The 51,236-nt window shown below is 64.3% G+C and carries 42 protein-coding genes and 1 tRNA gene; 29 read left to right on the top strand and 14 right to left on the bottom strand.

The features are described 5' to 3' along the window. Both QZV93_RS05105 and QZV93_RS05100 read right to left on the bottom strand, forming a co-directional pair. Positions 1-74 (bottom strand) — tRNA-Gln (locus tag QZV93_RS05105). A 162-nt stretch (positions 75-236) separates the two neighbouring features. After that, positions 237-1,091 carry a M15 family metallopeptidase gene (locus QZV93_RS05100; RefSeq protein ID WP_295556512.1) on the bottom strand — a complete coding sequence of 285 codons (855 nt, stop codon included), beginning with the start codon at positions 1,089-1,091 and terminating at the stop codon, positions 237-239. A gap of 223 nt (positions 1,092-1,314) precedes the next feature. Here QZV93_RS05100 and QZV93_RS05095 point away from each other — a divergent pair, with 223 nt between their 5' ends. Both QZV93_RS05095 and QZV93_RS05090 read left to right on the top strand, forming a co-directional pair. Next, the gene (locus tag QZV93_RS05095) at positions 1,315-2,505 is read left to right on the top strand and encodes a Ppx/GppA phosphatase family protein (RefSeq protein ID WP_295556511.1); all 1,191 of its coding nucleotides are present in this window, start codon (positions 1,315-1,317) and stop codon (positions 2,503-2,505) included. A gap of 11 nt (positions 2,506-2,516) precedes the next feature. Next, a complete protein-coding gene (locus QZV93_RS05090) occupies positions 2,517-3,257 on the top strand; it encodes an RlmE family RNA methyltransferase (RefSeq protein WP_295556517.1) in 741 nt (246 codons plus the stop codon). 105 nt (positions 3,258-3,362) lie between these two features. On the opposite strand, the gene pqqA is transcribed toward QZV93_RS05090, so the two are convergent. Next, positions 3,363-3,452 (bottom strand): pyrroloquinoline quinone precursor peptide PqqA, encoded by a 90-nt coding sequence (pqqA, locus tag QZV93_RS05085; RefSeq protein WP_020084408.1) that lies wholly within the window; start codon positions 3,450-3,452, stop codon positions 3,363-3,365. Between the two features lie 302 nt (positions 3,453-3,754). On the opposite strand from pqqA, the gene guaB reads away from it, so the two are divergent. From guaB to QZV93_RS05060, 5 genes are all read left to right on the top strand, one after another. Further along, entirely contained in the window at positions 3,755-5,254 is a 1,500-nt protein-coding gene (gene guaB / locus QZV93_RS05080) for an IMP dehydrogenase (protein ID WP_295556510.1), read from the top strand. A gap of 19 nt (positions 5,255-5,273) precedes the next feature. Then, a complete protein-coding gene (locus QZV93_RS05075) occupies positions 5,274-5,708 on the top strand; it encodes an MAPEG family protein (RefSeq protein WP_295556509.1) in 435 nt (144 codons plus the stop codon). A gap of 30 nt (positions 5,709-5,738) precedes the next feature. Then, positions 5,739-7,034 (top strand): RsmB/NOP family class I SAM-dependent RNA methyltransferase, encoded by a 1,296-nt coding sequence (locus tag QZV93_RS05070; RefSeq protein WP_295556508.1) that lies wholly within the window; start codon positions 5,739-5,741, stop codon positions 7,032-7,034. A gap of 213 nt (positions 7,035-7,247) precedes the next feature. Further along, the gene (locus QZV93_RS05065; protein ID WP_295556507.1) at positions 7,248-9,188 is read left to right on the top strand and encodes a methyltransferase domain-containing protein; all 1,941 of its coding nucleotides are present in this window, start codon (positions 7,248-7,250) and stop codon (positions 9,186-9,188) included. Between the two features lie 5 nt (positions 9,189-9,193). Continuing rightward, the gene (locus tag QZV93_RS05060; RefSeq protein ID WP_295556506.1) at positions 9,194-9,658 is read left to right on the top strand and encodes a TspO/MBR family protein; all 465 of its coding nucleotides are present in this window, start codon (positions 9,194-9,196) and stop codon (positions 9,656-9,658) included. 15 nt (positions 9,659-9,673) lie between these two features. On the opposite strand, the gene QZV93_RS05055 is transcribed toward QZV93_RS05060, so the two are convergent. Further along, positions 9,674-10,630 (bottom strand): leucyl/phenylalanyl-tRNA--protein transferase, encoded by a 957-nt coding sequence (locus tag QZV93_RS05055; protein WP_295556504.1) that lies wholly within the window; start codon positions 10,628-10,630, stop codon positions 9,674-9,676. A 112-nt stretch (positions 10,631-10,742) separates the two neighbouring features. Continuing rightward, complete coding sequence (gene aat / locus QZV93_RS05050) at positions 10,743-11,603, bottom strand: leucyl/phenylalanyl-tRNA--protein transferase (RefSeq protein WP_295556503.1); 861 nt, start codon at positions 11,601-11,603, stop codon at positions 10,743-10,745. Between the two features lie 269 nt (positions 11,604-11,872). Here aat (QZV93_RS05050) and guaA point away from each other — a divergent pair, with 269 nt between their 5' ends. From guaA to QZV93_RS05020, 6 genes are all read left to right on the top strand, one after another. Further along, the gene (guaA, locus tag QZV93_RS05045; protein WP_295556502.1) at positions 11,873-13,459 is read left to right on the top strand and encodes a glutamine-hydrolyzing GMP synthase; all 1,587 of its coding nucleotides are present in this window, start codon (positions 11,873-11,875) and stop codon (positions 13,457-13,459) included. A gap of 100 nt (positions 13,460-13,559) precedes the next feature. After that, a complete protein-coding gene (locus QZV93_RS05040) occupies positions 13,560-14,171 on the top strand; it encodes a GNAT family N-acetyltransferase (protein ID WP_295556501.1) in 612 nt (203 codons plus the stop codon). A gap of 49 nt (positions 14,172-14,220) precedes the next feature. Continuing rightward, complete coding sequence (locus tag QZV93_RS05035) at positions 14,221-14,583, top strand: ArsC family reductase (RefSeq protein WP_295556500.1); 363 nt, start codon at positions 14,221-14,223, stop codon at positions 14,581-14,583. Positions 14,584-14,689: 106 nt separating this feature from the next. Continuing rightward, positions 14,690-16,027, top strand: a complete 1,338-nt coding sequence (locus QZV93_RS05030; protein WP_295556498.1) for a D-glucuronyl C5-epimerase family protein — start codon at positions 14,690-14,692, stop codon at positions 16,025-16,027. 389 nt (positions 16,028-16,416) lie between these two features. Next, a complete protein-coding gene (locus QZV93_RS05025; RefSeq protein ID WP_295556496.1) occupies positions 16,417-16,878 on the top strand; it encodes a nuclear transport factor 2 family protein in 462 nt (153 codons plus the stop codon). 27 nt (positions 16,879-16,905) lie between these two features. Next, on the top strand, positions 16,906-17,460 hold the full coding sequence (locus tag QZV93_RS05020; protein ID WP_295556495.1) for a TetR/AcrR family transcriptional regulator: 555 nt from the start codon (positions 16,906-16,908) through the stop codon (positions 17,458-17,460). Here the strand turns inward: QZV93_RS05020 and QZV93_RS05015 are convergent. From QZV93_RS05015 to QZV93_RS04995, 5 genes are all read right to left on the bottom strand, one after another. Then, the gene (locus QZV93_RS05015; RefSeq protein ID WP_295556493.1) at positions 17,457-18,767 is read right to left on the bottom strand and encodes an MFS transporter; all 1,311 of its coding nucleotides are present in this window, start codon (positions 18,765-18,767) and stop codon (positions 17,457-17,459) included. The genes QZV93_RS05020 and QZV93_RS05015 overlap by 4 nt on opposite strands. Before the next feature lie 2 nt (positions 18,768-18,769). After that, on the bottom strand, positions 18,770-19,714 hold the full coding sequence (locus tag QZV93_RS05010) for an aldo/keto reductase (protein ID WP_295556491.1): 945 nt from the start codon (positions 19,712-19,714) through the stop codon (positions 18,770-18,772). A 370-nt stretch (positions 19,715-20,084) separates the two neighbouring features. After that, positions 20,085-21,216 (bottom strand): peptide chain release factor 2 gene (gene prfB / locus QZV93_RS05005; RefSeq protein ID WP_295556490.1). Its coding sequence is split into 2 segments (ribosomal slippage): positions 20,085-21,146 and positions 21,148-21,216, totalling 1,131 coding nucleotides; the frame shifts between segments, so codons are not numbered across the junction. Positions 21,217-21,352: 136 nt separating this feature from the next. Next, positions 21,353-23,908 (bottom strand): penicillin-binding protein 1A, encoded by a 2,556-nt coding sequence (locus tag QZV93_RS05000; RefSeq protein WP_295556488.1) that lies wholly within the window; start codon positions 23,906-23,908, stop codon positions 21,353-21,355. A gap of 214 nt (positions 23,909-24,122) precedes the next feature. After that, entirely contained in the window at positions 24,123-25,367 is a 1,245-nt protein-coding gene (locus tag QZV93_RS04995) for an N-acetylmuramoyl-L-alanine amidase (protein ID WP_295556486.1), read from the bottom strand. A gap of 899 nt (positions 25,368-26,266) precedes the next feature. Between QZV93_RS04995 and QZV93_RS04990 the strand changes: the two genes are divergently transcribed. Both QZV93_RS04990 and QZV93_RS04985 read left to right on the top strand, forming a co-directional pair. Next, entirely contained in the window at positions 26,267-29,290 is a 3,024-nt protein-coding gene (locus QZV93_RS04990; RefSeq protein ID WP_295556485.1) for an Rne/Rng family ribonuclease, read from the top strand. Positions 29,291-29,739: 449 nt separating this feature from the next. Beyond that, on the top strand, positions 29,740-30,369 hold the full coding sequence (locus tag QZV93_RS04985) for a D-Ala-D-Ala carboxypeptidase family metallohydrolase (protein ID WP_295556483.1): 630 nt from the start codon (positions 29,740-29,742) through the stop codon (positions 30,367-30,369). Positions 30,370-30,527: 158 nt separating this feature from the next. Here QZV93_RS04985 and QZV93_RS04980 read toward each other — a convergent pair whose 3' ends face one another. Then, complete coding sequence (locus tag QZV93_RS04980) at positions 30,528-31,730, bottom strand: aminotransferase class I/II-fold pyridoxal phosphate-dependent enzyme (protein ID WP_295556482.1); 1,203 nt, start codon at positions 31,728-31,730, stop codon at positions 30,528-30,530. A gap of 268 nt (positions 31,731-31,998) precedes the next feature. Between QZV93_RS04980 and QZV93_RS04975 the strand changes: the two genes are divergently transcribed. From QZV93_RS04975 to QZV93_RS04940, 8 genes are all read left to right on the top strand, one after another. Continuing rightward, a complete protein-coding gene (locus tag QZV93_RS04975; protein WP_295556481.1) occupies positions 31,999-33,390 on the top strand; it encodes a M48 family metalloprotease in 1,392 nt (463 codons plus the stop codon). A gap of 82 nt (positions 33,391-33,472) precedes the next feature. Continuing rightward, positions 33,473-34,327, top strand: a complete 855-nt coding sequence (locus QZV93_RS04970; RefSeq protein ID WP_295556479.1) for a DsbA family protein — start codon at positions 33,473-33,475, stop codon at positions 34,325-34,327. A gap of 209 nt (positions 34,328-34,536) precedes the next feature. Continuing rightward, complete coding sequence (gene aroQ / locus QZV93_RS04965; protein WP_295556478.1) at positions 34,537-34,974, top strand: type II 3-dehydroquinate dehydratase; 438 nt, start codon at positions 34,537-34,539, stop codon at positions 34,972-34,974. 63 nt (positions 34,975-35,037) lie between these two features. Then, entirely contained in the window at positions 35,038-35,532 is a 495-nt protein-coding gene (gene accB / locus QZV93_RS04960; RefSeq protein WP_295556477.1) for an acetyl-CoA carboxylase biotin carboxyl carrier protein, read from the top strand. A gap of 93 nt (positions 35,533-35,625) precedes the next feature. After that, positions 35,626-36,966 carry an acetyl-CoA carboxylase biotin carboxylase subunit gene (gene accC, locus QZV93_RS04955; RefSeq protein WP_295556475.1) on the top strand — a complete coding sequence of 447 codons (1,341 nt, stop codon included), beginning with the start codon at positions 35,626-35,628 and terminating at the stop codon, positions 36,964-36,966. 118 nt (positions 36,967-37,084) lie between these two features. Next, complete coding sequence (gene aat / locus QZV93_RS04950) at positions 37,085-37,768, top strand: leucyl/phenylalanyl-tRNA--protein transferase (RefSeq protein ID WP_295556474.1); 684 nt, start codon at positions 37,085-37,087, stop codon at positions 37,766-37,768. 36 nt (positions 37,769-37,804) lie between these two features. Continuing rightward, entirely contained in the window at positions 37,805-38,743 is a 939-nt protein-coding gene (locus QZV93_RS04945) for an RsmD family RNA methyltransferase (RefSeq protein ID WP_295556472.1), read from the top strand. A gap of 10 nt (positions 38,744-38,753) precedes the next feature. After that, positions 38,754-39,566 carry an RNA methyltransferase gene (locus QZV93_RS04940; protein WP_295556471.1) on the top strand — a complete coding sequence of 271 codons (813 nt, stop codon included), beginning with the start codon at positions 38,754-38,756 and terminating at the stop codon, positions 39,564-39,566. 19 nt (positions 39,567-39,585) lie between these two features. Here QZV93_RS04940 and QZV93_RS04935 read toward each other — a convergent pair whose 3' ends face one another. The 3 genes from QZV93_RS04935 to QZV93_RS04925 form a co-directional block, all read right to left on the bottom strand. Continuing rightward, the gene (locus tag QZV93_RS04935; RefSeq protein ID WP_295556469.1) at positions 39,586-40,335 is read right to left on the bottom strand and encodes a glucose 1-dehydrogenase; all 750 of its coding nucleotides are present in this window, start codon (positions 40,333-40,335) and stop codon (positions 39,586-39,588) included. Positions 40,336-40,345: 10 nt separating this feature from the next. Beyond that, positions 40,346-41,245: a prephenate dehydratase gene (locus QZV93_RS04930; RefSeq protein ID WP_295556467.1), complete on the bottom strand. Its 900-nt coding sequence runs from the start codon at positions 41,243-41,245 to the stop codon at positions 40,346-40,348. Positions 41,246-41,344: 99 nt separating this feature from the next. Beyond that, positions 41,345-42,091: a 3-deoxy-manno-octulosonate cytidylyltransferase gene (locus tag QZV93_RS04925; protein WP_295556465.1), complete on the bottom strand. Its 747-nt coding sequence runs from the start codon at positions 42,089-42,091 to the stop codon at positions 41,345-41,347. A 341-nt stretch (positions 42,092-42,432) separates the two neighbouring features. Here QZV93_RS04925 and QZV93_RS04920 point away from each other — a divergent pair, with 341 nt between their 5' ends. From QZV93_RS04920 to QZV93_RS04895, 6 genes are all read left to right on the top strand, one after another. Further along, a complete protein-coding gene (locus QZV93_RS04920; protein ID WP_295556463.1) occupies positions 42,433-42,996 on the top strand; it encodes a cytochrome c family protein in 564 nt (187 codons plus the stop codon). A gap of 294 nt (positions 42,997-43,290) precedes the next feature. Beyond that, the gene (locus QZV93_RS04915; protein ID WP_295556462.1) at positions 43,291-45,279 is read left to right on the top strand and encodes an extracellular solute-binding protein; all 1,989 of its coding nucleotides are present in this window, start codon (positions 43,291-43,293) and stop codon (positions 45,277-45,279) included. A 32-nt stretch (positions 45,280-45,311) separates the two neighbouring features. After that, the gene (locus QZV93_RS04910; RefSeq protein WP_295556460.1) at positions 45,312-47,147 is read left to right on the top strand and encodes an extracellular solute-binding protein; all 1,836 of its coding nucleotides are present in this window, start codon (positions 45,312-45,314) and stop codon (positions 47,145-47,147) included. A 75-nt stretch (positions 47,148-47,222) separates the two neighbouring features. Then, complete coding sequence (locus QZV93_RS04905; protein ID WP_295556459.1) at positions 47,223-48,341, top strand: microcin C ABC transporter permease YejB; 1,119 nt, start codon at positions 47,223-47,225, stop codon at positions 48,339-48,341. A 79-nt stretch (positions 48,342-48,420) separates the two neighbouring features. After that, entirely contained in the window at positions 48,421-49,584 is a 1,164-nt protein-coding gene (locus QZV93_RS04900; protein WP_295556516.1) for an ABC transporter permease, read from the top strand. 12 nt (positions 49,585-49,596) lie between these two features. Next, on the top strand, positions 49,597-51,228 hold the full coding sequence (locus QZV93_RS04895) for an ABC transporter ATP-binding protein (RefSeq protein ID WP_295556457.1): 1,632 nt from the start codon (positions 49,597-49,599) through the stop codon (positions 51,226-51,228). Positions 51,229-51,236: the final 8 nt, after the last annotated feature.

Here is a 51,236-nt window from a genome sequence, read left to right as displayed (position 1 = left end):
TGGCTGGGGGACTAGGATTCGAACCTAGACAGGCAGAGTCAGAGTCTGCAGTCCTACCATTAGACGATCCCCCAAAGCCGGGATCGGGCGCGCGTCCGGTGTAAACCGGCTTGGACCGTGCCGAGCGTCAGACGGATAGGATCTGACGCCGTTCAGGATCCGGCGCGCCGAGTGGGGCCGTATAACAGCTCGCCTCCGGTCGCGCAAGAACGGCAGGCGGCTGTCTCCCCAAAGGCTTATTTTTCCGCGGGCGCGGGCGGAGGCTCAGGACCGGCGCCGGGTTCCAAAAGCGGCAAGAGCTCCGGACGATACTCAAAATGCATGGTGTCGTAGTGGTACCAGCGGCCACCCCAGATGAAGCCGTGGCGCTCGAAGATATGGACGATCTCGAGCGGGATGCGGTTGCGGTAGGCGATTTTGCCCGACGCGCCGCCCGCCCACCGCCAGTAGTCGGACTGCCCCACGGCGATGTCGATGGCGATGCCGTAGCCATGGGCGGATGTCCGGGGCGTACCGGCGATGGAGCGGCAATTGTAGGTTCCGCCCGCGGGGGCAAGAAACTTGCGGAACGACGGCGGCAGGCTATCGAGCTCTTTCGAAATCGCCTCGAGGCGCTGGGCTACACCGTTCACGGTCGTGACCTCGAGACGCTGGCCCGCCGTCGACGGCAGCCACGTGATGGTCGTCAGCTTGCCTTTCACCTCGCCCTTGCGACAGTCGCCATACATCTTGTCAAAGAACGCCGCGTTGCGGGCGCGGCCGGGATCGTCGTCGGGCGCGGGCTCTGCCGGGCCGGCACCCGCGACGTAAGGCAGCCGCAGCATGTCCTCGATGTCAGGGTTGTCGAGCCAGGCCGTGAACGATTTCGCGCCCACTCCGTCGTCGAGGGGCATGCGGGTTCCGTCGCGCCAGACCAGCCAATTGCCGTCGATCTTTTCGATCGCTTCCGGATAAGCCGCGGCGATGCGCTGGCCCGCAACGGCTTCAGGACGCTTTGCCGGCTTGCTCTCTGCTTCGGCCCACGCGTCGCGCGAGATCGCCGAGATGGCAAGGAGGGCGAGGACCGTGAGCCGGGTGGCGGATCGCTGCATCGGGAAAGGTGTTCGTAAAACTCTGGACGGGCAGGATCTGACATGATGTCCGCACCGTTGTCACGGGCCGGTTTTCCCCGATGTAAACCGATACGCGCGCTTTCGCTTTACGGGGCGTGGCCAGCTGCTACATTGGCTCCAGATGCAGCCAGACAATGGCCTGACGAGAGGGTGAGCCGGCGCTCGACGCCCGTCCCCCGGATCCAGGCTCTGGGGAAAAGACGTGTCGGAATTGACAGACGACGAGCGAGTCGGCGCTCCCTCTCAAGATCCGCAGCGTGCCTCCGACAAATCGGGAGGCAGCAAGGCTCGTTCTGACGGTCCCCCGCACGCGGGCCGCATCCGGAACGCTCATCAAGGGGCTGGCGGCGATCGCGGCCCGATCTACGGCGCTCTCGATCTTGGAACGAACAACTGCCGTCTGCTGCTGGCGCGGCCCTCGCGGCGCGGCTTTCGCGTGGTCGATGCGTTTTCGCGCATCATCCGGCTGGGCGAGGGGGTCTCGCAGACCGGGCGGCTCTCGGACGCCGCCATGCGGCGCACGATCGACGCGCTCAGGGTTTGTGCCGCCAAGCTTCAGCGTAACGACGTGGCGCGCGCGCGATGCGTTGCAACGGAGGCGTGCCGGATCGCCAGCAACGGACGCGATTTCCTGCGCCGCGTGGAGCGCGAGGTCGGCTTGAAGCTCGAGGTGCTCGACCGGGAGACGGAAGCGAGCCTCGCTGTTTCGGGCTGTGCCTCACTGATCGACTACCGCGCGGACTACGTTCTGGTGTTCGATATCGGTGGCGGATCGTCGGAGCTGATCTGGCTCGATCTTACGCAGGGCGGCCGAGCCGCCGACGACAACAACGGCGGCAAACGTCCGGGCGTCAAACCGCATATCCGCGCCTGGACCTCGTTGCCGGTCGGTGTGGTTACGCTCGCGGAGCGGTTCGGCGGCCACAATGTGACGCCAGAGAGCTTCGAGGACATGGTGGCGTATGTCACCGGTCTCGTGAAGCCGTGGGAATCGCTGCACGAATTTCGCGCACTGGCGAATGGCGGGAACGTGCACCTGCTCGGCACTTCGGGCACCGTGACGACGGTCGCCGGCATCTACCTCGGCCTCAAGCGCTACGACCGGGCCCGTGTCGACGGGTGCTGGCTCGCGATCAATGATATCCAGGCGGTCACGTCCGGGCTCTTGCGGTGCTCCTACGAGGAGCGTGTCGCGGAGCCCTGCATCGGTCAGGAGCGCGCGGACCTGGTGCTGGCCGGTTGCGCGATTCTCGAAGCCATTCTCAGGATGTGGCCCGCGGAGCGCCTGCGTGTGGCCGATCGTGGTCTGCGGGAGGGGATTCTCGCGACGCTGATGAACGAGGATGGCGTCTATCGCGCCGGACGCCGCCGGCGCCGGCAGCGCCCAGGGTAGTTTTCATGCGCATGAAGGGTAAATCAGGACGGGGGTCCGGCAGCAAGAAGGGCTCCGGGAGCGCGCTCGATCACTCGGGAGGGCAGCGCGAGCTCAATGTGCGGCTCAAGACGGCGCGCAGCCGCACGCCGTCGTCGCAGCGATGGCTCGAACGCCAGCTCAACGATCCTTATGTGGCGGCGGCGAAGCGCGCGGGTTTCCGGTCGCGGGCTGCCTACAAGCTGATCGAGATCGATGACAAGTACCGCTTTCTGAAACCCGGCGGGCGCGTGGTGGATCTCGGGGCGGCGCCCGGAGGCTGGAGCCAGATCGCAGCCGAGCGCGTGCAGTCGATCGCAGGGCGCGGGCAGGTGATCGCCATCGACATTCTCGATATGGAGCCGCTCGCGGGCGTCGTATCGACGACGCTCGATTTCATGGAGGACGGCGCCGAGACGTGGCTCAAGGACAAGCTGCGCGATGGCGCAGCGGATGTCGTTTTATCCGACATGGCGGCGTCGACGGTCGGGCACACCAAGACCGATCACTTGCGAATCATGATGCTGGCGGAAGCGGCCGCGCACTTTGCCGGGGACGTGCTGGCACCGGGCGGCGCGTTTCTTTGCAAAGTTTTTCAGGGCGGGACGGAGCGCGATCTCTTGGATTTTCTCAAGCAGCGCTTTGCAATCGTCCGTCATGTGAAGCCACCGGCCAGCCGGTCCGGAAGTGCGGAGCTCTACGTGCTCGCGACGGGCTTCAAGGGGCGCGCATAGGGCCGATACTCAGAACGGCGGTGCCCACAAAAGGCAACGGCGGCCGCTTGCTCGACCGCCGTGCCACTTCGACTCGCCAGTGCGCGAGCCAATCTTCATCATCAATCAGATGATGTCGATCTCTGCCGGGAGGTAGCTCGTCACCTCGAGGCCAACTTCCTGCTCGCGCACGGCGGGCTTGGACCAAATCTTCATTTTCGTTTCCTCCTTGCGAATGCCCTAGAGCAATCAAACGGGTCTTCGTAGCGTGTTAAGCGCCGAAGGTCTAATTGAATTTTCAGTGCTCATCATCAGGGCAACTGACTGTGCAGGTGCGAGAAGTTCGAGAGCGGGCGGTCTGAGCAACTCGCCGCCACTCCGCTCTCCGGCCGGGGCCGCTCGTGCCGCAGGGTGGGTCCCTTCCCCTCCTCCCGCCGCGGTGCTATAGGGCATCCGACATTCGCGCCGGGCCGCTCGTTTCGCGGCCGCCCGTGTCACACCCGCCCAAGGAGAGAACCATGGCTAAACGCCCAATCGATAGCGATTTGGGTCTAGCATTGACTTTCGACGACGTGCTCCTGGTGCCGGCGGCTTCCGAGGTTCTGCCGAGCCAGGTCAATGTGGCGAGCCGGGTCACCCGGACCATCTCCCTCAATATTCCCATCCTGTCCTCGGCCATGGACACCGTTACTGAAGGGCGCCTCGCGATTGCCGTCGCCCAAGAAGGCGGCATCGGTGTGTTGCACCGCAACCTCGTGCCCGAGGAGCAGGCCCGCCACGCAGCCAGCGTGAAGAAGTACGAATCCGGGATCGTGCTCAATCCCGTCACCATCCAGCCGACGGCAACGCTCGACGAAGCCTTGAAGCTCATGGCCAGCCATTCGATCTCGGGCATTCCCGTCGTCGAGGCGCCGAAGAAAGGTGCCAACAGGGGCCGCCTGGTGGGCATTCTCACCAACCGCGACGTGCGGTTTGCCAGCAATCTTCAGCAGCCGGTCGCGGAGCTGATGACGAAGGAGCGGCTGATCACGGTCACGCGTGACGTCAGCCAAGACGAGGCCAAACGTCTTCTGCATCAGCACCGGATCGAAAAGCTTCTGGTGGTGGACGATGAGTATCATTGCATCGGCCTCATCACCGTGAAGGACATCGAGAAAGCGCAGAAGCATCCCAACGCCTGCAAAGATCCGGAGGGGCGCCTGCGCGTGGCGGCGGCGACCACAGTCGGCAACGACGGCTGGGAGCGCACGGAAAAGCTGCTTGCTGCGGGTTGCGACCTGATCGTCGTCGATACGGCGCACGGCCACTCCAAAAGCGTGCTCGATGCCGTGACGCGCATCAAGAAGATCTCGAACTCGGTGCAGGTAGTCGCCGGGAATGTGGCGACTGCCGAGGCGACGCGCGCGCTCATCGAAGCGGGAGCGGATTCGGTCAAGGTCGGCATCGGGCCGGGCTCGATTTGCACGACGCGCATCGTTGCCGGCGTCGGCGTGCCTCAACTCACGGCCGTGATGGATTGCGCGACCGAAGCCCACAAGCACGACGTGCCGGTGATCGCGGATGGCGGTATCCGCTATTCCGGCGACATCGTGAAGGCGCTCGCGGCGGGTGCGGATTGCGTGATGATCGGCTCGCTGCTCGCCGGTACGGACGAGGCTCCGGGCGAGACCTATCTCTATCAGGGCCGCACGTACAAAGCCTATCGCGGAATGGGCTCGCTCGGCGCCATGGCGCGGGGATCGGCCGACCGCTACTTCCAGCAGGAGGTCAAGGATACGCTGAAGCTGGTGCCGGAGGGCATCGAGGGGCAGGTGCCGTACAAGGGACCAGTCGAAGGGGTGCTCAATCAGCTCGTTGGCGGATTGCGTGCCGGCATGGGGTACACGGGTGCGAAGACGCTGGAGGACCTTCGCAACACGGCGAAGTTCGTCCGCATCTCGGCGGCCAGCATGCGCGAGAGCCATCCCCATGGCGTGCTGATCACGCGCGAGAGCCCGAACTATCCGGGCGTCGCCTAGGCCTCAGGAGGGCACGACCTTGACCCAGACCGCCATTCTCTATCCGGTGTTTGTTCAGGTCGCGCTGACGTTCTTCCTGCAGGTCTGGATGCGCATCGAGCGCGTGGGCGCCTACAAGCGGGGCGACGTGCAGTTCAGCGACGTCTCACTCCGCCAGCAGAAGTGGCCGGCGCGCGCGATGCAGATCTCGAACGCCTTCCACAATCAGCTCGAGACGCCGATCCTGTTCTATGCCGTCGTGGCGTTTCTCATGATCACGAGCCAGGTCAACATCGTGTTCGTGATCCTGGCCTGGCTGTTCGTGGCGGCTCGTCTCTATCACGCTTACATTCATACGGGCCCGAACAAGCAACCGCACCGCTCCTACGCTTACCTCGCGGGTTCTGCGGTGCTCCTCGTCATGTGGGTGCTGTTCGCCATCCGCATCATCTTCTTCTCGGCCACCGGTGCCTAGGCCGTCCCCTTCAAGCGCAGGACCAAGCTCGTGAGACCGGGTGGGCGTATCAAAGCCGCGGCCGAGGTGCTGGAGGATATCTTCGCGCGCCATCAGCCGGCTTCGACGGCGCTGCAGGACTGGGGCAAGCGGCATCGGTTCGCGGGCTCGGGCGACCGCGCAGCGATCGGCACGCTGGTCTATGACGTTCTTCGGCGGCGACTGTCGCTTGCGGCGCAGATGGGTGCGCACACACCACGCGCGATGGCCATTGCGGCGGCGCCAAGGGCGCTCGGGCTTTCGGCCGACGATGTGATCGCGGTGTGCGACGGCAGTCCGCATGCACCGGAGCCGTTGAGCGACGAGGAGCGGGCGCATTTGGTGGCCGGGCTTCCGGCCGACGCTGCGGCGCATGTGGCCGCCGACGTTCCCGAATGGCTGATGCCGTCGTTCGTGCGGGCCTTCGGCGAGCGTGCGATCGCGGAAGGGCGGGCCATGGCCGAGCGGGCGCCGATCGATCTCCGGGCCAACGCGATCAAGGCGACGCGGGAGAAGCTGCTCGGTGCGTTCGCCAAGATTGGCGCCACGCCGGCACGATTTGCGCCTTTCGGTGTGCGCATCCCTGCGCCCGAGGGGTCCGCCAAGAGCCCGCACGTCGAGGCTGAGGCGGCGCACGGCAAGGGCTGGTTCGAGGTGCAGGACGAAGGCAGCCAGATCGCGGCAGCGCTTTCGGGTGCCGGGCCGCGCCAGCAGGTGCTCGATCTCTGCGCCGGCGCCGGTGGCAAAACCTTGGCACTCGCGGCGGCCATGCAAAACACTGGTCAGATCTACGCCTACGACGCCGACAAGGGGCAACTCCGGCCTATCTTCGAGCGTCTGCAGCGGGCCGGCGTGAGGAACGTCCAGGTGCTGGAGGCCGGCGACCGCGCGGCTCTGGACGCGTTGGGGCCGCGCTTCGATACCGTTCTCGTCGATGCCCCGTGCTCGGGATCGGGAACCTGGCGGCGCAAGCCGGACGCGAAGTGGCGGCTCCGGCCGGAGGCGCTCGCGATCCGGCAGACCGAGCAGCGGGACGTGCTTTCGCTCGCGGCGGGGCTGGTCAAGCCGGGCGGACGCCTCACTTTCGTCACGTGCTCCGTGCTGCCGGAGGAAAATGTCGATCAGGTTGCGTGGTTTGTTGGAGCGTTTCCAAATTTCGCCACCGTGCCTTACGGCGACATCTGGCCAGCGACGGTTGGCGGCGCGGCGCCCGCCTCAGCCGACGGTTCGACGCAAACGCTGCTGCTTACACCTGCCTCGCATGGAACCGACGGCTTCTTCGTTGCGAGCTTCAAACGGGCGGCGTGAGCGGCTTTCCTTTCCTCCGGGGATGACCCAAACATCTCGCTTGCTTTGTCACAATCTTCGACTAGGTTGCGCGCGCTGCGAGGACGGCGAGCGGTCCATCGCGCGCCCGCCGTATGTCCCCGGCGACGAGAGGCCAGATATTGCAGAGGCCGTCTCGATCGGCTTTGAGGATCCGGCGTCAGGCTTGTTCCTGCTCCAGGACGACCGTCCATCATGGCCACGGTGCCAAAGGCGAAGAAGCCTAAGCGGACCCCGCCGCGTTCCTGTCTTGGACCCGTGGCGGATCTCGAACAGCATCTGCCCGCCGAGTGGTGGCGCAAACTCTTCAACGCGCTTTACGTCAAGACCGACGGCGACGTGGTCGAGAACAACGAGAACACGCGCCGCGAGGTCGATTTCATCATCGCCGCGGCCGCCATACAGCCGCACAGCTCCATCCTCGATCTCTGCTGCGGGCAGGGGAGGCACTGCCTCGAGCTGGCGCGGAGGGGTTTCAAGAACGTTTCCGGCGTCGACCGCTCGCGCTATCTGATCCGCCTCGCGAAGAAGCGGGCGCAGACCGAGGGATTGTCGGTGATCTTCAAGGAGGGCGATGCGCGCAATCCGCGACTCGCCGAAAGCAGCTTCGACTGCGTGGCCATCATGGGCAACTCGTTCGGCTACTTCTCCAATAAAACGGACGACGAGAAGGTGCTGACGACGGTCGGCAAGCTGTTGCGGCCTTCCGGCCAGCTCGTGCTCGACATCACGGACGGCGCTTACATGGCCGATCACTTCGATCGCCGCAGCTGGGAATGGATCGACGAGCATCATTTCGTGTGCCGCGAGCGGTCTCTCTCGGCGGACCGAGAGCGACTGATTTCGCGCGAAGTCATCGTGCATGACGAGATCGGCGTCATCGCCGATCAGTTCTACGCGGAGCGCCTTTATACCCGCGACAGCATCACGAAGGTGCTTGAGCGGTGCGGGTTCCGCAATGTCCGCCATCATGGCAATGCCGAGTCGGTCTCCGACCGCGACCAGGATCTCGGCATGATGGCGCGGCGGCTCCTGCTTTCCGCGGACGCGCCGCAGCTTCCGGCCCGCAAGCCGCGCGGCAAGCTGCAGCAGCTCGACGTGACCGTGCTGCTCGGCGATCCCAGGCTGCCCGATCAGGTGAAGCGTGGCGGAGCGTTCCAGGACGAGGACATGGAGACGGTGCGGCGCCTCAAGGATGCGCTGGCGGAGCTCACGCAGTACAAGTTCCGCTACCTCGACAACCATGCAACGCTCGACCGCGATCTTACGGATCTGCGCACGGACCTCGTTTTCAATCTTTGCGACGAGGGCTTCAACAACGATCCCTTCAAGGAGCTGCACGTTCCGGCGATGCTGGATGCGCTGGGGCTTCCCTATACGGGCGGTGCGCCGGCGGCGCTGGCGGCCTGCTACGACAAGGGGCTGGTGCGGGCCGTCGCCATGACGCTCGACGTGCCGGTGCCGCTCGAAACGTATGTGCGCCCGGGCGATCAGGGTGCGACGCTGCCGTCCGTGTTTCCGGCCATCCTGAAGCCCAACACGGGCGACAGCTCGCAGGGCATCACCATGGACGCGGTGGTGCGCAACGAGAAAGGGCTGCTCGATTATCTTGAGCGGTTGCGGGCAGAGTTTCCCAAGCGCTCGGTGCTGGTGCAGGAGTTCCTGACAGGCGCAGAGTATTCGGTGGGCCTGATCGGCAATCCGGATCAGGGGCTGCGGGCGTTGCCGATCCTCGAGGTCGACTATTCCGGGCTCGATTCGAGCCTGCCCAAAATTCTCGGCTACGAAAGCAAGTGGGAGCCGGACAGTCCGTATTGGACGCAGATCCGTTATCGCGAAGCGTCGCTTTCCGAGATTGCCCAGCAGCAGCTCGTCGAGCATTCGACCAGGCTTTTCGAGCGGCTTGGCTGCCGCGACTATGCGCGCTTCGATTTCCGTGCGGACGCGCGGGGCGAGATCAAGCTGCTCGAGGTCAATCCCAATCCCGGCTGGTGCTGGGACGGAAAGATCAACATCATGGCGGGCTGGCAGGGAATGCGCTATCCGGAGCTTCTGACGCAAATTCTTCAGGCGGCGGTGGAGCGGCTCAACATCGTGGCCAGGCCACAGGTGCCGCAGGCCGAGGCAGCACAGTAGCGATCATGAGACCGGCCTTTACTCTCCTCATCTTTCTTGGGCTTGTGGCTGCGGCTGCGTTGACCGGCATGAGCTTCCGGCCCGGCGCGTGGTACGAGGCGCTCGCCAAGCCCGACTGGACGCCGCCGAACTGGCTGTTCCCGCCGGCGTGGACGGTGCTCTATGTGATGATCGCCGTCGCAGGATGGCGGGTTTTCGAGAAACACGGCTTCGTGCCGGCGCTGATCGTGTGGGCGGTGTCGTTGCAGCTCAACGCCGCGTGGTCCGTGCTGATGTTCAAGGAGCATCAGATCGGTCTTGCGGCGGCCGATATCGCGGCGCTGTGGCTCTCCATCGTGGCGTTCATCGCGCTGACGTGGAAGACGAACCGGGTCGCGAGCGTCCTGTTCGTTCCCTATCTGGCGTGGGTCAGCTACGCAGCGGCGCTTAATTTCGCCATCTGGCAGCTCAATCCCAACGCGCCGGTTTAAGCCTCAGGATTTGACTTAGGCCGCAGTCTTCTGAGGCGCGGCCTTGGGGTCCCATCCGGCGACGGTGGCCAGATCCGCTTCCGTCTTCCAGCGGCCGACTGCACCGCCCATCTCGCCGACGGCGGTGTTGTCCTTCAAGATAGCATCGTACTCGCTGCCCGAAATGAGCCGGAAGCCCATGGCCTCGATGGTGGGTGTGAAATCCTTGCCGTCGTTGAGAATGTACCCCCATTTGGCGAGGTGATAGTTCAGCACCGCGAAGCCCATCTTGGAGGTGTCGCGGGCGAGGCTGAACTGGGATTCGGTGACGAAGATGCGGCCGATGGACAGGCCGTAGCCGCCGCCGACCAGCTTGCCGTCGGCGTCCCATACCTCGAACGAATGGGCGTGGCCCTGATCGAAGAGGTCGGCGTAGAGCCGCATGATCTGCGGCGTGATCCAGGTCAGCGAATGCTTGTTATAGCTGCGGTGGCCGGCGCAGGCGGTGATGACATCCTCGAACGCCTGGTCGAACGTCACCCGGTAGGTGGACTTCTTCATGTCGCGGCGCAGGCGCTTGCCGATGTGATGTTCGCCGTAGAACAAGACCATGCGCTGCTTGCGAGTCCACCATTTCAGCGGGCCGCAGTGGCACCACGCAAAAAACCCGTTGCGGCCGGCGGCGAGCACGGTCTCTGCGGAGACGTTGCGGCAGATACCGCCGAAGGTGTCGGGCGCCGCTTTGGTGTGCGCTCGGTCGGGTACGCGCGTGCCGCCGCGCAATGCATCGGCCGCCGTGTGCACGACGAGATGGGGAAATGCGGCGACGCGGCTCGGCATCAGGGCATACGCCGCGCCGAGCACCCAACGCTGGGCCCACGTGTTCCAGCTCTCCGTGAACAGCGCATCCCGACGCGCTCCCACGGTGGATGCTTGTGCCTCGATGGGCGTTGCGGTCATTTCGACGGAGGGTGTCGTCGTGTGGGACATCATACTTTTTCGTCCTCTAGGTCTCGGCCGGGATATCTCGAGTTACCTACGTACCAAGTATCTCTCGTTAGTTCGTGACCGGGGACGATCTGGACGGGAGACTTCGGCGACGTGGTTAGGAATCTCTGAAGAGCGTTGCGTCTGCGGTCGCGCCGGGACTGCCCTCAACGGACCATGGGCCGACACGATCGGTGTCGTGTGCGTGCTGTCTCAGGAGTTCCTCGTACTCGGTGCGAGAGATCTCGCGATAGCCGGCATTGGCCAGAACCGGCGTGAAGTCCCTGGCATCGACCAGGGCAAAGCCCGCGGTCTCGAGGTGGGCATATAGCGCGGCGGCCGCGAGCTTGGACGTCTCGGGCTCGAGGCTGAACATGGATTCGCCGATGAAGACGCGGCCTATGGCAACGCCGAAGCCGCCGCCGACGAGGCCGCCATCCGCGTTCCAGACCTCGAACGAGTGGGCGTGTCCCTGGCGGTGCAACTCGGAGAACAGGTGGAGGAAACGAGGCGTGATCCAGGTCAGCGAATGCCAGTTGTAGGCCCGGGGTGCGCTGCAGGCGAGGAGCACGTCGTCGAAGGCGGTGTCGAAGGTGACGCGGTATCGGCCGGATACAATGAGGCGCTTGAGCTTGCGGGACACGTGCAGCTCCGGGAAGAACAGCACCATGCGTTTGCTTCGCGTCCACCATTTGAGGGGGCCACAATGCGCCCACGGGAAGAAGCCGAGGCGCAGGGCGGCGAGGTAGGTTTCGGGCGCGAGCTCCCGCACCACGCCGCCAAACGTGTCAGGGCGGGATTTCGTCCGGTTTTGATCCGGTACCAAGGTTCTGCCGCGGACGAGATCGACGGCCGTCCAGAGCAGGAGGTTCGGCAGGCTCGCAATTCGTTGCGGCTGCAAAGCGTAAGCGATGCCGAGGAGCCACCTTTTGGCCACGGCTACGGGTGTTTCACGCAAGGGGAGGATCCCTGCGGACATGCCAATGCCCTTGTCCCGGGCCGCGGAAATCGCGCCGGGTCCGGCTGGGATGAGGGCTCGGCGATGGGCCAGCATGACGTGGACTATGCCTTCCAGAGGTGAAGGAATGGCTAGGGCATCGCAAAAGTCGCGCCAGTGCGGCCGGGCGGGCTCGACCCTGCGGCTTTGGTGCGTTCGTGGCCCGCTTGACGCTCGGGGCGCGGGGTGGTCTACCCCCTTTTTGCCGACCGGGGCGCGAGTCCCGGTGCCTCGGGAGTGACGAATCCTCCATGTCCTCGACCGTCCTGATCATCGACTTCGGCAGCCAGGTGACGCAGCTCATTGCGCGCCGCGTGCGAGAAACCGGGGTCTACTGCGAAATCCATCCCTTTCAGAGTGCGGCCGCGGCCTTTGCCAAGCTCAAGCCGGCTGCCGTCATCCTTTCGGGGGGGCCGTCATCCGTCCCGGAGGCCGGGAGCCCGCGAGCGCCGGAGGCCGTCTTCACCTCGGGTGTTCCGGTGCTCGGCATCTGCTACGGCCAGCAGACGATGGCCGAGCAGCTCGGCGGCAAGGTGGAAAGCGGGCATCACCGCGAGTTCGGCCGCGCCCTGCTTACGATCGCACAACCGAGCCCGCTGTTCGAGGGTGTGTGGGCGGAGGGCGAGCGTCATCAGGTCTGGATGAGCCACGGCGATCGCGTCACGCGGTTGCCCGCCGGATTCGAAGTCATCGCGACGAGCGAGAATGCGCCGTTCGCGGTAGTGGCGGATGAAGCGCGGCGCTTCTATGCCGTGCAGTTTCATCCCGAGGTCGTGCATACGCCGGGCGGCGAGAAGCTGATCCAGAATTTCGTGCATCGCATCGCCGGTCTCAAGGCCGACTGGACCATGGCTGCCTACCGGCGCGAGATGGTGGAGCGCATCCGCAAGCAGGTCGGCACGGGGCGCGTGATTTGCGGTCTTTCGGGCGGTGTCGACAGCGCGGTGGCGGCAGTGCTGATCCACGAGGCGATCGGCGGTCAGCTCACCTGCGTGTTCGTCGATCACGGGCTGATGCGACTTGGCGAGGCCGAGCAGGTCGTCGGCCTGTTCCGCGATCATTACAATATTCCGCTCGTGCATGTGGATGCGTCGAAGCTTTTCCTCGATGCGCTCGCCGGCGTGTCCGATCCGGAAAGCAAGCGCAAGGCGATCGGCAAGCACTTCATCGACGTGTTCGAAGCTGAGGCTGCGAAGATCGGCGGCGACTCCTCGGCGGGCGCTTCAGGTGCCGACGCAGCACCCGCGGAGTTCCTGGCGCAGGGCACGCTCTATCCGGATGTGATCGAGAGCGTGTCGTTCAGCGGCGGGCCGTCGGTCACCATCAAGTCGCATCACAACGTCGGCGGACTGCCGGAACGCATGAACATGAAGCTCGTCGAGCCCTTGCGCGAGCTGTTCAAGGACGAGGTGCGGGCGCTCGGGCGCGAGCTCGGGTTGCCGGAGGCGTTCGTCGGGCGGCATCCGTTTCCCGGCCCCGGCCTCGCCATCCGTATTCCGGGCGAGGTGACGGTCGAGAAGCTCGATATCCTGCGCAAGGCAGACGCGATCTATCTCGAGGAAATCCGCAACGCCGGGCTTTATGACGCGATCTGGCAGGCGTTTGCGGTGTTGCTGCCGGTGCGCACGGTCGGCGTCATGGGTGATGGGCGCACCTACGACCACGTACTGGCGCTGCGCGCGGTGACGAGCGTCGACGGCATGACGGCCGACTTCTTTCCGTTCGACATGGGGTTCCTCGGGCGAGCCGCGACGCGCATCATCAACGAGGTGCGCGGCATCAATCGCGTGGTCTACGACGTGACCTCGAAGCCACCGGGCACTATTGAGTGGGAATAGCTCGCCTCTGGCAAGACCGAGTGGGAACAGCTTGCCTCCGGCAAGACTGAGTGGGACTAGCTTGCCTCCGGCAAGCGCGTTCCGTCCGTGAGGCTCATGCATGACACGCTCATATCCGCCGCTGCCGCCGGGGTTTTCGCTCGTGCCGCCGGGCAAGCTCGCGAGCGCGGTGACCTGTCTCGAAATGCGGGACAAGCCTTCGCCGGCCGTCGCGGATGACGCGAGCGGCCTGTCTCTGCAGCGCCTCGATGCATCGGATCTCCAGGCCTATCGTCGTCTTTTCCGTTCGGTCGGGGAAGACTGGCTGTGGTCGTCCCGCCTCGCGATCACGGACGAGGCGTTGCGTGCGGTCGTGCGGAATCCCAAGGTTGAGATCTACGTGCTCTCGGATGGAGGGCACCAGATCGGGATGCTCGAGCTCGATTTCCGGGAGCCAGGGGAGTGCGAGCTCGTCTTTCTCGGCGTGGTCAAGCCGGCGATCGGCAGGGGAGGAGGGAGTTTTCTGATGCGGCAGGCGCTCGCCCTTGCGTGGGCTCATCCGATCCGGCGCTTCTGGCTGCACACCTGCCACTTGGATCATCCGAAGGCGCTGGCGTTCTATCAACGCTTCGGGCTTCGTCCCTACGCGTTCTGGGTCGAGGTTTTCGACGATCCGCGCATCACCGGCGAGCTGCCGCGTACGGTGGCGCCCCATGTGCCTATTCTGGACTAGGACCTGCTCTCTTGACCAACGCTTAGCGCTTCTGAGGATACTCCTCGCGATGACAAAGAAATCGATTGCAATCTACGGGATCGTGAACTGCGACACGATGAAGAAGGCGCGCGCGTGGCTCAGCGAGCACGGGATCGACACCGCGTTCCACGACTATAAGAAAGAGGGCATTGATCGTACGCGTCTCGAGCGGTGGTGCCGTGCCGTGGGCTGGGAGGCTCTGCTCAATCGCGCAGGGACAACGTTCCGAAAGCTTCCGGATGCGGACAAAGTCGATCTCGATGAGAAGAAGGCCATCGCGCTGATGCTTGCGCATCCGTCGGTGATCAAGCGGCCTGTGCTGGAGCTCGGCGGTGCGAAACTCCTCGTGGGTTTCAAGCCCGACATCTATGCCGCCTCATTCAGGGCGTGAGCGCTCGGTCGGCGATTGCGCGAATGGCTTTTTTACGCTCTTTGGTTGCGTGTATTGGGAATTCGGGCGGGATGCCGCGCCGAGAACGTCGAGTGGCGGGTCAGTCGTGAATGTTTCCCTTTTAAAGCGCGTGTCAGCGGTTGCCGTCCTGGCCGCGCTGGTTCTCGCGAGCGTCGTGCATTTTCGTGCGGAAGGCGAGCCCGATATGCCCCCGCTTCCGAAAGATCAAGATGATGTCTATGCGTACTACAAGCTTGGGTTCCTGCCCGATGGGATGCCCGGCCGTCGTACCTCTGATGGGCTCGTCGCGCATCCGATCTATGGGCCCTACGTGATTGCCGATTACATCAGGCAATGGGACCGGTTTAAGGAAGATCGGTTTCTGCGTGCCGCGCGTCGCGTCGCCGACGCTGCGCTGAGTAGAATGGAGCGCCACGAAGGAGCGCTTGTGTTCCGCTATCCAGCGGAGCTGTCTAGCTTTCCCGCCGGGAAATATTCCGGCCTTACGCAATCTCGCTATCTCGAAACTCTGCATCAGCTGTATCTGGCGACCAGCGATCCGGCTTACCGCGATGCCTCCGAGCGCGTGCTCGCAAGTCTTTCGGTGCCCACGAGCAAGGGTGGGGTGTCGCGACAAGTCATGGGCGGAGCAACCATCGAGGAATTGCCGCTCGAGGCGATGGGCACCTACACGCTCAATGGATGGCTCACGGCGATGATTATCGTCAGTGAGTATGCCGAGGCCACAGGCTCGGCGCAGGCGAAGGAGATATTCGCTCGCAACGTCGACGCTTTGCGTGAGATGCTGCCACTTTTCGACATACCGGAGATCGCCAACAGCCGCTACAAGCTCGCGGGAAAGACCAAGATCAGAATCTTGTTCAAGGATGCTGGCCGAGTTGAAAGCGCGAGCATCTTCGTTCCTGGAGAGGGCAAGATGCCCATCGTGGAAACGAAGGATCATGGCGGATGGAACAATTACTTCTCAAAGAGCAGTGACTCGTCGGTGACTGCCAATGTGCTCGTGAACTATATCTCCACGCCACGCCCTAACGAACTTCACGTCACGTTGGGGGCAGACAAGGAGACGACAGCCGAGGTTCAGATCCGGAAGCACGTCTACACGGTTCAAAGCGTTTCGTCCGATAATGAATGGCAGACGATCGCGACGTTGCCGGCAGGTCCGAATTCCCGTTTGGCGACGGTCGAGCTTCCTTGGAGCGAGCTTGGCGACGTGATCCATCCGACGTTGTTCAGCAAGAAGCTCGCCGGCAAGCTCTACAACGTCTATCACTACATGCATATCTCACTGCTTGAGAAGCTGGCGTCGAAAACGGGCGAGCCGTCGTTCGCTTCCTATGCTGCGAAATGGAAGACGTATGCCGCGATGTGGCCGGGCATGCCGCTTTATGCAAAAGCGGGTGTTGAACTCGCTCCGTACTGAATGCGCTGAGACGGAGCCAAAAAACAAGAGACGGGACAGGTGTGCGGGGCCTGTCCCGTCCATTGACGTGCCCTCCGCGACTCGAAGTCCTTCGGCGGGACGTGGTATGCGGCTCGATTGCCAACGCGGGGACATAGGCATTCGGACCGCACTCAGAGCAAAACGGAAATCCGCGTCGTTTATTCCGGCAAATCGGAGTGTGTGGGCCAGAATTTATCCCACCGGCTCAACGGCTCGCGGGAAATCTCTTTGAGTACAGATCGTTGGCGTGAGCCGATTGGGGCGCTTCTGCTCGCTTCCGGCGCTTGGTCAGGTGCGACCAACAGGGGCTCCCATTTTGTACCAATCGGTATAATTTGTACCGACTGGTACAAATTCGGAGAGTGCCCATGTCGATCATCGCCCCGCCGTTCACGCGTGAAAGCGCCATCCAGAAGATCCGTCTCGCCGAGGACGGCTGGAACAGTCGCAATCCTGAGAAGGTATCGCTCGCCTATACCGAGGACAGCCAGTGGAGAAACCGCTCCGAGTTCGTAAAGGGACGCGCCGAGATCGTCGCCTTTCTCACCCGCAAGTGGGCCAAGGAACTCGACTATCGTCTGATCAAGGAGCTTTGGGCTTTCACCGGCGACAGGATCGCCGTCCGTTATGCCTATGAGTGGCACGACGACAGCGGCAACTGGTTTCGTTCCTACGGCAACGAGAACTGGGAATTCAACGCGGCCGGGTTGATGCAGCGGCGGTTCGCATGCATCAACGATCTTCCAATCAAAGAGCAGGACCGGAAATTCCACTGGCCGCTCGGGCGGCGTCCAGACGATCACCCGGGTCTCTCCGATCTCGGTTTGTGATGCGCGCGAATCCCAGGGGATTTTGATTTGGCCCGCACGATCAATGAACGCGCCGATGTCGTCCCGCTCATAGCCGAGGTGTTTCGTGAGTTCGGCTATGAGGGGGCGTCGCTCTCCCGGATCACCGAGAAGACGGGCCTCGGCAAGGGCAGCCTTTATCACTTCTTTCCCGGCGGGAAAGAGGAGATGGCGACGGCTGTGCTCGCCGACGTCGATCAATGGTTCGAACGCTTCGTCTATGAGCCGCTGAGACAGGATGATCCCGCGAGTGCCGTTGCCGGGATGTGGGCGGCCGTCGATGGCTATTTCCGATCGGGGGGGCGTGTCTGTCTCGTGGGTGCCTTCGCACTCGATGGCACGCGGGACATGTTCTCGGATGCCATCGATGGGTATTTTCGCCGCTGGATCGAGGCGTTGCGCGATGCCCTTGTGCGACACGGACGCGGGGACAAGGCTGCGACGATGGATGCCGAGGAAGCCGTTTTCGGAATCCAGGGTGCGTTGGTTCTGGCGCGCGCCTTGCGCGATCCCAGCCTCTTCGGCCGGGCGCTGAAGCGGCTTCAGCTCCGGCTTGGCGTTTAAGACGGTACTGCCGCGACTGCTTCTTCCCGTGCGCGTTCCTGGCGGCCGAGCCAGGCGCCGGTTGCGGCCCATCCGAGCGCGAGCCCCGTGCCGATGATCATGGCGATGGCGGGGTGCTCGGCGAAGACATCGAGCCCACGTTTGACCCAGCCGCCGATGGCATCGCCGCCGCGGTAGACCACGGTGTCGATAAAGTTCTTGGCTTTGTATTTTTCCTCGGGCTCAGCCACCGTGTAGAGCATCTCCCGGCCCGGGCGCACCAGGGCATACTCGCCGACCCTGCGCACCACCATGATCACCGCCAGTACGGCGAACACGGGCGCGGCGGCGAGCCACAGGAATCCCGCGGCCATCACGAGCGGCACAGCAACCAGCAACGTGCCGATGCCGAAACGGTCGGCGATGCGTCCCGTCAGAAAAACCTGCACGAAAATGGTCAGCGATTGTACGAGGGTGTCGATCAAGCCGAACACCTGCGTCTGGCGCGTCTTGTCGGGGAAGGTTTCGGCGACGAGGCGGGCCTGCTCGAAATAGAGAAACGTCGAGACAACGGCGAGCAAGACGACGAACAGCGCGATGGCGGCAAGGTAGCTCGAGCGGACGACGGCGCTTGCGCCGGCGAAGGGATGACCGCCGAGCGGCGCGTTGCGGGGTGTGCTCCCGTCGTCTCCCGGTGCGGGGTTCATGTCGCGCCAGCGATGCAACCACATGGCGGCGCCGGCGCTCAGCAGGAGAAGGACGGCGGCGAGCAAGAGCAGCCCGGCGTGGCCGATCGGTGCCACCAGCAGCGTGCCGAGAATGGGTCCGGTGAGCCCCCCCGCGCTTGCGCCGCCCGCGATGATGGCGAACAGGCGCTTGGCTTGCTGCGCGGCGAAGAGATCCGCCAGCACGCTCCAGGCGAGCGATATGGCCAGCAGGTTGAAGACCGAGAGCCAAATGTAGAAGGCGCGCGCCATCCAGACATCGTCGGGATTGGCCAGGAAGGCGGCGGCGAAGCCGACGAGGTTCAAGGCGAAGAAGGCATAGGTCCAGGTGACGATGCGACGCCGGCTGGCCTTCGAGGCGATCCATCCGAAGACGGGGAGCGCGACGAGCGTGGCGACGAAGGTCCCGGTGAAGAGCCACTGCAGGTTCTCGACGCCACCGGCGATGCCCATGGTCTCGCGTACGGGCCGCAGCATGAAGTAGCCTGTGAACAGGAGAAAGAACATGCCGGCGCCGGCGAGCACCGCAGGCCACTCCTCGCGTGTGATCCTGAAGAGGTCTGCAACGCGGATGCGCTCGGCAGGATGTGCGGGCTGCTCCATCGTCACGCCAGGGCCGCGACGAGGGACGCGCGCTGGTCTTCCGTGAGGTCGGGGCCGAGCCCGGCTTTCAAGTTGTCCGCCTGGCGGTGGGGTTTGCCGGTGGCGGGGATCACGACCGTCACGGCCGGATTGCTCAGCGCGAATTTCAGGAACGCCTGCGCCCAGGAGGTGATGCCGGCGGCCGCGGTCCAGTTCGGCAGCGGCTTGTCCTTCACGCGGGCGAACAATTTTCCGTCCTCGAACGCGCGATTGATCATGATGGCGATGCCGAGATCCTTGGCCAGCGGGAAGATGCGCTTCTCCGCGCCGCGCGTGACCACCGAATAGTTGATCTGCAGGAAGTCCGGCTTCTCGGCTGCGACGATGTCGGCAAGCTCGTCGTGGGCGTATTCGAGATAGTGGGTCACGCCGACGTACCGGGTCCGGCCTTCGGATTTGAGCTCGCGGGCGAGCGCGAGCTGCGTCTTGAGATCGCCGAGGTTGTGAACCTGGAGCAGCTCGACCTTGTCGGTCTTCAGGCGTTGAAGCGTGCTTTTGAATTGGGCGCGGCCGGCTTCTCGACCGCTGACGCCCGAGAGCTTGGTGGCTATCCAGGCTTTCGGCCGCAGGCTCTGCTCGGCGATCAGCGCGCCGAGTACGTCCTCGGCATTGCTGTAGGTCGGTGCGGTGTCGATGACGGTGCCGCCTCCCGCGAAGAATATCTTCAGCACCTCTTTCAGTGCCGTATATTCCTCGCTCCCAACCGCGACCTCGAAACTGCCGGAGGTGCCCATGCCGATGACGGGGATCTTCTCTCCGGTGGACGGAATGGCCCGCATGGCGAGGGCGCCCTCGGTTGTGGATGAGGCACCGGCATGCGCCGTCCGTTGCCAAGCGGCGAACGCGAGCGCAGCGGACAAGGCGGATGCGGAGCCCAAGAAACTCCGGCGGGTTTGCATCGACTGCATGATGGCCCTCTCCCGTCGCAAGATCGATGCAGACGGATATAGGTGCTCCGGCTCGTGCCCGCCAATCCGGTGAATTCCCGAGGCTCGCCGTGCTTGCGCGCAAAAAAGTGGCCCCCCAGCGGGGAACTGGGGGGCCGACCGTGTCATGAGCGCCACCAAGGCGGTTGGGGGGAAACCGCAGTGGCGCTCGCTCACACTAGAGCGCGGGGGTAGCGGCTCTAGCGGACAGTGGGAACAGCGGGGAGGGCGCTTTGGTTCCCACGGGTCGGACCTTAAACTTTTGTGAGGTGCGCGCTGTCCCTTGGGGAACAGGGCAAAAGAGCGAGGCAGCGGCCGTCAGAATCCGTGGCCTACGGCCTCGTGTGACACATTAGTCGAGGTCGGCGACTTCGACGGTGGAGCCGCCGCGCATGCGCTGGGCGAGCGTTGCCTCGATGAAGGGATCGAGGTCGCCGTCGAGCACCGTGTCCGGGCTCGAACTCTGTGTTCCGGTGCGCAGATCCTTCACCAGCTGATAGGGCTGCAGAACATACGAGCGGATCTGGTGGCCCCAGCCGATGTCGGTCTTCGCCGCCTGGTCGGCGGAGGCTTTCTGCTCGCGCCTTTTCAGCTCCAGCTCGTAGAGACGCGCCTTGAGCCGCTTGAAGGCGATGTCCTTGTTCTGGTGCTGCGAGCGCTGCTCCTGGGCGAAGATGACGATCCCGGTCGGCTTGTGCACCAGCCGTACTGCGGATTCGGTGCGGTTGACGTGCTGACCGCCGGCGCCGCTCGAACGGGCGAAGCTCACCTCGACGTCCGCGGGATTGATCTCGATGTCGATCGTATCGTCGATCACCGGGTAGACGGTGACGGAGGCGAAGCTGGTGTGGCGGCGAGCGTTGGAGTCGAACGGCGAAATGCGGACCAGCCGGTGCACGCCGGCTTCGGTCTTCAGCCAGCCGTAGGCATTCTCGCCTTCGATCTCGAGGGTGGCCGATTTGATGCCCGCCTCTTCGCCCGGACTCTCGTCGATGAGCTTGACCTTGAAGCCGCGGCGCTCTCCCCACCGCATGTACATGCGGGCCAGCATCTGCGCCCAGTCCTGGCTTTCGGTGCCGCCGGCGCCGGCATGGACCTCGACATAGGTATCCATACCGTCGGCCTCGCCCGATAGCATGGCTTCGACGCTCTTGCGCTGAACCTCCTCGTCGAGACGCTTCAACGCGCCTTCGCCTTCGGTGACGGTGGCTTCGTCGTCCTCGGCTTCGCCAAGCTCGATCAGGGTGAGATTGTCCTCGAACTCGCGCTCCAAGCGGCGAAAATCATTGAGTGAGCGTTCGAGCTGCTGGCGCTGGCGCATGACTTTCTGGGCCTGCGCGGGGTCGTTCCAGAGCGCAGGATCTTCTGCGCGCCGGTTGAGATCGGCTAGGCGTGCCTCAGCCTGATCCGGGTCAAAGAGACCTCCTCAAGAGGACGAGCGCCTCTTCGATCGAGGTCACGACTTTTTGCGCTTCAGCGCGCATGGCTGCCTCCCAGCGTCGACAATATCGGGGATTGTTGGCTGACATATAAGACCCGCGCCGCCGACTGTAAACGCGGCGTGGCGATGCACCGGGCTTTCGTCCACGGCGCAAAGCCTTTACGTGGCGCGAGGAATCCTCACCAAAGGCCGCCGGGGCTGCCGCTGTAGCCCGGCGAAGCGGAAGGGGCGGGACGCCAGGCGTCGCCCGAGGGCCTCGCGTCCGAGCTCTGTGCGTAAGGATCGGTGAAGCCGATGACGGAGTAAGCGTCGTCCGGCTCCTCGTCCGATTTGAACGCCTCCAGGACCGCGGTTGTGTCCTCAGGCGCGGCGCGCAAACCGGTTTTGAGGCTGACGCGCACCAGCTTGATGCCGGGCGGCATGCGGAACGGCACAGGCGGCTGATCGGCAAGAGCCTCCTGCATGAAAGCGCCGAAAATGGGTGCCGCCACGGCGCCGCCGGTGTTGCCCTTGCCCATGGCCTTCGGCGTATCGAAACCTACGAAGACGCCGACGACGAGATCCGGCGTGTAGCCGATGAACCAGGCGTCCTTTTCCTCGTTGGTCGTGCCAGTTTTGCCGGCGATCGGACGGTTCAGCTTCTTGAGCGACGTCGCGGTACCGCGTTGAATGACGCCCTCCATGATCGACGTCATCTGGTAGGCCGTTTGAGGATCGACGATCTGCTGGCGATCGTCGGGGATGTCGGGCTCCTCCTGGTTGGCCCAATGGTCCGCCGCGCAGCCGGTGCATTCGCGGGCGTCATGGCGCCAGACCGATTTGCCCCAGCGATCCTGGATGCGATCGATCAGCGTCGGGCGCACGGTCTTGCCGCCGTTGGCGAGCATGCAATAGGCGGTCGCCATGCGGAGCAGAGTCGTCTCGCCGGCGCCGAGCGACATCGAAAGCACCGGCAGGAGGTCATCGTAGATGCCGAACCGGCGCGCGTACTCCGTGATGATCGGCATGCCCATGTCCTGGGCGAGGCGCACGGTCATCTGGTTGCGGGACTTCTCGATGCCGACGCGCAACGTCGAAGGGCCGTGGCTTTCGTCCTTCTCGTAGTTCTGGGGCTTCCAGATATCCTGACCGGGGCCCTGCTCGATCTCGATCGGCTCGTCGAGCACGATCGAGGTCGGCTTGTAGCCGTTGTCGAGGGCGGCCGCGTAGACGAACGGCTTGAACGAGGAGCCGGGCTGGCGCTTGGCCTGGAGCGCGCGATCGAATTGGCTCATGGCGAAGGAGAAGCCGCCGGAGACGGCGAGCACGCGGCCCGTGTGCGGGTCCATGGCGATGAGGCCTCCGGAGACCTCCGGGATCTGCATCAGCGACCAGGCGCCGGCGAGGTTGGCCTCGTCCTTGGGAGCAACATAGATGACGTCGCCGGCGGAGAGCAGGTCGGATATCTGCTTTGCCTCGGTACGCTTCGGGGTCTTCGCCCACTTGATCTCGTCGAGCGTGATCTCGACGGCGTGGCGCTCCTCGGTCAGCTTGCCGTCCTGCTGGCGCGCCGGTTTCAGCCCGACGACAGCCTTCGCCTTCTCCATCGAGAGCACGACGCCGAGGCGCCAGGGTGCAATGTCGGGGGGAGCGTCGACAGCGCCCAGCGGCACGCCCCAGTCGCCCGAGACGTCGATCTTGCTCACCGGGCCGCGCCAGCCCTGCTTGCGGTCGTAGGCGATCAGGCCGTCGATCAGGGCCTTGCGGCCAATCTTCTGCAGGCGTGGATCCAGTGTCGTGCGCACGGACAGGCCGCCCGCGTAAAGCTTGGCCTCGCCATAGGCGTTGAAGAGCGAGCGGCGCACCTCCTCGGCGAAGTATTCCGCTGCAAAAATGTGCGCGCCGCCCGGACGGATGTTGACGGTGAGCGGCTTGGCTTTGGCCTCGGTCTCCTCTTCGTCGGTGATGTAGCCGTTCTCGGCCATCTGCCCGATGATCCAGTTCCGACGCTCGGTGGCGCGCTGGGTCTGGCGGAAGGGGTGATAATTGTTGGGCGCCTTCGGAAGGGCTGCAAGATAGGCGGCCTCCTCGACGGTGAGGTCCTTCAGCTCCTTGTTGAAGTAGGCGAGACCGGCGGCGGCGACGCCGTAGGCGCCGATGCCGAGATAGATCTCGTTGAGATAGAGCTCGAGGATCTTGTCCTTCGAATAGGCGCGCTCGATGCGGATGGCGAGGATCGCCTCCTTGATCTTGCGGTCGAGGGTGCGGTCGCTGGTCAGAAGGAAGTTCTTGGCGACCTGCTGGGTGATGGTGGACGCACCTTCCGTGCGCCGGTCGCTGCCCTGGATCTTGCTTTCGACCATCTTGAAGACGGCGCGGGCGATGCCTTGGACGTCAAGGCCGCCGTGCTCGTAGAAGCGGCTGTCCTCGGCCGAGAGGAAGGCGGCGACAATGCGCTTCGGAATGGTGTTGATCGGCACGAAGATGCGCCGCTCGCGCGCGTACTCGGCAATGAGCGAGCCGTCGTGCGCGTGGATGCGCGTCATCACCGGCGGCTCGTAGCTGGCAAGGCTTTCGTAGTCGGGCAGATCTTTCGATGCCCGCCACAGGACGTAGCCCGCTCCGGCCGAGCCGACGAGGAACACCACGACAAAAGCCGCGAAGCTCCAGCCGATGAAGCTCAAGAGCAGGCTCTTGCGCTTCCGGGTGCGCCTCCGGGGCTCCGGGTATGGTGGTGGCAGTGGTGGGGCTCGCATTCCGCCTGGGTCCGCTCGACCGTGTTCAGGTGCAACTGGTGTCTCGGCGCACTGCTATTGCACTGCAGCAACCCGTGGATCAAGCCCGAACATTAACATGGAATGTGGCAGTACGTCGTCCATAAACCCGGGATTTCCTAAACGCTAATTTGTCAATGAGAACGGGCCTGTGGCGCGCCCTGCGGCAGGGCGTCCCGGGAGGGCCGGCCGGCGCTCAGGGGCCGGTCGAGCCGGCCGTGCGCCTCGAGAAGTAGCTGTCGATCGCTGCGGTGATGGATCCCGCGATCTTCTTTCTCCAAGGCGGCGAATTGAGCAGCTTCTCGTCTTCTGGATTGCTGAGGTAGCCGAGCTCCACCAGAACCGAGGGCGCATGGGTCTGCTTCAGGACCTTGAACGCGGCCGCGCGCTGTGGCTCGCGGGCGAGCGGGGTCGCCGCCTTCAGCTTGCGCACCAACGCATTCGAGAAGTCGGCGGAAAAGTTGGCGGTCTCCCGTTTCATGAGATCGAAGAGGATGCTTTTCACCTCATCGTCGCCTTCGCTGTCGGCGACGTTCAGGCCGGCGACGAGGTCGGAGGCGTTTTCTTTCTCGGCCATGCGGCGGGCCTGCTCGTCGGAGGCGCGCTCGGAGAGCGTGTAAATCGTCGCTCCACGAACGGTCTGGGCTCCGTTCTCGGCCGAGAGCGAATCCGCGTGCAGCGAGATGAAGAGATCAACGCCCTGCTTGGACGAGAGCCCCAGGCGCTGGTCGAGAGAAACGAATACGTCGGACGAGCGCGTCATGTGTACGTCATAGCGGCCGGTGGATGTCAGCTGGCGACCCAGCTCCTTACCGACGGCCAACACGACATCTTTCTCCAGCAGGCTCGACGCGCTAACGGCGCCGCCGTCGATTCCGCCGTGGCCTGGATCGATCATGATGACGGGTTTGCCATGGCTTTTGGGCTTCTGGGGCTCCTGGGTCGCGGCAGGCGGTGCGGCAGCGGGGTCTTCGGCTGCCTTCGCTGCTCCGGTGCCAACGCCGAAACTGGCCGGATCAGTCGTCACCATGTCGAAGGCAAAGACGATCCCTTTGCCTTGCGCTGCCGCGGTCATGGCTGCGCGCTCGATGCGGACCGGGCCGGTCGTGTCGAGCACCACGCGCGCCTTCTTTTCCGCAAAGAGGCCGTAACGGAACGCGCGGACCAAACCGCTGCCGTTCTGTCCGGTGCCGTCGGGAAGGCGAAACTCGACGTCGGGGAGGTCGATGACCACGCGATAGGGATTGGCCAGGGTGTAGATCTCGGCTGGAACGCCCAGCGAGAGGTCGAGCTGGAAGGTGGTCCGGTGCTGGTCGCCCGACAGGCTGGCGCGCGTGGCGGAGGCTGTTTCGTTCGCCAGGGCTCCCGCGCAGATCCAGACATGCATCAGCACCGCGACGGCAACACGCGCCGCCTGCAGGCCCACAGTTCCGGCCCTCATTTGCATCCCCGGCAGCACGCGGCCCCTATCGCGTTCGTGAGCAAATTATCACGTAGGCGCTACAAGTTAGGTCATATTCGGGCGAATTCCGCAAGTCTGCGGCTTTTCATGGCGCTGTCGCCTACAAACATGCTTGCCACACTGTCGGCGAACCCGTACAAAATCAAACTGCATCGTGTTCGAGTACGTCCTCTTCGCGCGAGAGTTCAGTCGGCAGCTGACTGCTCGGTCTGGTTGAAGACCGGTTTCATGTCAGCCCGCAAGTCCCCCGAAGCGGACGATGCGCACGGCCTGACAACGGCAGCGCGTGCTTCGTGACCGGCTACATCTTTGCCCAATGTTCCCGCATGCGGGTCCGGGCTCGTGGTGTTCCGAGCTGCGTTGCCCCAGCGTCCAGGTCCGAGAGCGGTCTCGCTCACGGTGCAGCTTGCCTGACCTGGCGCCGCGAAAGGGGTGCCGCAGGCGGGCAGGACACGTGTTCCTGCCGAGCGAGGGCGATACGCCCGACGACGGTCGACGCTGTCCTCATGTGAATCCGGAACGTACTTGGGCGCTCGTGCAGCAAAAAAGCCGCGCACGCGCCGGGGGAACGCCGGGCACCGCTTTCTGCCGACGCGCACCAGCCCACGCGCTCCGGATCAATTGTTCGAGGCCATATTCGTCCACATGCAGATCGACCGCACATTCCTGCCTTTCGCCTCCGAGCCCACAACGGCTCGCGGCATCGCGCAATCGGACACTCCGGTTGTGCACGGAATGCGCGCCCGTAGCTTTTTCGCTCAAACCCCCATCCATTCACCCACAACAAAGGCGCGCGCCACGACTAGGCCGCAAGTCGCCTCCGGCCGTCTGGCCGGTTCCGGTGGTTCGGCCCACCGGCGCGCAAAGGATAAAAACACATGGCACCAAACAAGATGCTTATCGATGCCACCCACCCCGAAGAGACGCGGGTGGTGGTTCTTCGTAACGGACGTGTAGAGGAGTTCGACTACGAGAGCGCTGCCCGCAAGCTCCTACGCGGGAACATCTATCTGGCAAAGGTTACGCGCGTCGAGCCGTCGCTGCAGGCGGCGTTCGTCGACTACGGCGGGAACCGCCACGGCTTTCTCGCCTTCAACGAAATTCATCCGGACTACTATCAGATCCCGATGGCCGACCGCCGGGCGCTCCTCGAGGAGGAGGCGCTGGCCGAAGCCGAGGAGGAGGCAGCTGCCGACGCACGCGCCGAGCGGCTGGCGCGCCGCCGGCGTCCCGAGAATACCAGTCGCGGATCGGAGGCTTCAGGCGATGACGCGCCCCGCGCCGACGACGAGGATAGCGACGCCGACGAGCACGGCGAGGACAGCGGCCTGGTCGACGTCCATGACGACGACGATCATTCGGACCACCACGACGATCACCACGCCGAGGAGGACGATCGTCCGCACGTGATCTCGGAAGCCGTCGAGCGCGACGAAACGCTTGTCGAGGAGGTTGCTGCGCCGGAAAGCGCGGGCGGCTTCGAAGGGGCTGATGACGCCTCCGCGACCGACGACGACCACGACGAGCCCCATGCCGAGGATGCGGCTCCGGAGGCCGCGGCTGCATCGGCGGGTGCCACTTCCGAGGCGGCTCCCGGCGAAGGTGGAGAGGGCGGGGTGCAGGTTGTTGCCCGAGCCGCTGCCGAGCCGGAGTCTGTCGAGAGTGCCGGGTCCGAAGACGCTCTCGAAGAGCTGCCCTCGCGTCCGCGCCGACGTCCGCGCAGCTACAAGATCCAGGAAGTCATCAAACGCCGCCAGGTCATTCTGGTGCAGGTGGTCAAAGAGGAACGCGGCAACAAGGGTGCGGCGCTCACGACCTATTTGTCGCTTGCCGGCCGTTACACGGTGCTGATGCCCAACACCGCGCGCGGTGGCGGCATCTCGCGCAAGATCACAAATCCGCAGGACAGGAAGCGCCTCAAGGCTATCGCGCAGGAGCTCGAAGTGCCCGAGGGCATGGGGCTCATCATCCGCACGGCGGGTGCCTCGCGCACCAAGCAGGAGATCAAGCGCGACTTCGAATATCTCCTGCGCCTGTGGGAGAGCGTGCGTGACCTGACGCTCGAATCCACGGCGCCGAGCCTCGTCTACGAGGAAGGCAATCTGATCAAGCGTTCGATCCGCGACCTTTACAACAAGGACGTGGAGGAGATCGTGGTCGCGGGCGAGCATGCCCACAAGGATGCGAAGGACTTCATGCGCATGCTCATGCCGAGCCATGCCAAGAACGTCATCCCGCACCAGGATCCGGAACCGCTGTTCACGAAGTACGGCATCGAGCGCCAGCTCAATGCGATGTTCAATCCTTATGTGACGCTCAAGTCCGGCGGATACCTCGTCATCAACCAGACGGAAGCGTTGGTGGCGATCGACGTCAACTCGGGCAAGTCGACGCGCGAGTTCTCGATCGAGGAGACGGCGCTCAACACCAACCTTGAGGCGTCGGACGAGATCGCGCGCCAGCTCAAGCTACGCGACCTCGCCGGCCTGATCGTCATCGACTTCATCGACATGGAGGAGAAGCGCAACAACCGCGCCGTGGAACGCCGTCTCAAGGACGCGCTGCGCTTCGACAGGGCCCGCATCCAGCTCGGGCGCATCAGCCACTTCGGTCTGATGGAGATGAGCCGCCAGCGCTTGCGTTCGGGCGTGCTCGAGGGTTCGACCTCGCAGTGCCCGCATTGCCAGGGCACCGGCATCATCCGCTCGACGGAAAGCGTGGCACTTGCCGTGTTGCGCGCCATCGAGGATGCGCTGATGGCGGGCGCGCGCACGTCGCTGGTCGCGACCACCACGTCGAGCGTCGCGCTCTATATCCTCAACAACAAGCGCCACTTCATCAACGAGATGGAGGTGCGCCAGGGCGTGTTCGTCACCGTGCAGGCGAGCGACAAGCTGCAGGGCGCAAACTTCCTGATCGAGAAGGGGCATGCGGCTCCCGTGGCGGCACGCCGTCCGGATCGCGCTGCCGTCAACATGGATTGGGGCTTTGCCGGGGAATCGGCCGAGGCCGACTCGTCGGAGGTCGAGGCCGAGGATGACGAAGCCGACACGCAGGTCGGCACGGAGTCGCGCTCCGAGCATCGCGGGCGAGGGGACGAAGGTCGCGGCGAAGGCGGCCGGCGCAAGCGCCGCAGACGTGGCCGTCGCGGCGGCGAAGGTCGTGGCGATGGGCGCAACGACGGGCGCCGTGGCGATCAGGCTGCGCAGCCTTATGACGACGAGTTCGCCGAGGATCACGAGGGACCGGTCGAGGCCGGCGGCAACGGAGATGCCGCCGAAACCCGCGACGAGTTCCATGAGGACGATGCTCCGCGCGCGGCGGACGGCGAACGTGAAGGCGCAGGCGGCCAGCGCAATGGCGCGGGCGGTCAGCATGATGGTCACGAGGACGGCAATGGCGGTCGCCGTCGCCGTCGCGGCCGTCGCGGTGGACGGCGCGGGAGAGACCGGGCTCGCCACGAGGGTGAAGTCGGCGCGGGCGAAGCTGGTTTTCAAGCTGAAGACGCCGGCGAAGCGGACGGCCAGGAGACAGCTGCCGGCGAGATCAGCCAGAGCGATACGGCTTCGGAGCGGAGTGGGGGTGAGCCGCCTGCGGCGCGCGAGCCGCGTCGCCGGGGTTCCGGGCCGCGCGAGGACGATGGACGTCGCTCGCGTCCGCAGCGTGAAGCGCAGCCGGCTGCGCCTGCGGCCGCGGCTTCGCCGCCGGCGAGTTCCGAGGAGCGCGAACCTGCGGTCGAAGAAGGAAGCACGGTGCTGGCGCGGGTCAGGGCTCGCCAGGCCGCATCTGCCGAGCCCAAGCTCGAGCGGGTGGTGGTGTCGCCGGATCAAGCCGGAGGCGCAGATGCGAACGGCGAGGGACCGGCGAAGCGCGGCTGGTGGCAGCGCCGTCTCGGCGGCTGACTGCATTGGATCTTAGGTTCATAAGACGAAGGCCGGGCTCAAAAGCCCGGCCTTTTTCACATTTTGATTTCACTGTCGCCGCTCAACGTGCGGCCGGCGCGACAATTTTTCTCGTTTCGCTTTCCGGCGCTAATTTTTCTAGCGATATCAGGAGTTCTACGTATTCGCGGTCGGCTGCTGCTGCCGGATGTCGCGGAACTCGTCTCATTTTCACCATAACCCGCTGGTGACTGCCGCTGGTCATGTCGAGTGATCGGGGGGCCGCAGCATGCAAATCCAGCGCCCTGCTGGATAACGCGGTGATCCTTCACATGATGTCACGTGGATGAATTTTGTCTCGTTCGACTAATTGTCCTCGCATGACTTGAAGTCTTCCGGATGCGGAGCCGGGTGGGTCTTTGGCTCTGTTTGACAATTCCGGAACTAGCAAGACATCAAGGGAGTCTTTCATGAGTAAGCCTATTATTGCTGCGGTGCTGGCTATGGGCGCTGCCGCCTGCCTCTCCGCGCCTGCCGAAGCACGGGTCGATCACGGACCGATCAGCTCGCTTTACGAGAACGATGGACGGGCCAGCGCGCGTCCGCAGCGTGCCAAGAAGCAGGCGACCGCGCGGCGGACCGGTACGTACCGGAAGTCCGCAAAGCATCGCGGTACCGGCAAGTACGCTGCCGGTGGCAAGAAGAAGTACGCATCGAGCGGCGCCAAAAAGCAGCTTGCGGCTCGTGCCGTGACGGCCAGCCATTCGGGTGGCGGCGGAGGCGGAGCCTCGCGCGGCTGCCTGCAGGCGTCGGCGCGTGCGCTTCTCGATCGCATCGAGGCCCAGTTCGGGCCGGTGAACGTCATCTCCACCTGCCGCCCTGGCGCACGCATCGCCGGAAGCGGCAAGCCGTCGAAGCACGGCTTCGGCCTCGCCGTCGATTTCGAGGCGGGCGGCCGCAAGGCGGCAATCGTCAACTGGCTGCGCGCCAACCATCACGCGGGCGGCACCATGACATATGCCCGCATGAGCCACATCCACGTCGACATCGGTCCGCGTTTCGTGTCGCTCGGTGCCGGCGGCGGCCGCCGCAAGGGCTAGGCTATCGGAAGGGGGCGTGCACGCGTCCCCTTTCTCTTTCCCGCGTCAGACGACACCGGCTGCGACCGGTGGCTGTGAACATCACAGCCGCCGCGTTTTCGTCTGCCTTGCGTGAGTGCCCTGCCCGTGGCGGCATGACGCTTCGTGTTTGATCAAGCTCAGGGTTTCAGCCGCGACCAGCCTTTGATGCGCTGCGCAGCCTCTGCCATGTCGCTCGTGGTTCCGGCGTACGAAAAGCGCAGGAAGCGGTGGCCGCGCCGCTCGTCGAAATCGAGGCCCGGGGTCACGGCCACGCCGATCTCGTTGAGCATGGCGGTCGCGAAGGCGCGGGAGTCCCCGGTGAAGGCCGAAACGTCGGCGTAGAGGTAGAAGGCGCCGTCCGCCGGTGCGAGTTCCGTCAGCCCGGATTGTGGGAGCGCTTCCAGCAGGAGCGCGCGGTTCTGCGCGTAGACCTCGCGGTTGCGTTCCAGCTCGGCTGAATCCCGGAAGGCGCCGAGGGCTGCGACCTGCGAAACGGCGGGTGGGGAGATGAAAAGGTTCTGCTGCAGGCGCTCGACGGTGCGGACGAGGGACGGCGGCACGACCAGCCAGCCGATGCGCCAGCCCGTCATGGCATAGTATTTCGAGAAGCTGTTGATGACGACGACGTTGTCGGAAACGGCAAGGGCGGTGGTGGCAGGAGCCTCATAGGTGAGGCCGTGGTAGATCTCATCCGAGACGAACCAAAGGCCGTGCTCGTCGCAAAAGCGGACAAGCTCTGCGAGGCGCGCGGGCTCGATCATCGTGCCGGTGGGGTTGGCCGGGCTCGCGATCAGGAGGCCGTCGAGGGCCTGGTCGCGATGCAGGGCAGCTAGCGCATCGCGCGTCGGCATCCAGCGCGTTTCGGCTCCAGTCTCGATCAGCGGCGTTGCGCAGCCGAGTGCCGACAGAATATGGCGGTAGCAGGGGTAACCCGGAGAGGGGAGCGCAACGCGCGCGCGGGCGTCGAAGAGCGCCAGGAAGGCCAGGATGAATGCTGCGGACGATCCCGTGCAAACCACGACCCTGCTTTCGGCAACATCGATGCCATAACGCTCGCGATAGCTCGCGGCGATACGCGCCCGCAATGGGCCGATGCCGAGCGCGGCAGTATACCCCAAAGTATCTGTCTCGAGGGAATTACGGACGGCGGCGAGGGCCGCTTCCGGGGCGCCGGTGCCGGGCTGGCCGACCTCCATGTGAATGACGCTGCGTCCTTGAGCTTCGAGATCCGCCGCGGCGCGCATGACGTCCATGACGATGAAGCTGGCGATGTCACTGCGCTTTGAAGGGGCGCGCCCGCCGAGGGCGGTGCCGTCTGATGTCTCGTCCTGCAATGCCATCGATCCGCCTCGGGGCTCGTTCGGGCGCAAAGCGCCTTCCTTTGGCCGTATTGAAACTCGAAACCGACGCTGGCGCTTCGGCAACCGTTTCCGGCGCCTTGCAAAATCGGCTTCGATTGCCGTCTCCGCAGGGCTTATAGGGGGCCGCCGCAAGGCTGACCAGAGCTTCGCCCGCAGTCTTGCTTTGGCGGGCGCACTATGCCCATCTACTTCGTCCAGTCAGATGTCCGGAAGCTGTCCCGCGCGATCCTTTGAACGATCCATGAGCATGACGACATCCCAATCAAAGTTTTCTTTCCGCACTCTTCTGGTGGTCGGTCTCGTGGCCGGGATTTTCGCCGGACTCTGGCCTGCCGGCTCCGCGCGCGCCCAGGGATTGCCGCTCATTCGCGACACTGAGATCGAGCTTCTTCTCAACGACTACTCGCAGAGCATCTTCCGGGCCGCCGGGCTCGGCACGGGCCGCGTCACGGTCAGGATCGTCAACAACGAGGCCTTCAACGCGTTCGTCATCGACGGGCGCAACGTATTCATGCACACCGGCACGCTGATGCAGTCGAACACCCCGAACGAGGTGATCGGCGTGATCGCGCACGAGGCGGGCCATATCTCCGGCGGGCACATGGCGGCTTTGCGCGCGCGCATCGCCAAGGATCAAACACGGGCTCTGCTCATCCAGCTGCTCGGCATCGGTGCCATGATCGGGGGCGCAGCCTCGGGCAACCAGGAGGTCGGCAGCGCTGGGCAGGGCGTGATGATGGGCGGTAACGAGCTCATCATGCGCGGGCTCACGGCGGAGCGGCGCTCGCAGGAATCGGCTGCCGATCAGGCTGGCCTCAAATTCCTCGATGCGACGCAGCAATCCGGTCTCGGGATGCTCTCGACCTTCGAGCGCTTCGCCGGCCAGGAGCTGTTCTCGGACGCGCATCGGGATGCGTTCGCGCGCACGCATCCGGTGGCGACGGACCGCCTTGCGCGGTTGAGGCAGCTGGTGGAGACCAGTCCGTACTACAAAAACAAGGATTCCCCGGAGCTGCAGCTGCGCCACGACATGATGCGCGCCAAGCTCTCGGGCTACATGGAACCGCCATCGATCGTGTTCAACCGCTATCCGGCATCGGACACCAGCCTGCCGGCCAGGTATGCCCGCGCGATCGCCTCGTTCCGGCTCGGGGCCGGTGGGCTCGACCAGGCGCTGGCGGGAGCTGATTCGCTGATCCGCGACTATCCGACCAATCCCTACTTCTGGGAGATCAAGGGCGATTTCCTGCAGAAAGCCGGCCGGCCGAAAGAAGCCATCGCGCCGCTTCGGAAGTCGCTGCAACTCCACAAGGGGGACGCGCCGCTGGTCGGCGTGCAGCTGGCTCAGTCGCTTCTGCAAACCAAAGAGCCGCAGTTTTCGGACGAGGCCATCAATCTCCTGCGCAAGGCCGTTCAGCGCGAGCCCTACACTACAACGGCCGCCAAAACGTTGGCCCAGGCGTACTACGACAAGGGCTTGCTGCCTCAGTCCGAGCTCGCGCGGGCGCAGGGACTTTTCTACTTTGGCGCCGTAAAGCAAGCGCAGGAGTTCGCCAAGCGCGCGCAAGGCGGTCTTCAGCCCGGCTCACCCGATTGGGTGAAAGCCGACGACATCATCAACTACAAGCCGCAAACGTAACGTGATGCGAGCGCTTGTTCCCTGATCCTAACCGTAGAGCGCCGGACAGGCGTTGTTCGCGCGTCATGCACATGGAGCCTTTATGACAGACCCCGATTCCGACAAGCCGAACCCGCCTTCGCGGCTCAGTCTCGGCGCGCTTATCGCCGCTCCGCTGCTTCTGCTCGCGGGCCTCTGGTTCGTGCTCGCAGGCGACGGCAAGGACAGCGGATCGCCGCAGACCGCGGGCTTGATCGGTGCCAACACGACGTCGTTCTCACCGGATCAGAAGAGGGCGATCGAGGGTATCGTCAAAGATTATCTGGTCGAGAATCCCGAGATCTTCCTCGAGATCCAGACCGCGCTCGAGAAAAAGATGGCGGATCAGGAAGCCGAGCGCACCAAGAAGATGGTGGCAGAGCATGCGAAGGAGATCTATCGCGCGCCCAACGCCCCGGTGGCCGGAAACCCGGACGGCGACATCACGGTCGTCGAGTTCTTCGACTACAACTGCGGCTACTGCAAGCGCGGCTTCGCCGAGGTGGCCAAGCTGGTCGAGCAGGACAAGAACGTACGCGTCGTATTCAAGGAGTTCCCGATCCTGACCGAAGGCTCCGAGCAGGCGGCGCGGGTCGCACTCGCTTCGCGGATGCAGGGCAAATATTGGGAGGTCCACCGCGACCTCATTCAGACCAAGGGGGCGGTCAACGAGGCCGTGGCACTCAAGGTCGCCGAAAAGCACGGCCTCGACATGGTGAAACTCAGGGTCGATATGGCCTCGCCGGAGGTCAAAGCGGAGATCGACCGCGTCAAGGATCTGGCCAATAAGCTCGGCATCAACGGCACGCCCCACTTCCTGGTTGGCGACAAGGCTATCGGGGGGGCCCCCGACAACCTTTTCGACGTGCTGGAAGGACATGTGGTGGATCTGAGGAAGGCCGGCTGCAACTATTGCTAAAGGCCTTTGATTTGCCTGCGTTTACCGGCTTTTACGCCGGTAAACGGTCCCAACAACCTTTGGCTTGGCGTCCTTTCGCGGCTGCGGTAAAGCTGCTAGGGAACCTTACGGGCTTCCTCGGCTGCCGGGGAGGCTTTTGCTCGCGGGCGGAAACGTCCGCGACACGGTTCCTCTCCCGACATCCTCAGCCTGCTTAGACCGACCTCGCAATGGCCAAACCGGTTTTCGTCCTCAACGGCCCGAACCTCAACATGCTCGGCGTGCGCGAGCCGGAGATCTATGGCCGCGATACGCTGGACGACGTACGCAAGCGAGCGGAAGCCCGTGCGGCGGCGCTTGGGCTTTCGATCGCATTCCGGCAGAGCAACCACGAGGGCGAGCTTATCGGCTGGATCCAGGAGGCGCGGGGCGCAGCCTCCGGCATCATCCTCAATGCGGGGTCGCTCACGCATACCTCTATCGGCATTCTCGATGCTCTCTCAGCGGCCGAGGTGCCGGTGATCGAGGTGCATCTGTCGAACATTTTCCGTCGCGAGAGCTTTCGTCACCATTCCTATGTGTCCCTTGGCGCCAAGGGCGTCATCTGTGGTCTTGGAGTCCAAGGCTACGAGCTCGCGCTCGAAGCGATGGCAAAACTGGTGGCATAGACTACGGTGAAACGAAAAACCAAAGACAGCGACAAGAAGCCGAAAGGGAAAGGGCTAGCGCGCATGACGGCGAAAGACGAGGCCGAGAAGCCGAGTGAGGAGAAGAAACTCATCAAGGAGCTTGCGCAGCTCCTCAATGATACTGGGCTCTCGGAGATCGAGATCGAGAAAAGCGGTCTCAAGCTTCGCGTCGCCCGGTCGGTAACGGTTGCGGCGAGCGTGCCGACCGCGGCCTATGTGCCCGCAAGCGCTCCGCCACCGGCAGGAGCACCGGCTGGTCCTGGAGCCCCTGCGGCTCCCGGCGTGGCAGACCCTGCCAAGCATCCGGGCGCCGTGAAGTCGCCAATGGTCGGCACCGCCTATCGCTCGCCTGATCCAAAGGCGCCGCCGTTCGTGGAAGTCGGCAGTCGCGTTCAGCAGGGCGACACGCTGCTGATCATCGAAGCGATGAAGACCATGAACCAGATTCCCGCCCCGCGCGCGGGCACCGTCACGGCCGTCATGATCGAGAACGGCCAGCCGGTGGAGTTCGGCGAGCCGCTCGTGATCATTGAATAAGGGAGATAGGCCGTAGACAGCGGGCAGTAGGCAGTCGCGGTGTCCAATCCCGCTGCCTCACTGCCCAACTGGCTCAGCGCCTAAAACAAAAGAATGTTCGACAAGGTTCTGATTGCCAACCGGGGTGAGATCGCGCTGCGCATCCAGCGTGCGTGCAAGGAGCTCGGCATTGCGACCGTTGCGGTGCATTCGACGGCGGACGCCGACGCGATGCACGTGCGGCTCGCCGACGAAAGCGTGTGCATCGGCTCGCCGCCCGCGAGCGACAGCTACCTCAATATCCCGCGCTTGCTGGCTGCCTGCGAGATCACGGGCGCCGATGCCGTGCATCCGGGCTACGGCTTCCTGTCGGAGAACGCCCGCTTCGCCGAAATCCTGGAAGAGCATTCGATCACCTTCATCGGGCCCACCTCCGAGCACATCCGGATCATGGGCGACAAGATCACCGCGAAGGAGACCGCCAGGAAGCTCGGCATTCCGGTGGTGCCGGGGTCCGAAGGCGAGGTCGTGAACGAGGCCCAGGCGATGAAGATCGCCAAAGACATGGGCTTCCCGGTGCTCGTCAAGGCCACGGCCGGCGGCGGCGGGCGCGGCATGAAGGTCGCGCACACGGCGGCCGACCTTGGCCTGGCGCTGTCGACGGCACGGGCGGAAGCCAAAGCGGCGTTCGGCAACGATTCCGTCTATATCGAGAAGTATCTGCAGAAGCCGCGCCACATCGAGATTCAGGTGTTTGGCGACGGCCGCGGCAACGCCGTGCACCTTGGCGAGCGCGATTGCTCGCTGCAGCGGCGTCATCAGAAGATTCTGGAGGAGAGCCCGTCGCCGGCACTCAACGCCGAATCCCGCAAGAAGATCGGCGAAGTCGTCTCCGCGGCGATGAAGAAGATCAAGTATCGCGGCGCGGGCACGGTCGAATTCCTGTTCGAGGACGGCGAGTTCTACTTCATCGAGATGAATACGCGGCTCCAGGTCGAGCATCCGGTGACGGAAGCCGTCACCGGCATCGACCTCGTGCTCGAGCAGCTGCGCGTCGCCTCCGGGGCGAACCTCTCCTACAAGCAGGAGGAGATCACCTTTTCGGGGCATGCCATCGAGTGCCGCATCAACGCGGAGAACCCGCGCACCTTCCGCCCGTCGCCGGGGCAGATCACGTACTGGCATCCGCCCGGTGGGCTCGGCGTGCGCGTCGACAGCGGTGTCTATCAGGGCTATCGCATCCCGCCGTTCTACGACAGCTTGATCGGCAAGCTGATCGTGCACGGCAAGAACCGCAACGAGTGCCTGATGCGGCTCCGGCGTGCGCTCTCGGAGTTCGTCATCGACGGGATCGAGACAACCATCCCGTTGTTCAACGAGCTGATCCGGCAGCCCGACATCGCCAACGGTCTCTACGACATCCATTGGCTGGAGAAGTATCTCGGCAAGAGCTAAGCCCGTAGCGACGGATGGTGCTTTGATGGACAGGGTCCACTTCGAATCATAAGTTCGTTAGAATTCGGGTTTTGGCTCGGGGGCCGGTCGTAGGAGTTTGCACGGGAGCAATTCGTTGATGGCGTCGCGCGACGACATCATGATCGAGATCACGCCGCAGGTCCTGCTCAAGGCCTACAGTTGCGGCATCTTCCCCATGGCCGAAAGCGCCGACGATCCGGCTCTCTATTGGATCGAGCCGCAGCATCGCGGCATCCTGCCTCTCAGCGCCATGCATGTGCCGAAGCGGCTGGCCAAGACGGTACGGCAGGGCGTGCTCAGGGTCTCCATCGACACGGACTACGAAGGCGTCATCGAGGGCTGCGCGGCGGAACGGGCCGGGCGGCGTTCGACCTGGATCAACGCGCGGATCCGCGGACTTTACCGGGATCTGTTCCGGCTCGGGCATTGCCACACGGTCGAGGTGTGGGAGGGCGAGCGCCTGGTTGGCGGGCTCTACGGCGTGGCGCTCGGCGGGGTGTTTTTCGGCGAGAGCATGTTCTCGTATGTCCGGGATGCGTCCAAGATTGCGCTCGTGCATTTGGCGGGGCGTCTGATCGGCGGCGGGTTTACGTTGCTCGATACGCAGTTCGTCACCGACCATTTGCGGCAGTTCGGCACCATCGAGATCGACAGGGAGGACTTTCACCGTCATCTCGACAGCGCGCTGGGGCAGAAAGCGGACTTCATGCGGGTGCCGCCCGATGCGTCGGGTGCGGCCATCCTCGATATCATCGAACAGGCACAGGACAACGCCCGCTAACCTCGGTGGCGCGGCGAACGCAGGATCCCCTCGGACGTGGTGAAGAGCGACGGACATACGGCCGAACGGCGGACGCGTGCGCTCGAGCGCAGCGGGCGCCTCGACGTGATCCGCACGGAGGGTCCCAAGGGCTACGCGCTGATCGACAGCGGCGACGGCCGCAAGCTCGAACGTTTCGGCGGCATCGTCGTCGATCGCCCCGAACCACAGGCGCTTTGGAGCCGGCAGCGCGGGGCAGACGTGTGGGCCAAAGCGCATGGCGTGTTCTCGGCGTCGGCGGACGACGAAGAGAAGGGAAAGTGGCGGCTCGACAAGCCGGTGCCCGAGCGGTGGCCGGTTGCGGTCGGCGACGTGACCGTGAGTTGCCGATTGCAGGGACTCTGGCATGTGGGCCTGTTTCCCGAACAGGGGCCGCACTGGGACTGGATGCTGGAGCAGATCGGGCGGGTCGAGGGTGAGCGCCCGCGCGTGCTCAACCTCTTTGCGTACACGGGGGCAGCGTCGCTCCTGGCGGCCAAAGCCGGAGCGGAGGTGACGCACGTTGATGCGTCGAAAAAGGCGATCCAGTGGGCCAAGGAGAACCAGGCTGCGTCGGGGCTCGCGGACGCGCCGATCCGCTGGATACTGGACGACGCCGCCAAGTTCGTCGCGCGCGAGGTGCGGCGGGGCAAAACCTACCACGCCATCCTGATCGATCCGCCGAAGTTCGGGCGTGGCCCCGAGGGCGAGGTCTGGGACCTGTTCCAGGGATTGCCGGGGTTGATGAGGAACGCAGCGCTGCTTCTCGCGGCCGAGACCTCGGCGCTGGTTCTTACGGTTTATGCCATCCGCGCATCCGCGCTGGCCTTCGAGCAGCTTGCGGCAGACGTGCTCGCGGGACGCGGCGGGCGGCTCACGGCGGGCGAGCTGGCGCTCTCGGCGGAGGGTGGCGGCGCAGCCGTGCCGACCTCGCTGTTCGTGCGGTGGTCGTCATGAGCGTGCCGTCATGAGTGGACCTGCGCCGCGCCTTATCACGAGCCTCACCAACGATCGCATCAAGGCGATCCGGGCGCTCGACATGCGCAAGGAGCGCCGCGAGACGGGTCTGTTCGTGGTCGAAGGTGCGTCGATCCTCGTGACGGCCCGGGATGCGGGCTTCGTGCCGACGAGCCTCGTCTATCAGGCAGGCTCAGCCGAGAGCCCGGTCGCACGCAGCCTCGTCGGCTGGGCGCTCAAAGGCGGCGCGGACGTGCTCGAGGTGTCGGAGGACGTGCTGTCCAAACTCTCCTCGAAGGACAATCCGCAGGCGATGCTGGGGGTGTTCAAGCAGCGCTGGACCGGACTTCCGAAAAAGGCTGCGAGCGAAGACTGCTGGCTGGCGCTCGAAGAAGTGCGCGATCCCGGCAACCTGGGCACCATCATCCGCACGGTGGATGCCGTCGGCGCCAAGGGCGTCATCCTGATCGGCAACTCGTGCGATCCCTATTCGCGAGAGGCGGTGCGGGCAACGATGGGATCGGTATTCTCGGTGCCCATGATCAAGGCGTCGCGGGAAGAGTTTCTGGCCTGGCGCGCGGACTGGCGCGGCGACGTGGTGGGCACGCATCTCGACGGCCGCGAGGATTTCCGGCGTGCGGCGTACAAGGGGCCGGTGCTGCTCATCATGGGCAGCGAGGGGCCCGGTTTGTCAGACAGCCTGACGCGGGCGTGCTCGCGGCTGGTGAAGATCCCGATGGCGGGCAAGCTCGACAGCCTCAACCTCGCGGTGGCAACGGCGCTGACGCTGTACCAGATCCGCGGCGGCGCGCTCAAATTGTAGCTCTTGCGACCGTGATTGCTTAGATGCAGCGGCCGCCGTCGACCTCGATGGCGATGCCGGTGACGAAGGCGGACGCCGGGTCGGCGAGGAAGACGGCCGCGTTAGCGATGTCGGTCGGCTTCGACATGCGCCCCAGCGGAATGCCGGCGATGAAGCGGGCGCGGTTCTCGGCGGTATCCGGAACTCCCATGAACTCTTCGAGCAGGCCCGTCTCGCCGATCACGGGATTGATGGCGTTGACGCGGATGTTGCGCGGGGCCAGCTCCACGGCCATCGATTTCGTGAGCGCGATCACCGCGCCCTTGGAGCCGTTGTACCAGGTGAGGCCGGGCCGCGGGCGCACGCCTGCCGTCGAGGCCGTGTTGATGATCGAGCCGCCGCCGCGCTTCTCAAGCTCCGGCACGGCGGCGAGCGTGGTCAGGTAAATCGACTTCACGTTGACCGCGTAGATGCGATCGAACTCCTCTTCGGAGACCGTCATCAGCGACTGGTTCTTGTGGGTGATGCCGGCGTTGTTGACCAGGATGTCGAGGCCGCCGAACGCGCTCACGGCGGCTTGGATCATGGATGCCACGTCGGCGCTTCGCGCGACGTCTGCCGTCACGGCGACGGCGCGCGAGCCGATCTCCTTGGCAACGTCCTTGGCGCGGCGCTCGTCGATGTCGGCGACGACGAGCTTGGCGCCCTCCTCGGCGAAGGCTTCGGCGATGCCGCGGCCGAAGCCAGAGCCCGCTCCGGTCACGATCGCGACTTTGCCGGCGAGCCTCATGGTGTCTTCCTCAGCGCTGGTTGCCGTTCCGGTCGATGGGTGGCGCGGAGGCGCGCGCCGCCTCGATGCGATAGGGGCTCGCCGGATAGGTGCCTAGCAGGCGAACCTCGCTCGAGAAAAACGACAGCTCCTCGAGCGCGAGCTGAACGAGGCGCTCGGCGGGGTGGCCTTCGATATCGGCGTGGAACATGGTGGCGTTGAAGCTGCCCTCGAGCTGGTAGCTTTCGAGCTTCGTCATGTTGACGCCGTTGGTAGCGAAGCCGCCCAGGGCCTTGTAAAGCGCGGCCGGCACGTTACGGACGCGGAACAGGAACGTGGTGATCACCGGACCGTCCTCGGGCTCGGCGTCGTCCGGGTCCTTGGCGAGAATGAGGAAGCGTGTCGTGTTGTGCTGCTCGTCCTCGATGTCGGAGCGCAGGATTTCAAGCCCGTAGATCTCGGCAGCGAGTCTCGAGGCAATGGCGGCCAGCGACGGATCCTTCTGCTCGGCGACGAGGCGGGCGGAGCCGGCGGTATCGGCTTCCGGGACCGGTGTCAGACCCAGCGTTCGCAGCGTCTTGCGGCATTGTCCGAGGGCCTGGGTATGGCTCATCACCTTCTTGACGGCCGCGAGCGAGGTGCCCTTGAGGCCCATGAGCTGATGGCGCACGCGCAGGAAGTGCTCGCCGACGATGTAGAGATTGGCGTTGGGCAGCAGGTGATGGATGTCGGCGACGCGGCCCGCGACGGAGTTCTCGATGGGGATCATGGCGTAGAGAACGTCCCCGGATTTCACGGCGGCCAGTGCGTCCTCGAAGGTCGGATAGGCCAGAGGCTCGAAGTCCGGATAGGCTTCGGTGCAGGCGAGGTGGGAGTTGGCGCCGGGCTCGCCCTGGTAGGCGATACGTGCGGCGGGGGGCTTCGTGGACATGGGTGTCTGGCTCGAAAAAGCGAAAGGAACGTATGCAGGCGCAGCGTGACCGGGCCTAGGCCTCGACGCTGCCGGGCGACGTGTCGAAGGTGGGAAAGATCATGCCCGACGCGCCTTTTTGACGAGCTGGCGCGCCCGGCTGAGGTCGGCCGGAGTATCGACACCGAGGGGAACGGTGTCAACGACGGCCACGTCGATGCGCATGCCGTCCTCGAGGGCCCGGAGCTGCTCCAGGCGCTCGCGTTTTTCGAGGTGAGACGGCGGCAGAGAAATGAAGCGCTCGAGCGCCGTGCGCCGGTAAGCGTAGAGGCCGATGTGATGGTAAAGGGGGCCATCGCCGTGGGGCGCGGTGGCCCGCGTGAAATAGAGCGCGCGCAGGCGGTTTTTCTCCGGGAGCGGCGTGCCGACAACCTTGACGACGTTAGGGTTGGTACGCTCCTCGGGCTCGGTAATCGCGGCGGCAAGCGTGGCAATGTGCGGACCCTTGGCCTCCAGCAACGCGGCGCAGGAGCGGATGAGGGCCGGATCGATTGTCGGGAGGTCGCCCTGCACGTTGACGACGATTTCGGCTTCGGCATCCGGGTCGACACGACTCAACGCCTCGAAGATGCGGTCGGATCCCGATGCGTGGTCCGGACGCGTCATCAAGGCCTCGCCTCCCGCGGCGCGGACGACGTTACAGATCTCCTCGGCGTCGGCGGCGACGACGACGCGGCCCATCTCGGCGGCATGAGCCTGGCGCCAGACGCGCACGATCATCGGCTCGCCCTCGATGTCCGCCAACGGCTTATCCGGCAGGCGGGTCGAGGCCATGCGCGCGGGAATGATGATCAGGGTTCTCGTCATTCTCAGTCTCTCGACGGTCCGCCGACCGGCAAAGTCGGGTTTAGCGGACATTTGGCCCTATGGATGGGGAGCCGCGCTTCCGTATGCTGGGTGCGGTTCAGCCCGGATTCGGTACGTGGCGTCAGCCCGCGATAGGCAAAGAGCTGTAGACCGGGGGTGCGCGGGGTTGCAAGGCATGGCAAGCGTCTTGTAGATGCGTCCGATCGGTAACGCCGACGGATGGCTGATGAGGGTGGGACGAGACCAAATCGGGGTTGAAACGACACCTTCATATTTGCCATTAACTAATACGGACCTTTCGATGTCGGGATCGATGAGCGGCGGCAGGGGCAGGTGACGAGATGATAGACTCTTTCGAACTGAGCAAAATCGCGGGCGGTGTTCTGGCGGCCCTTCTCGTGATCTTCCTGCCGAAGACGTTCATCGACCTTGCTCGCCAGGGGCATCACCATCACGAGGTGAAGGACGGCTATGCGCTTCCGGCCGCGACCGAGGCTGCGGCTCCTGCAGGGGCGGAGGGTGCTGCAGCGCCAGCCGCGTTCGATCCCGCGACGGTGGTGGCGGCCCTCAAGGGGGCCAACCCCGAGAATGGCAAAGGCATCTTCAAAGCTTGCCAGACCTGCCATACGGCAGACAAAGCCTCCGCGAGCAAGGTCGGCCCCAACCTTTGGGGCGTGATCGGCCGCGAGCGTGGCACGCGCGCCGACTTCGCCGGCTACTCGGAGGCGATGAAGAACAAGAAGGGTGCCTGGACCTTCGAGGATCTCGCGCATTTCATCCACAAACCGACCGAATTCGTGCCGGGAACCAAGATGATTTTCAAGGGCATCTCGGATACCGGAGAGCTTGCGGATCTCATCGCCTACATCGATACGCTCTCGGACAATCCGCCGCCGCTGCCCTAGGATGAGGCGGATAGGCGCTCTCCTCGTTGCGGCGGGCGTGCCGCTGCCCTCCGACATGGGATACGCCGTGTCTACCGACGGGCCATTTTCTCGCGAGATTTCCGGCGGTTCCGCCCGGTGCCTCGGGGGTCGCTGGCGCCTGCCATCTTGCCGATCTTTAATCCGAATTCGGGTCGTGGCGTGCTAGGAACTGAACCTTCCTGGGGTTCGCTCTCTGCGGCGGGCGGGCTTTCGCGGCGGCGGCGCGCCGATGCCGGTGGTGCCGCTCTTTCCTGACACGGGATGAAGGTGACGATGGCTGTACGAGACATGGTTGAACGGCGAACGACGTTCCTGCTTCCGGTCTTTGCCGCTCTGGCCATAGCCGTCGTCTCAAGCAGTTTCGCGATGGCGCAAGATGCCGGCGGCGCGCAGCCCGCGGCTCCTGCGGTGGAGCTGCCGAAACACCGTGCGCTTTCGCTGATCGGAGAGCCGAACTACGGACCGGACTTCAAGCATTTCGGCTGGGTCAATCCGGATGCGCCCAAGGGCGGCGTGGTGCGCTTCACCGTCGAAGGGACGTTCGACTCCCTCAATCCCTTCTCGGTGCAGGGCGTGCCGGCCGTGGGATCGTCGTCGATCTATGACTCGCTGATGACCGGAAGCCCCGACGAAGAGTCGACCGAGTACGGCCTCGTGGCCGAGTGGGTCTCCTATCCTCCGGACATCGCGTGGGCGAAGTTCGGGTTGAGGCCGGAAGCGCGCTTTCACGACGGCAAGCCGATTACGCCTGAAGACGTGATCTTCAGCCTCGAGGCGCTGAAGAAGGCCGATCCCATGCGCGGCCGCTACTACAAGAACGTGGTCAAGGCCGAGAAGACCGGTGACCACGAGGTGACCTTCACATTCGACCAGACCGGCAACCGCGAGCTGCCGCAAATTCTCGGTCAGCTGCCGATCCTGCCGAAGCACTATTGGGAGGCGACCGGAAAGAACGGCGAGCCGCGCGACTTGACCAAGAGCACGCTCGAAGTGCCTCTGGGGTCGGGGCCGTACAAGATCAAGGAATTCAGCCCCGGCAGCCGCATCGTGCTCGAACGCGTCAAGGACTACTGGGCGAAGGATCTGCCTGTCATGATCGGGCAGTACAACTTCGACGAGATGCGCTTCCAGTATTTCCGCGACCGTACGGCGGCCTTCGAGGACTTCAAGGCGGGCCGCGCCGACATGTGGCGCGAGCGCATGGCGAGCGCGTGGGCGACGCAGTTCAACTTCGACGCCATCCAGAAGGGCTTCGTGAAGAAGGAAGCCATCCCGACCCAAGGCGTGGCGCGCATGCAGGGCTTCGCGTTCAACACGCGGCGCGAGAAGTTCAAAGATCCGCGCGTGCGCCAAGCTTTCAACTACGCGTTCGACTTCGAGGATCTCAACAGATCGGTGCTGTTCGGACAGTACACGCGGGTCGCCAGCTATTTCGACAATTCGGAGCTGGCCGCGAAGGGGCTGCCGCAAGGGCGCGAGCTCGAGATCCTGAAGAAGCACGAAAAGGATCTTCCGCCGGAAGTGTTCACGACTGAGTGGAAGAACCCGACGTTCGCGTCGCGGGACGATCTGCGCAAGAACCTTGCCGAGGCGATGAGGCTGTTCAAGGAAGCCGGTTGGGAGGTGCGCCAGGAGGAGGTCGCGGATCCCGACTGCGGCACGTTCTGCAAGGTCGGGCGTGCGATCGGACTGGGGTCGGCAAAGACGCAGACGGTACTGCGCAATGCCAAGGGCGAGCCGTTCTCGGTCGAATTCCTGCTCGGCGACGACGCCTTCCAGAAGCACGTCGCCCACTACATCTCGAATCTGTCGAAGATCGGCGTGCAGGCGACCATTCGCGTCGTCGATCCGGCGCAGTACCAGCAGCGGGAGCGTAGTTTCGATTTCGATATCGTCGTCGACAGCTTCCCGCAGTCAAACTCGCCGGGCAACGAGCAGCGCGACTACTGGGGATCGGCTGCTGCCGATCAGGAGGGCAGCCGCAACACGATCGGTATCAAGAGCCCGGTCATCGATGCGCTGATCGAGGAGCTGGTGCAGGCCAAGGATCGTGACGAGGTGGTGGCGCACACGCGTGCGCTGGACCGGGTTCTCTTGTGGGGCCACTATGTGGTGCCGCAGTGGTACAATCCCTACGAGTGGCTCGCGACGTGGGATATGTTCGGCCGGCCCGAGAAGCTACCGTCTCTGACGAGCGCATTCTCGCAGGTGTGGTGGGTCGATCCTGCGAAAGAGCAGGCGCTTTCCGCGCACAGGAAATGACGACGATGGGCGCGCGGTCTCGTGGGGGGCAGATGAAAGCTTTCGGCTCCGGGCGAGCAGGTCTCGCGCTCTTCCTCACTCTCGGGTTCGCTGCAGCGGCGCCGCTCCACGCCGAGCCGCGGCACGGCTTGTCGGTGTTCGGCGATCTCAAGTATCCCGCGGATTTCAAGCATTTCGACTACGTCAATCCGGACGCGCCCAAGGGCGGCAAGGCTTCGCAGATCGGACCCGGGGGCGTCACGACCTTCGACAGCTTCAACATGTTCATCCTCAAGGGCGACACGGCGCAGGGCATGGAGCTCTGCTTCGACAGCCTGATGGTGCGCGCCAACGACGAGCCGGACGCGGTCTATGGGCTCGTGGCGGAGACGGCAGACGTGGCACCCGACGGAATGTCGGCGACGTTCAAGATGCGGCCCGAGGCCAAGTTCGCCGACGGGTCGCCATTGACCGCCGAGGATGTCGCCTTTTCGCTCGAGACCATCAAAGCCAAGGGGCATCCTGCGCTCGCTATCCCGATCCGCGACGTGAAATCGGCCGAGGCGCTCGACCCGCACACGGTTCGGTTCACGTTCCAGGGGACGCTGGTTCGCGATCTTCCGATCGCGGTGGCGACGCTGCCGATCCTGTCGAAGGCCTACTACACGGCGCACGACTTCGAAAAGACGTCGCTCGAGCCGCCGCTCGGGTCGGGTCCCTACAAGGTCGGGCCATTCAAGGCCGGGACCTACGTCACCTATGTCCGGCGGTCGGACTATTGGGCGAAGGATTTGCCCGTCAACGTCGGTCAGTACAATTTCGACGAGGTGCGTTACGAGTATTATCGCGACCGCCCGCTCGAGCTCGAAGGGCTGCTCGCGGGCAACATCGATTTCCGTGAGGAGTTCACATCCAAAGACTGGGCAACGGGCTATGACCGCAAGCCGGTGAAAGATGGGCGCGTCAAGCTGCTCACGCTGCCGGACGAGCGGCCTTCGGGTGCGCAAGGGTTCTTCATCAATACGCGCCGAGAGAAATTCAAGGACGTGCGCGTGCGCCAGGCGCTCGGCCTCGCCTTCGATTTCGAGTGGAGCAACCAGAAGCTTTTCTTCAAGCTCTATACGCGCACGGCGAGCTACTTCGAGAACTCGGATCTCAAGGCCGTCGGTCCGCCTTCGCCCGAGGAGCTCAAGCTGCTCGAGCCGTTCCGCGACAAGCTGCCGGCGGCCGTATTTGGCGAGCCGGTGTCGCCGCCAGTCACGGACGGCAGCGGCAATAACCGCGAGCAACTGCGGCAAGCGGTGAAGCTTCTGTCGGATGCCGGATGGACGCAGACGCCGGAAGGCGTGCGCAACGCGGCGGGGCAGCCGCTTTCGGTCGAAGTGCTGATCGATTCCCCGACCTTTGAACGGATCGCGGCGCCGTACGTCAAAAATCTGCGCGCGATCGGTGTCGATGCCACCATCCGCATGGTCGATGATGCGCAGTACGAACGCAGGATCAAGGACTTCGATTTCGATCTCACGACACAGCGTTATGCGTTGCGGCTGACGCCCGGTGTCGAGCTGAAGAACTACTGGAGCTCCCAGTCGGCGGAGACCAAGGGCAGCTTCAATCTGGCCGGGATTGCCGATCCGGTGCTCGATCAGCTCATCGACAAGGTCGTTGCGGCGAAATCGCGCGCGGAGCTCGAGACGGCGACGCGGGCGGCCGACCGGGTGCTGAGGGCCGGCTACTACTGGGTACCGCAATGGTACAAAGGCGCTCACAATCTGGCGTTCTGGGACAAGTTCTCGTGGCCCGAGGTAAAACCCAAGTATGAGCGCGGCGCGCTCGAAACATGGTGGTACGACGCCGCCAAAGACAAAGCGCTGGCGGAGCGGAAGTAGCCCTCCCAGCAGGAGACAACGCAGACGTTAGCCGATGTTTGACGCGCTGCGGGCGAATGGGGATATGATCATACGATGGCTGCCTATCTCCTAAAACGAACGCTTCTCATCATCCCGACGATGATCGGCATCATGCTGATCAGCTTCGTCATCGTGCAGTTCGCACCCGGCGGACCGGTGGAGCAGATGATCGCCAAGCTCACCGGCAGCGATACGTCGATCTCCGACCGGTTGGGCGGCGGCGGGCGCGATACGCTCGGCGGCGGCAGTCAGTCCCAGATCGGTCAAGGTGCCGGCGACAGCGTCACGTCGAAGTATCGCGGGGCGCAGGGTCTCGATCCCGAGTTCATCAAGAGCCTCGAGAAGCAGTTCGGCTTCGACAAGCCGGCTCATGAGCGGTTTCTGCTCATGATGAAAAACTACCTGATGTTCGATTTCGGGAAGAGCTATTTCCGCGACGTTTCGGTGATCGAGCTGGTCAAGGAGAAGATGCCGGTCTCGATTTCGCTCGGACTCTGGATGACGCTGATCACGTACTTCATCTCGATCCCGCTCGGGATCCGCAAGGCCGTGCGCGATGGAGAGCCGTTCGATACCTGGACCAGCACGGTGCTCATCGTCGGCTATGCGGTGCCGGGTTTCCTGATCGCCGTGTTGCTTCTCATCGTGTTCGCGGGCTCCTCGTTCTTCCAGTGGTTCCCGTCGCGGGGGCTCACGTCCGACAACTGGGAGCAGCTTTCGCTCGTCGGCAAGACGATCGACTATTTCTGGCACCTGACGCTGCCCATCATCGCCATGTCGCTCGGGGCCTTCACGACGATGGCCTTTCTCACCAAGAACAGCTTTCTGGACGAGATCCGCAAGCAGTACGTCATTACGGCGCGATCGAAAGGGCTCGGCGAGCGCGAGGTGCTTTATGGACACATCTTCCGCAATGCCATGCTGTTGATCATCGCCGGATTCCCGGGGGCGTTCATCGGCGCTTTCTTCTCCGGCGCGCTGCTCATCGAGACAGTGTTCTCGCTCGACGGCCTGGGCTTGCTCGGCTTCGAGAGCGCCATCAAGCGCGACTATGCGGTGGTGTTCGCAACGCTCTACATCTTCGCACTGATGGGGCTCGTGGTGAACGTGGTGACCGATTTCATCTATACGCTGGTCGATCCGCGCATCGACTTCGAAAGCCGGGAGGTCTAGCCCCATGGACGCGCGGCGCGAAGACGATGTCGAGCAGAAGGTGGTGGTCGATCCCGTGCGCCCGGGCCTGTTCCAGCGCATGCTGCCGCGCTTCGATCTTTCGCCGATCAACGAGCGGCGCTGGGCGAACTTCAAGAACAACCGGCGGGGCTACTGGAGCCTCGTCGCCTTTCTGATCCTGTTTTTCCTGACGCTGTTCGCGGAGGTAATCGCGAACGACCGGCCGCTGATCGCGCGCTACAAGGGTGAGACGCTGTTCCCGGTGCTGGTGGACTATCCGGAATCGAAGTTCGGCGGCTTTCTTGCGGTGACCGATTATCGCGATCCCGTCATCATCGACGAGATCGAGGCCAACGGCTGGATGCTCTGGCCGCCGATCCGCTATTCCTACGATACCATCAACAAGGATTATCCCAACCGGGTCGACGCCGACGGGCGCTGCTTCGTGGAGCGGGACGGCGTAAAGCAACAGGGCGGACTCGGCTATCCGGCGCCGCCGCAATGGGCGGCGCGTGCAAAGTTGTGCGAGGCGGCGCCGGATCAGATGGCGCGCTATCAGGCGATCGGCAACTGGAACTGGCTTGGGCTCGACAACCAAGGGCGAGACGTTCTGGCGCGCGTGATCTACGGGTTCAGGATCTCGGTGCTGTTCGGCCTTATCCTGACGCTGCTGTCGAGCGTGATCGGCGTGGCGGCCGGTGCGGTGCAGGGATACTACGGCGGCTGGATCGACCTCGTCCTGCAGCGCTTCCTCGAGATCTGGGGCAACATTCCGACGCTCTACGTGCTGATCATCATCGCCGCGGTACTGGTGCCGGGGTTCTGGACGCTGTTGTTCGTGCTGCTCGCCTTCCAGTGGACATCGCTGGTCGGCGTGGTGCGGGCGGAGTTCCTGCGCGCGCGCAATTTCGAGTACGTGCGCGCGGCGCGGGCGCTGGGACTTTCGGACAGAACGATCATGTGGAAGCACGTGTTGCCGAATGCCACGGTGGCGACGCTCACCTTCATGCCGTTCCAGCTCTCCGGGTCGATCACGACGCTCACATCGCTCGACTTCCTCGGATTGGGCTTGCCGCCGGGCTCGCCGTCGCTCGGCGAGCTGCTGCTGCAAGGCAAGGGCGATCTCAACGCTCCGTGGCTGGGCCTCAGCGCGTTCTTCTCGATCGCGATCATGCTGTCGCTGCTGATCTTTATCTTCGAAGGGGTTCGCGATGCGCTCGATCCCCGCAAAACCTTTTCGTGAGGAGTGCGGGCGATGTCGAAAGAGGTGCTGGTCAACGTCAAGAACCTCTCCGTTGCGTTCCGGGCGAACGGCGGGACGACGACGGCGGTCAAGGGCGTGTCTTTCCGCATCAACAAAGGTGAGACGGTGGCGCTCGTCGGCGAGTCCGGCAGCGGGAAATCCGTGTCGGCGCTTTCGATCCTGCGTCTGCTGCCTTATCCCGCGGCATCGCATCCGACGGGGCAGATATTCTTCGAGGGCAAGGACCTGCTCGCGGCTTCGGAGCCGGAGCTCAAGCGCATCCGCGGCGGGCGGATCTCGATGATCTTCCAGGAGCCGATGACGTCGCTCAATCCGCTACACACGATCGAGCGGCAGGTCGGCGAGATCCTGAGACTGCACCGCGGCATCACTGGCGCGGCGGCGCGAACGCGCGTGCTCGAGCTTCTAGCCAAGGTCGGCATCCCGGAGCCCGAGAAGCGGCTCGATGCCTTCCCGCACCAGCTTTCCGGTGGGCAGCGCCAACGCGTCATGATCGCCATGGCGCTCGCCAACGAGCCGGACCTCTTGATCGCCGACGAGCCGACGACGGCGCTCGACGTGACGATCCAGGCGCAGATCCTCGAACTCTTGCGCAATCTTCAGCGCGAGATGGGCATGGCGATGCTGCTGATCACGCACGATCTCGGCATCGTGCGGCGGATGGCCGAGCGGGTCTACGTGATGCAGAATGGGCTGATCGTCGAAGAGCAGCCGACGGAGGCGCTTTTCGACTCCCCGCAGCATCCCTATACGCGCCATCTGCTTGCTGCCGAGCCCAAGGGACATCCGCCGGCCTTCAATGCCGACGCGCCGGTCGTCGCCGAGACGCAGGATCTGAAGGTCTGGTTTCCGATCAAGCGTGGCTTTCTGCAGAAGACGGTGGACCATGTGAAGGCCGTGGACGGTCTCTCGGTCAAGATCCGCGCCGGGCAGACGGTGGGTGTGGTCGGCGAATCCGGATCCGGCAAGACGACGCTTGGGCTTGCCATCCTGCGGCTCATCTCGTCGCAAGGGCCGATCGTCTACATGGGTCGCCGCATCGATGGACTGTCGTCCAAGGAGATGCGTCCGCTCCGGCGCGAGATGCAGGTGGTGTTCCAGGATCCCTACGGCTCCCTCTCTCCTCGTCTCTCGATCTTCGGCATCATTGAGGAGGGGCTGCTGATCCAGAAGCCGGAATGGACCGAGGCGCAGCGTCGCGAGCAGGCGGCCCGCGCGCTCAAGGAGGTGGGTCTCGACGCATCCGCGCTCGATCGCTATCCGCACGAATTTTCCGGTGGGCAACGGCAGCGCATCGCGATTGCCCGGGCGATGGCCTTGGAGCCGAAATTCATCGTGCTCGACGAGCCGACCAGCGCTCTCGACATGAGCGTGCAGGCGCAGATCGTCGACCTCCTGCGAGACTTGCAGGCCAAGCGTGATCTCGCGTACGTGTTCATCAGCCACGACCTCAAGGTGGTGCGGGCGCTCTGCAACTATGTGATCGTCATGCGAAACGGCCGGGTCGTCGAGGAAGGACCGGCCGCCGATATCTTCGATTCGCCAAAGGCCGACTATACAAAGGCACTTCTCGCGGCGGCTTTCGATATCAAGGTCACGCATCGGGCGGCCATCGCCGGGTGAAATTCCCG

This window comes from uncultured Hyphomicrobium sp., from assembly GCF_902826555.1.
Classification (GTDB): Bacteria; Pseudomonadota; Alphaproteobacteria; order Rhizobiales; family Hyphomicrobiaceae; genus Hyphomicrobium_C.
Note: the sequence above shows the minus strand (reverse complement) of the source record. Positions and strands in the feature narration are given on the sequence as shown.

What these genes read in the sequence shown, in the direction of transcription:
- QZV93_RS05055 (WP_295556504.1), bottom strand. Translation starts at nt 10,630, where the DNA reads ATGATGTCCCACACGACGACACCCTCCGTCGAAATGACCGCAACGCCC.
- QZV93_RS04990 (WP_295556485.1), top strand. Translation starts at nt 26,267, where the DNA reads ATGGCACCAAACAAGATGCTTATCGATGCCACCCACCCCGAAGAGACG.
- guaA (WP_295556502.1), top strand. Translation starts at nt 11,873, where the DNA reads ATGTCCTCGACCGTCCTGATCATCGACTTCGGCAGCCAGGTGACGCAG.
- QZV93_RS04975 (WP_295556481.1), top strand. Translation starts at nt 31,999, where the DNA reads ATGACGACATCCCAATCAAAGTTTTCTTTCCGCACTCTTCTGGTGGTC.
- QZV93_RS04930 (WP_295556467.1), bottom strand. Translation starts at nt 41,245, where the DNA reads ATGTCCACGAAGCCCCCCGCCGCACGTATCGCCTACCAGGGCGAGCCC.
- aat (WP_295556503.1), bottom strand. Translation starts at nt 11,603, where the DNA reads ATGTCCGCAGGGATCCTCCCCTTGCGTGAAACACCCGTAGCCGTGGCC.
- QZV93_RS05065 (WP_295556507.1), top strand. Translation starts at nt 7,248, where the DNA reads ATGGCCACGGTGCCAAAGGCGAAGAAGCCTAAGCGGACCCCGCCGCGT.
- QZV93_RS04980 (WP_295556482.1), bottom strand. Translation starts at nt 31,730, where the DNA reads ATGGCATTGCAGGACGAGACATCAGACGGCACCGCCCTCGGCGGGCGC.
- accC (WP_295556475.1), top strand. Translation starts at nt 35,626, where the DNA reads ATGTTCGACAAGGTTCTGATTGCCAACCGGGGTGAGATCGCGCTGCGC.
- QZV93_RS04905 (WP_295556459.1), top strand. Translation starts at nt 47,223, where the DNA reads ATGGCTGCCTATCTCCTAAAACGAACGCTTCTCATCATCCCGACGATG.
- QZV93_RS04900 (WP_295556516.1), top strand. Translation starts at nt 48,421, where the DNA reads ATGCTGCCGCGCTTCGATCTTTCGCCGATCAACGAGCGGCGCTGGGCG.
- QZV93_RS05015 (WP_295556493.1), bottom strand. Translation starts at nt 18,767, where the DNA reads ATGGAGCAGCCCGCACATCCTGCCGAGCGCATCCGCGTTGCAGACCTC.
- QZV93_RS04935 (WP_295556469.1), bottom strand. Translation starts at nt 40,335, where the DNA reads ATGAGGCTCGCCGGCAAAGTCGCGATCGTGACCGGAGCGGGCTCTGGC.
- QZV93_RS04915 (WP_295556462.1), top strand. Translation starts at nt 43,291, where the DNA reads ATGGCTGTACGAGACATGGTTGAACGGCGAACGACGTTCCTGCTTCCG.
- QZV93_RS04995 (WP_295556486.1), bottom strand. Translation starts at nt 25,367, where the DNA reads ATGAGGGCCGGAACTGTGGGCCTGCAGGCGGCGCGTGTTGCCGTCGCG.
- QZV93_RS04920 (WP_295556463.1), top strand. Translation starts at nt 42,433, where the DNA reads ATGATAGACTCTTTCGAACTGAGCAAAATCGCGGGCGGTGTTCTGGCG.
- QZV93_RS04940 (WP_295556471.1), top strand. Translation starts at nt 38,754, where the DNA reads ATGAGTGGACCTGCGCCGCGCCTTATCACGAGCCTCACCAACGATCGC.
- QZV93_RS05100 (WP_295556512.1), bottom strand. Translation starts at nt 1,091, where the DNA reads ATGCAGCGATCCGCCACCCGGCTCACGGTCCTCGCCCTCCTTGCCATC.
- QZV93_RS04925 (WP_295556465.1), bottom strand. Translation starts at nt 42,091, where the DNA reads ATGACGAGAACCCTGATCATCATTCCCGCGCGCATGGCCTCGACCCGC.
- QZV93_RS05025 (WP_295556496.1), top strand. Translation starts at nt 16,417, where the DNA reads ATGTCGATCATCGCCCCGCCGTTCACGCGTGAAAGCGCCATCCAGAAG.
- QZV93_RS05060 (WP_295556506.1), top strand. Translation starts at nt 9,194, where the DNA reads ATGAGACCGGCCTTTACTCTCCTCATCTTTCTTGGGCTTGTGGCTGCG.
- aat (WP_295556474.1), top strand. Translation starts at nt 37,085, where the DNA reads ATGGCGTCGCGCGACGACATCATGATCGAGATCACGCCGCAGGTCCTG.
- QZV93_RS05000 (WP_295556488.1), bottom strand. Translation starts at nt 23,908, where the DNA reads ATGCGAGCCCCACCACTGCCACCACCATACCCGGAGCCCCGGAGGCGC.
- QZV93_RS04970 (WP_295556479.1), top strand. Translation starts at nt 33,473, where the DNA reads ATGACAGACCCCGATTCCGACAAGCCGAACCCGCCTTCGCGGCTCAGT.
- QZV93_RS05040 (WP_295556501.1), top strand. Translation starts at nt 13,560, where the DNA reads ATGACACGCTCATATCCGCCGCTGCCGCCGGGGTTTTCGCTCGTGCCG.
- accB (WP_295556477.1), top strand. Translation starts at nt 35,038, where the DNA reads ATGACGGCGAAAGACGAGGCCGAGAAGCCGAGTGAGGAGAAGAAACTC.
- QZV93_RS04985 (WP_295556483.1), top strand. Translation starts at nt 29,740, where the DNA reads ATGAGTAAGCCTATTATTGCTGCGGTGCTGGCTATGGGCGCTGCCGCC.
- QZV93_RS05035 (WP_295556500.1), top strand. Translation starts at nt 14,221, where the DNA reads ATGACAAAGAAATCGATTGCAATCTACGGGATCGTGAACTGCGACACG.
- QZV93_RS05090 (WP_295556517.1), top strand. Translation starts at nt 2,517, where the DNA reads ATGAAGGGTAAATCAGGACGGGGGTCCGGCAGCAAGAAGGGCTCCGGG.
- QZV93_RS05010 (WP_295556491.1), bottom strand. Translation starts at nt 19,714, where the DNA reads ATGCAGTCGATGCAAACCCGCCGGAGTTTCTTGGGCTCCGCATCCGCC.
- pqqA (WP_020084408.1), bottom strand. Translation starts at nt 3,452, where the DNA reads ATGAAGATTTGGTCCAAGCCCGCCGTGCGCGAGCAGGAAGTTGGCCTC.
- QZV93_RS04910 (WP_295556460.1), top strand. Translation starts at nt 45,312, where the DNA reads ATGAAAGCTTTCGGCTCCGGGCGAGCAGGTCTCGCGCTCTTCCTCACT.
- guaB (WP_295556510.1), top strand. Translation starts at nt 3,755, where the DNA reads ATGGCTAAACGCCCAATCGATAGCGATTTGGGTCTAGCATTGACTTTC.
- aroQ (WP_295556478.1), top strand. Translation starts at nt 34,537, where the DNA reads ATGGCCAAACCGGTTTTCGTCCTCAACGGCCCGAACCTCAACATGCTC.
- QZV93_RS04895 (WP_295556457.1), top strand. Translation starts at nt 49,597, where the DNA reads ATGTCGAAAGAGGTGCTGGTCAACGTCAAGAACCTCTCCGTTGCGTTC.